Annotated in this window: 52 protein-coding genes (1 of these 52 cut by a window edge); 21 read left to right on the forward strand and 31 right to left on the reverse strand. The window is 57.5% G+C overall.

Annotated features, from left to right (window positions below):
• The 3 genes from FHC51_RS06680 to FHC51_RS06690 form a co-directional block, all read left to right on the forward strand.
• Positions 1-94: IS1 family transposase (locus tag FHC51_RS06680; RefSeq protein ID WP_000306640.1), on the forward strand; the 94-nt coding region annotated here is incomplete at its 5' end.
• A 226-nt stretch (positions 95-320) separates the two neighbouring features.
• Complete coding sequence (locus FHC51_RS06685; protein WP_220435153.1) at positions 321-1,724, forward strand: sensor domain-containing diguanylate cyclase; 1,404 nt, start codon at positions 321-323, stop codon at positions 1,722-1,724.
• Between the two features lie 339 nt (positions 1,725-2,063).
• Entirely contained in the window at positions 2,064-3,650 is a 1,587-nt protein-coding gene (locus FHC51_RS06690; protein WP_114316146.1) for an EAL domain-containing protein, read from the forward strand.
• Here the strand turns inward: FHC51_RS06690 and soxS are convergent.
• Complete coding sequence (gene soxS, locus FHC51_RS06695; RefSeq protein ID WP_103177869.1) at positions 3,647-3,973, reverse strand: superoxide response transcriptional regulator SoxS; 327 nt, start codon at positions 3,971-3,973, stop codon at positions 3,647-3,649. The genes FHC51_RS06690 and soxS overlap by 4 nt on opposite strands.
• 98 nt (positions 3,974-4,071) lie before the next feature.
• On the opposite strand from soxS, the gene soxR reads away from it, so the two are divergent.
• The 4 genes from soxR (at position 4,072) to FHC51_RS06715 (ending at position 8,923) form a co-directional block, all read left to right on the forward strand.
• On the forward strand, positions 4,072-4,530 hold the full coding sequence (gene soxR / locus FHC51_RS06700) for a redox-sensitive transcriptional activator SoxR (protein WP_103177870.1): 459 nt from the start codon (positions 4,072-4,074) through the stop codon (positions 4,528-4,530).
• A 275-nt stretch (positions 4,531-4,805) separates the two neighbouring features.
• Positions 4,806-5,477: a glutathione S-transferase family protein gene (locus FHC51_RS06705; protein ID WP_114388177.1), complete on the forward strand. Its 672-nt coding sequence runs from the start codon at positions 4,806-4,808 to the stop codon at positions 5,475-5,477.
• Between the two features lie 298 nt (positions 5,478-5,775).
• Positions 5,776-7,125 (forward strand): guanine/hypoxanthine transporter GhxP, encoded by a 1,350-nt coding sequence (gene ghxP / locus FHC51_RS06710; RefSeq protein WP_220435154.1) that lies wholly within the window; start codon positions 5,776-5,778, stop codon positions 7,123-7,125.
• A 151-nt stretch (positions 7,126-7,276) separates the two neighbouring features.
• Positions 7,277-8,923 (forward strand): Na+/H+ antiporter, encoded by a 1,647-nt coding sequence (locus FHC51_RS06715; RefSeq protein ID WP_114316144.1) that lies wholly within the window; start codon positions 7,277-7,279, stop codon positions 8,921-8,923.
• Between the two features lie 78 nt (positions 8,924-9,001).
• Here the strand turns inward: FHC51_RS06715 and FHC51_RS06720 are convergent, their stop codons facing one another.
• Complete coding sequence (locus tag FHC51_RS06720; protein WP_103177874.1) at positions 9,002-9,886, reverse strand: LysR family transcriptional regulator; 885 nt, start codon at positions 9,884-9,886, stop codon at positions 9,002-9,004.
• Between the two features lie 101 nt (positions 9,887-9,987).
• Between FHC51_RS06720 and FHC51_RS06725 the strand changes: the two genes are divergently transcribed.
• Positions 9,988-10,398 carry a CidA/LrgA family protein gene (locus FHC51_RS06725; RefSeq protein ID WP_103177875.1) on the forward strand — a complete coding sequence of 137 codons (411 nt, stop codon included), beginning with the start codon at positions 9,988-9,990 and terminating at the stop codon, positions 10,396-10,398.
• A complete protein-coding gene (locus tag FHC51_RS06730) occupies positions 10,391-11,080 on the forward strand; it encodes an LrgB family protein (RefSeq protein WP_220435155.1) in 690 nt (229 codons plus the stop codon). The genes FHC51_RS06725 and FHC51_RS06730 overlap by 8 nt, the downstream gene beginning before the upstream one ends.
• Before the next feature lie 52 nt (positions 11,081-11,132).
• Here FHC51_RS06730 and FHC51_RS06735 read toward each other — a convergent pair whose 3' ends face one another.
• Entirely contained in the window at positions 11,133-12,410 is a 1,278-nt protein-coding gene (locus FHC51_RS06735; RefSeq protein ID WP_220435156.1) for an ABC transporter substrate-binding protein, read from the reverse strand.
• Between the two features lie 107 nt (positions 12,411-12,517).
• Positions 12,518-13,813 carry a Gfo/Idh/MocA family protein gene (locus FHC51_RS06740; protein ID WP_220435157.1) on the reverse strand — a complete coding sequence of 432 codons (1,296 nt, stop codon included), beginning with the start codon at positions 13,811-13,813 and terminating at the stop codon, positions 12,518-12,520.
• 45 nt (positions 13,814-13,858) lie between these two features.
• On the opposite strand from FHC51_RS06740, the gene FHC51_RS06745 reads away from it, so the two are divergent.
• Entirely contained in the window at positions 13,859-15,436 is a 1,578-nt protein-coding gene (locus FHC51_RS06745) for a hypothetical protein (protein WP_220435158.1), read from the forward strand.
• Between the two features lie 210 nt (positions 15,437-15,646).
• On the opposite strand, the gene actP is transcribed toward FHC51_RS06745, so the two are convergent.
• From actP to acs, 3 genes are all read right to left on the reverse strand, one after another.
• Positions 15,647-17,296, reverse strand: coding sequence for a cation/acetate symporter ActP (gene actP / locus FHC51_RS06750; protein ID WP_103177880.1), 1,650 nt, complete (start codon positions 17,294-17,296; stop codon positions 15,647-15,649).
• The gene (locus FHC51_RS06755) at positions 17,293-17,607 is read right to left on the reverse strand and encodes a DUF485 domain-containing protein (RefSeq protein ID WP_103825415.1); all 315 of its coding nucleotides are present in this window, start codon (positions 17,605-17,607) and stop codon (positions 17,293-17,295) included. The genes actP and FHC51_RS06755 overlap by 4 nt, the downstream gene beginning before the upstream one ends.
• A 132-nt stretch (positions 17,608-17,739) precedes the next feature.
• Positions 17,740-19,698, reverse strand: coding sequence for an acetate--CoA ligase (gene acs, locus FHC51_RS06760; protein ID WP_103177882.1), 1,959 nt, complete (start codon positions 19,696-19,698; stop codon positions 17,740-17,742).
• A gap of 420 nt (positions 19,699-20,118) precedes the next feature.
• Between acs and gltP the strand changes: the two genes are divergently transcribed.
• Complete coding sequence (gltP, locus tag FHC51_RS06765; protein ID WP_103825416.1) at positions 20,119-21,432, forward strand: glutamate/aspartate:proton symporter GltP; 1,314 nt, start codon at positions 20,119-20,121, stop codon at positions 21,430-21,432.
• 76 nt (positions 21,433-21,508) lie between these two features.
• On the opposite strand, the gene FHC51_RS06770 is transcribed toward gltP, so the two are convergent.
• Entirely contained in the window at positions 21,509-22,183 is a 675-nt protein-coding gene (locus FHC51_RS06770) for a tetratricopeptide repeat protein (RefSeq protein WP_114388169.1), read from the reverse strand.
• A gap of 194 nt (positions 22,184-22,377) precedes the next feature.
• Positions 22,378-24,525: a formate dehydrogenase subunit alpha gene (gene fdhF / locus FHC51_RS06775; protein ID WP_220435159.1), complete on the reverse strand. Its 2,148-nt coding sequence runs from the start codon at positions 24,523-24,525 to the stop codon at positions 22,378-22,380.
• Between the two features lie 266 nt (positions 24,526-24,791).
• Between fdhF and FHC51_RS06780 the strand changes: the two genes are divergently transcribed.
• Positions 24,792-25,526: a response regulator gene (locus tag FHC51_RS06780; RefSeq protein ID WP_103177887.1), complete on the forward strand. Its 735-nt coding sequence runs from the start codon at positions 24,792-24,794 to the stop codon at positions 25,524-25,526.
• Here the strand turns inward: FHC51_RS06780 and FHC51_RS06785 are convergent.
• The 6 genes from FHC51_RS06785 to FHC51_RS06810 are packed head-to-tail and all read right to left on the reverse strand — an operon-like array spanning position 25,523 to position 31,630.
• On the reverse strand, positions 25,523-26,536 hold the full coding sequence (locus tag FHC51_RS06785; protein ID WP_220436659.1) for a carbohydrate kinase family protein: 1,014 nt from the start codon (positions 26,534-26,536) through the stop codon (positions 25,523-25,525). The two genes, FHC51_RS06780 and FHC51_RS06785, sit on opposite strands and share 4 nt — an antisense overlap.
• Positions 26,533-27,393: a ketose 1,6-bisphosphate aldolase gene (locus FHC51_RS06790; RefSeq protein WP_220435160.1), complete on the reverse strand. Its 861-nt coding sequence runs from the start codon at positions 27,391-27,393 to the stop codon at positions 26,533-26,535. The genes FHC51_RS06785 and FHC51_RS06790 overlap by 4 nt, the downstream gene beginning before the upstream one ends.
• Positions 27,394-27,402: 9 nt before the next feature.
• Positions 27,403-28,089: a D-lyxose/D-mannose family sugar isomerase gene (locus FHC51_RS06795; protein ID WP_220435161.1), complete on the reverse strand. Its 687-nt coding sequence runs from the start codon at positions 28,087-28,089 to the stop codon at positions 27,403-27,405.
• Between the two features lie 54 nt (positions 28,090-28,143).
• Positions 28,144-29,085: an ABC transporter substrate-binding protein gene (locus FHC51_RS06800; RefSeq protein WP_103177891.1), complete on the reverse strand. Its 942-nt coding sequence runs from the start codon at positions 29,083-29,085 to the stop codon at positions 28,144-28,146.
• Between the two features lie 32 nt (positions 29,086-29,117).
• Entirely contained in the window at positions 29,118-30,113 is a 996-nt protein-coding gene (locus FHC51_RS06805; RefSeq protein ID WP_103177892.1) for a ribose ABC transporter permease, read from the reverse strand.
• Complete coding sequence (locus tag FHC51_RS06810; RefSeq protein ID WP_114316132.1) at positions 30,110-31,630, reverse strand: sugar ABC transporter ATP-binding protein; 1,521 nt, start codon at positions 31,628-31,630, stop codon at positions 30,110-30,112. The genes FHC51_RS06805 and FHC51_RS06810 overlap by 4 nt, the downstream gene beginning before the upstream one ends.
• Positions 31,631-31,760: 130 nt before the next feature.
• Between FHC51_RS06810 and FHC51_RS06815 the strand changes: the two genes are divergently transcribed.
• Together FHC51_RS06815 and yjdP are read left to right on the forward strand one after the other, a co-directional pair.
• Positions 31,761-34,043, forward strand: a complete 2,283-nt coding sequence (locus FHC51_RS06815) for a hybrid sensor histidine kinase/response regulator (protein WP_220435162.1) — start codon at positions 31,761-31,763, stop codon at positions 34,041-34,043.
• 69 nt (positions 34,044-34,112) lie between these two features.
• Complete coding sequence (gene yjdP, locus FHC51_RS06820; RefSeq protein ID WP_220435163.1) at positions 34,113-34,436, forward strand: DDRRRQL repeat protein YjdP; 324 nt, start codon at positions 34,113-34,115, stop codon at positions 34,434-34,436.
• A gap of 87 nt (positions 34,437-34,523) precedes the next feature.
• Here yjdP and phnP read toward each other — a convergent pair whose 3' ends face one another.
• The 15 genes from phnP to FHC51_RS06895 all read right to left on the reverse strand — a co-directional run bounded on the left by phnP (position 34,524) and on the right by FHC51_RS06895 (position 45,867).
• Complete coding sequence (gene phnP / locus FHC51_RS06825; RefSeq protein ID WP_220435164.1) at positions 34,524-35,282, reverse strand: phosphonate metabolism protein PhnP; 759 nt, start codon at positions 35,280-35,282, stop codon at positions 34,524-34,526.
• A 9-nt stretch (positions 35,283-35,291) separates the two neighbouring features.
• The gene (gene phnO / locus FHC51_RS06830) at positions 35,292-35,726 is read right to left on the reverse strand and encodes an aminoalkylphosphonate N-acetyltransferase (protein ID WP_103177898.1); all 435 of its coding nucleotides are present in this window, start codon (positions 35,724-35,726) and stop codon (positions 35,292-35,294) included.
• A complete protein-coding gene (gene phnN, locus FHC51_RS06835; RefSeq protein ID WP_220436660.1) occupies positions 35,713-36,270 on the reverse strand; it encodes a ribose 1,5-bisphosphokinase in 558 nt (185 codons plus the stop codon). Before phnN ends, phnO begins: the two co-directional genes overlap by 14 nt.
• Entirely contained in the window at positions 36,267-37,403 is a 1,137-nt protein-coding gene (gene phnM / locus FHC51_RS06840) for an alpha-D-ribose 1-methylphosphonate 5-triphosphate diphosphatase (protein WP_220435165.1), read from the reverse strand. Before phnM ends, phnN begins: the two co-directional genes overlap by 4 nt.
• On the reverse strand, positions 37,400-38,080 hold the full coding sequence (phnL, locus tag FHC51_RS06845) for a phosphonate C-P lyase system protein PhnL (RefSeq protein WP_220435166.1): 681 nt from the start codon (positions 38,078-38,080) through the stop codon (positions 37,400-37,402). The genes phnM and phnL overlap by 4 nt, the downstream gene beginning before the upstream one ends.
• A 202-nt stretch (positions 38,081-38,282) precedes the next feature.
• Positions 38,283-39,038 (reverse strand): phosphonate C-P lyase system protein PhnK, encoded by a 756-nt coding sequence (phnK, locus tag FHC51_RS06850; RefSeq protein WP_220435167.1) that lies wholly within the window; start codon positions 39,036-39,038, stop codon positions 38,283-38,285.
• Complete coding sequence (gene phnJ / locus FHC51_RS06855; protein ID WP_103177903.1) at positions 39,035-39,880, reverse strand: alpha-D-ribose 1-methylphosphonate 5-phosphate C-P-lyase PhnJ; 846 nt, start codon at positions 39,878-39,880, stop codon at positions 39,035-39,037. The genes phnK and phnJ overlap by 4 nt, the downstream gene beginning before the upstream one ends.
• Complete coding sequence (locus FHC51_RS06860; RefSeq protein ID WP_220435168.1) at positions 39,873-40,937, reverse strand: carbon-phosphorus lyase complex subunit PhnI; 1,065 nt, start codon at positions 40,935-40,937, stop codon at positions 39,873-39,875. The genes phnJ and FHC51_RS06860 overlap by 8 nt, the downstream gene beginning before the upstream one ends.
• Entirely contained in the window at positions 40,937-41,521 is a 585-nt protein-coding gene (gene phnH, locus FHC51_RS06865; protein WP_220435169.1) for a phosphonate C-P lyase system protein PhnH, read from the reverse strand. The genes FHC51_RS06860 and phnH overlap by 1 nt, the downstream gene beginning before the upstream one ends.
• Entirely contained in the window at positions 41,518-41,970 is a 453-nt protein-coding gene (gene phnG / locus FHC51_RS06870; protein ID WP_156237541.1) for a phosphonate C-P lyase system protein PhnG, read from the reverse strand. The genes phnH and phnG overlap by 4 nt, the downstream gene beginning before the upstream one ends.
• Positions 41,971-42,696 (reverse strand): phosphonate metabolism transcriptional regulator PhnF, encoded by a 726-nt coding sequence (phnF, locus tag FHC51_RS06875; RefSeq protein ID WP_220435170.1) that lies wholly within the window; start codon positions 42,694-42,696, stop codon positions 41,971-41,973. It abuts the gene before it with no gap.
• Positions 42,697-42,716: 20 nt separating this feature from the next.
• A complete protein-coding gene (phnE, locus tag FHC51_RS06880; protein ID WP_156237543.1) occupies positions 42,717-43,496 on the reverse strand; it encodes a phosphonate ABC transporter, permease protein PhnE in 780 nt (259 codons plus the stop codon).
• 50 nt (positions 43,497-43,546) lie between these two features.
• Entirely contained in the window at positions 43,547-44,563 is a 1,017-nt protein-coding gene (phnD, locus tag FHC51_RS06885; protein WP_220435171.1) for a phosphonate ABC transporter substrate-binding protein, read from the reverse strand.
• A 23-nt stretch (positions 44,564-44,586) separates the two neighbouring features.
• Positions 44,587-45,375: a phosphonate ABC transporter ATP-binding protein gene (phnC, locus tag FHC51_RS06890; RefSeq protein ID WP_114316119.1), complete on the reverse strand. Its 789-nt coding sequence runs from the start codon at positions 45,373-45,375 to the stop codon at positions 44,587-44,589.
• Positions 45,376-45,531: 156 nt separating this feature from the next.
• The gene (locus FHC51_RS06895) at positions 45,532-45,867 is read right to left on the reverse strand and encodes a zinc ribbon domain-containing protein YjdM (RefSeq protein WP_103825445.1); all 336 of its coding nucleotides are present in this window, start codon (positions 45,865-45,867) and stop codon (positions 45,532-45,534) included.
• A gap of 591 nt (positions 45,868-46,458) precedes the next feature.
• Here FHC51_RS06895 and crfC point away from each other — a divergent pair.
• Positions 46,459-48,816 (forward strand): clamp-binding protein CrfC, encoded by a 2,358-nt coding sequence (gene crfC, locus FHC51_RS06900; RefSeq protein ID WP_103825446.1) that lies wholly within the window; start codon positions 46,459-46,461, stop codon positions 48,814-48,816.
• Complete coding sequence (locus FHC51_RS06905; protein WP_103825447.1) at positions 48,813-49,691, forward strand: diguanylate cyclase regulator RdcB family protein; 879 nt, start codon at positions 48,813-48,815, stop codon at positions 49,689-49,691. The genes crfC and FHC51_RS06905 overlap by 4 nt, the downstream gene beginning before the upstream one ends.
• Positions 49,692-50,127: 436 nt before the next feature.
• Here the strand turns inward: FHC51_RS06905 and kdgT are convergent, their stop codons facing one another.
• A complete protein-coding gene (gene kdgT / locus FHC51_RS06910; protein WP_114316118.1) occupies positions 50,128-51,123 on the reverse strand; it encodes a 2-keto-3-deoxygluconate transporter in 996 nt (331 codons plus the stop codon).
• 657 nt (positions 51,124-51,780) lie between these two features.
• Between kdgT and proP the strand changes: the two genes are divergently transcribed.
• The 5 genes from proP to FHC51_RS06935 form a co-directional block, all read left to right on the forward strand.
• Complete coding sequence (proP, locus tag FHC51_RS06915) at positions 51,781-53,283, forward strand: glycine betaine/L-proline transporter ProP (protein ID WP_114316117.1); 1,503 nt, start codon at positions 51,781-51,783, stop codon at positions 53,281-53,283.
• Between the two features lie 405 nt (positions 53,284-53,688).
• A complete protein-coding gene (locus FHC51_RS06920) occupies positions 53,689-55,104 on the forward strand; it encodes an undecaprenyl-phosphate glucose phosphotransferase (RefSeq protein ID WP_114388144.1) in 1,416 nt (471 codons plus the stop codon).
• A complete protein-coding gene (locus FHC51_RS06925; RefSeq protein ID WP_220435172.1) occupies positions 55,094-56,380 on the forward strand; it encodes an outer membrane beta-barrel protein in 1,287 nt (428 codons plus the stop codon). Before FHC51_RS06920 ends, FHC51_RS06925 begins: the two co-directional genes overlap by 11 nt.
• A gap of 1 nt (position 56,381) precedes the next feature.
• On the forward strand, positions 56,382-56,939 hold the full coding sequence (locus FHC51_RS06930) for a polysaccharide biosynthesis/export family protein (RefSeq protein ID WP_103825453.1): 558 nt from the start codon (positions 56,382-56,384) through the stop codon (positions 56,937-56,939).
• A gap of 2 nt (positions 56,940-56,941) precedes the next feature.
• Positions 56,942-57,671, forward strand: the 5' portion of a protein-coding gene (locus FHC51_RS06935) for a polysaccharide biosynthesis tyrosine autokinase (protein WP_220435173.1). Its footprint extends 1,397 nt past the window's final position; only the first 730 of its 2,127 coding nucleotides appear in the window; the start codon lies at positions 56,942-56,944; its stop codon lies beyond the right edge, outside the window.

The raw sequence follows: 57,671 nt of genomic DNA on the forward strand, positions 1-57,671 counted from the left end.
AAGGCTGGGACGGAAGTCACTGTCGTTCTCAAAATCGGTGGAGCTGCATGACAAGGTCATCGGGCATTATCTGAACATAAAACACTATCAGTAAGTTGGAGTCATTACCGGATTATGCTTCATCCGGTTACGTGACTAGCCCGTAATAAATAAATCAGGCTTTTACTGGTTATTATTTGCTGTACTTTTAATTTTACACACACTTTCTTTTTCGACAGGGTCAGACAGCCGCAATAATAGATGCTGGCTGCGTATCCTTTCACTCCTGATTTATTCGTTGCGACATTTTTTATCTCGTTAAATGAGCGACGAATAAAACGATGAAGCAAGCAAATCGAGAGAATATAAATGACAGCACGCGGGCTCTGCACGCATTAGCTAAATTAATGCCAAAATTATCGTCGCAGCAAACCTTAACGGATCTTCTCCAGACGATTAATCATACCTTTGGCGCCCAGACCAGCTGGGTGATGATGGAGGACGATGTGGGCCAGCCGCAGTTTGTCAGCGTCGGCGAATTAACCTGCCATTCTCCAGAAATTAAAGCCTTTCTTTCCAGTGCGTTATTGCAGCGTCACCACCGGGCATGGCGGGTCATCTGTTGGAAAGAGAAGATCGGTACGCTTTTATTTCCTGCCACCCATCCGGGCCATACGCATTTACAGTGTGGCGTGCTGTATAAATTGTCGCTGCAACAGGATCGCTGCAACGGCTACTTCTTCCTCGGCTTTACGCAACCGCAAAGCAGCATCACTGTGCTGAAAGAGGTGGTGGTGATCCTGGTCGAAAAACTGAAGGACTATTTGACCGGCCTCGTTGCCCGTGAGCGCACGGCAAAAGAGATGCAGCGGATGATCACCCAGTATAAAACCCTGTTTGAGCGGGCGCCGGTACTGATGAACTCCTTTGATCGGCATAGCCGCTGCGTATTGTGGAATGCCGAATGCGAAAAGGTGTTTGGCTGGACGATGGCGGAGATTAACACCCATGCCGATCCGCTGGCGCTCTTTTACCCTGACCCGGAGGAGCGCCGCCGGGTGCGCGAGTCGGTCAATACCACCCCGCTGAACGATATGTACGAATGGCATCCGCTGCGGCGGGACGGCGTTCAGCTGACGATCCTGTGGTCAAACATCTCTCTGCCGGACGGCTCTATCCTTAATATCGGGCTCGATATTACCGCGCGTAAAAAAGCGGAGCAGCAGCTGGAGGTGAAGGCCACCACCGACGATCTGACGCGCTGTCTTAACCGCTCTGCCATCCTGCAGCAGATTGGCGCTGCGCTGGAGGCCTGCCAGCGGAAAGAGGCCGACAGCCACTTCTCTGTCATGATGCTCGACCTGGATTTCTTTAAACAGATTAATGATAAGTGGGGGCATCTGGTGGGCGATGCCGCGCTGGTGCATTTTTGCGACTGCCTGCGGACGGTGATCCCCCCGGGGGCGGCGCTGGGCCGGGTAGGGGGAGAGGAGTTTTTACTGTTGCTGCCCAAAACTCGCAGCGACGCGGCGGTGCAGCTCTCCACGGTGCTCCGTCAGGCGCTCTCCCTCACGCCGCTTAAGGTCGGCAGCCGCACCTTAACGCTCTCTTTCAGTGCGGGCGTGGTGGAGGTGAGCGGAAAACCACGCGATACCTCATCGCTACTCATTAGCGCAGATAAGGCACTTTACGATGCCAAGCGTGGTGGAAGAGGTAAAACAATCGTCGCGGTTGATTATTTATAAATCACTTCAATCATCCTGAAGGGTTAAATAGCACAAAATTTCATGATGAAGTTGCGCTTTTTTCATTCTGTAGGTAGTTTGGCTTAATCGACGATTTTCTGTTGAGTTATCCGGGAGCCTGGCTTCCTGGAACGGTAATTATTTAACTTAATAAACACGAAACGAATACTTTCAGTTTGGCTTACGGACAAATATTATCGGCATAACTCAATATTAGGTTATTGGCGTTAAAAGTCAGTTGCTAACTTCGCATGATTCATGCAACGTAATCACCTGTTTAGCAAAGCATCCGGCCTTCATGACTACAGGCACATAAAAAGCAGGGATAATAGGGCGGAAATGAATCGTAACGCACGGGACAAGGTGCTGAGGATAGTCGGGGTTATCATGGTAGTTTTGCTACCTGTGATGCTTGCGCTATGGTTTGCTCAGCAACGCGCGGTCAACGAAACAAGCAGTCAACTTCGCTCATTTGCTGCTCTTGCTTTAGACAAAACTGAACTGGTTATTCAGCAGGTTGAGCTGGCACGTCATGCGGCTGAAAAATACTCGGGTAATATTTGCACACCGGAACACCGGCAATATATGTTAAATATCGTCCGGGGCCGACTCTACATTGCCGACCTGCTGTACGCCGAAGGTAAAGCGTTTCTCTGCTCAACCACCAGCACGCCTGAAAACCCCTATTTAATCTCTGCTGCCAATTACCAACGCGCCCCTGACGTCTCTATCTATTATTACCGCGATACGCCCTTTTATGCGGGATATAAAATGACCTATATGCAGGTCGGTAATTATGTGGTGGTGGTTAATCCCCTGACCTATAGCGAAGTCATGTCAGCCGACCGCTCCCTGGCGTGGGGGGTATTTGATACGGTGAACAACGACTTTTTCTCTATCAGCGAACAGGCAAAAGAAAAGGCATTAAAAAAGCTGATTGGCGATAACGAAGCTATATTCCAGAACGAAGGCCGCTTTTACACTATTGTTCATTCGGACAAACGCCCGATTGCCGCTATTGTTTCCACGACTAATCAGCGCTTTTACGAAGTGCTCTATCATCAGGCGACATTAACCCTGCCGCTGGGCATGATCAGCAGTATTATCATTTTATTGATGTGGTCACGGACGCGACGCGAATTTAATTCTCCGGGTCGCTTATTGCACCGAGCATTAAATAAAAGACAACTTTGCCTGCATTACCAGCCCATTATCGACATTAAAACAAATGCGTGTGTCGGCGCAGAAGCGCTGTTGCGTTGGCCTGGCTTTAACGGCCCGGTAATGAGCCCGGTAGAGTTTATCCCGCTGGCAGAAAAAGAGGGGATGAGCGAACGCATTACCGATTACGTGGTAGAAGAAGTCTTCAGCGATCTGGGCCATTTCCTGGCCTGTAACCCGCATCTTTATATCTCCATTAACCTCTCGGCAACGGACTTCCACTCTTCACGCCTGATTGCGATGATCACCGATAAAGCCCGGCACTATAATGTGCGGGCCCAGCAGATCAAAATTGAAGTGACGGAGCGCGGTTTCATTGATGTCCCCAGGACCACGCCGGTAATTCAGGCATTCCGCCAGGCGGGATATGAGGTGGCGATTGACGATTTTGGTACCGGCTATTCCAACCTGCACAACCTCTACTCGCTGAACGTGGATATCCTGAAAATCGATAAGACCTTCATCGATACGCTGACTACCAACAGCACCAGCCATCTTATCGTTGAGCACATTATCGAAATGGCTCAAAGCCTGCGCCTGAAAACCATTGCGGAAGGGGTAGAAACCGTGGAGCAGGTGATGTGGTTGAACAAGCGCGGCGTTCAGTATTGCCAGGGCTGGCACTTTGCCAAGGCGATGTCACCGCAGGATTTCATGACCTGGCAACATCAGCCCGTCGCGACAGCCCTTGCTCATAGCCACTAATTGAGCTGATGGCGATAGTCGCTGGGGGTGCGATCAAATTCGCGGCGGAAGACGCGGGAGAAGGTCTGCTGGGAGACATATCCCAGATCCATGGCGATATCAAAAATAGGCCGCTGGGTGGTGCGTAACGCCTGGGCCGCCAGCAATAATCTGCGTTGACGAATGTATTCGCCCAGCGTCTGGTGCGTGACGGCGCGGAACATTCTCTGTAAGTACCACTTCGAGTAACCCGACTTCTTCGCCACCACATCAATACTCAAAGGTTGATCGATATGGTCATCCATCCATTCAATAAGTGTCTGAATAATTTGTTGATGTGACATAGAGCAGCCTCTCTCTGGATACACCTGTATCGGTTGATTCGTCGTTTTGTCTGCGGGCGAGTATAATTCCTCAAGTTAACTTGAGGTAAAGAGGTTTTATGGAAAAGAAATTACCGCGGATTAAACCGCTGCTGTCGCCGGGCGAGGTGGCAAGGCGTAGCGGTGTGGCGGTCTCTGCACTGCACTTCTATGAAAGCAAAGGGTTAATTAAAAGCATCCGCAACGCCGGCAACCAGCGCCGCTATACCCGTGACGTGCTGCGCTATGTGGCGATCATTAAGATTGCCCAGCGTATTGGCATCCCGCTGGCCACCATTGGCGAGGCGTTTGGCATCCTGCCGGAAGGGCATACCCTGAGCGCAAAGGAGTGGAAGGCACTCTCTTCCCAGTGGCGCGATGAGCTGGACCGGCGCATTCACACCCTGGTGGCGCTGCGCGATGAGCTGGATGGATGCATTGGCTGCGGATGCCTGTCGCGCAGCGACTGCCCGCTGCGTAACCCTGGTGATAAGCTGGGCGAACAGGGAACCGGCGCGCGGCTGCTGGAAGAGGATTAACCGGTCGCATAAAAAACTAAAGCGCCACAACAGGGCGCTTTAGTTTGTTCCCGGTCTTTGTCTTTCTCTCTATCCCGCTGGTTCACAGGAGGGTTTCCCCCGACATCAACACCCCTCAGTCGAGCATCTGGTGGAGGTTCCGGCTTGTGCTGACACTTTAAGTCTAGGCCGTGGCCTTAGCTTTACCAGCCTCATCGCGCAAAAACTCGGCAAAATTTTTTTGCCAGGTTGTGCAATTTTCTATAGTTAGTGGATAAGCCCAACTGGAGATGACGATGATTAAGGTCCACCACCTCAACCAGTCCCGATCGCAGCGCGTGCTCTGGGCGCTGGAAGAGCTCTCTCTACCGTACCAGATCGTTCGTTATCAGCGGGATAAGACCATGATGGCCCCCGCCACGCTGCGTAAAATCCACCCGCTGGGAAAATCCCCGGTGCTGGAGGACAACGGCCTGATCCTGGCGGAATCGGGCGCTATCCTCGAATATTTGCAGGAAACTTACGATCCCGGGTCGCAGATGAAGCCCCAGGATCGTGAGCTAAAGCTGCAATACCGTTTCTGGCTTCATTACGCAGAAGGATCGTTAATGCCGCTGCTGCTGATGAAGCTGGTCTTCGCCAGCCTCGGTAAACCGCCCGTCCCGTTTGGCCTGCGAACGCTCGGCAAGGTGCTGGGGCAGGGGGTTGAGAAGGCCTATCTTAACCGTCAGCTGGAAACGCACGCCCGCTTTCTGGAATCCTCACTGGAGAAGCATCGCTGGTTCGCCGGGGATCATCTCAGCATGGCGGACGTGCAGATGAGCTTCCCGGTCTTCGCCCTGCTGGAACGCGGCGGCATAGACAATCTTCCCCGCCTGCAAAGCTGGAAGAAAAACGTCGAAATGCGTCCGGCCTGGCAGCGGGCGATTCAGCAGGGCGGGCCGTTCGAGATCCCTGGCGGGTCCTGAAATTGTTATTAAATTGCGCATTCACGATAACGTTTGCGCACACTCTGTTCACTTCTTCACCGCCTCGCACGCATTTTGGCGGAAAACGTCAAAGTTAAGTTGAAAATGCCCGCATTGAGGACGGATAATCGTTTGCCTTCATTTCGACACCCGTTTTGTCAGCGCAAAGCTAAACGTTTGCTTTTTTTATGACTCCCCTTTTTGTCATAAACGCAGCACAAGGATATGACGTTTAGCGGGTCGTGGAGTGTCCGTCACGCTGACAGACGACAATTATAATTTTCAGGGGATGTTTTCTATGTCTACGCCATCTGCGCGTACCGGCGGTTCACTCGACGCCTTTTTTAAAATTTCTGCCCGCGGCAGCACCGCGCGTCAGGAGATCGTTGCCGGTCTGACGACCTTCCTGGCGATGGTCTACTCGGTGATCGTGGTGCCGGGCATGCTGGGTAAAGCCGGTTTCCCACCGGCGGCGGTCTTTGTCGCCACCTGTCTGGTGGCCGGTGTCGGCTCCATCGTGATGGGTCTGTGGGCTAACCTGCCGCTGGCGATCGGCTGCGCCATCTCACTGACCGCCTTCACCGCGTTCAGCCTGGTGCTGGGCCAGCAGATCAGCGTGCCGGTTGCGCTGGGCGCCGTGTTCCTGATGGGTGTGCTGTTTACCATCATCTCTGCCACCGGCATCCGTAGCTGGATCCTCCGCAACCTGCCGCAGGGCGTTGCGCACGGCACCGGGATTGGTATCGGTCTGTTCCTGCTGCTGATTGCCGCCAACGGCGTTGGCCTGGTGATCAAAAACCCCCTGGACGGTCTGCCGGTTGCGCTGGGTGATTTCGCCAGCTTCCCGGTGATCATGTCGCTGATTGGCCTGGCGGTGATCATTGGTCTGGAAAAACTGAAAGTGCCGGGCGGCATTCTGCTGACCATCATCGGCGTCTCCATTGTCGGCCTGATTTTCGACCCTGCCGTACACTTCTCCGGCGTATTCGCCATGCCATCCCTGAGTGACGAAAACGGCAACTCGCTGATTGGCAGCCTGGATATCATGGGCGCGCTCAACCCTGTCGTGCTGCCAAGCGTGCTGGCGCTGGTGATGACCGCGGTCTTTGATGCCACCGGCACTATCCGCGCAGTAGCCGGTCAGGCGAACCTGCTGGATAAAGACGGTCAGATTATCGATGGCGGCAAAGCGCTGACCACCGACTCCCTGAGCAGCGTCTTCTCGGGTCTGGTCGGGGCGGCACCTGCTGCGGTGTATATCGAATCGGCGGCGGGTACGGCGGCAGGCGGTAAAACCGGTCTGACGGCGATTACCATCGGCGTGCTGTTCCTGCTGATCCTGTTCCTCGCGCCGCTGTCCTATCTGGTGCCGGCGTACGCCACCGCACCTGCGCTGATGTATGTGGGCCTGCTGATGCTGAGCAACGTGGCGAAAATTGATTTTGCCGACTTCGTTGACGCGATGGCCGGTCTGATCACCGCGGTATTTATCGTGCTGACCTGTAACATCGTTACCGGCATCATGATCGGTTTTGCCTCGCTGGTCATTGGCCGCATCGTCTCAGGCGAATGGCGTAAACTGAACATCGGTACGGTGGTGATTGCCGTCGCGCTGGTGGTCTTCTACGCGGGCGGCTGGGCGATCTAAGCTGTCAACTGCGCAAAAAGACGGGTGGCTCAGGCCGCCCGTTTTTATTTTCAGAACACATCTCGTTGTCTTATGCGTTACTCTGGGAAAGGTACATTAAGGCACGATGCCAGTGACCTAAACGAACAGAATTATCGCAAACAGGGAACGCATGGAAATTTTCTTCACAATACTCATCATGACCCTTGTGGTCTCACTTTCCGGGGTGGTTACCCGCGTACTGCCCTTTCAGCTACCGCTGCCGCTCATGCAGATTGCCATCGGTGCTCTGCTGGCCTGGCCGACGTTCGGATTGCATGTCGAGTTTGATCCGGAACTGTTTCTGGTGCTGTTTATTCCTCCTTTACTTTTTGCCGACGGCTGGAAAACGCCCACGCGCGAGTTTCTTGAGCACGGCCGCGAGATCCTGGGTCTGGCGTTGGCGCTGGTGGTTATCACCGTCATGGGGATCGGTTTTCTCATCTACTGGGTGGTGCCGGGGATCCCGCTGATACCAGCCTTTGCACTGGCGGCGGTGCTGTCGCCAACGGATGCCGTGGCGCTCTCCGGCATTGTGGGTGAAGGGCGCATGCCGAAAAAAATCATGGGGATCCTGCAGGGCGAGGCGCTGATGAACGACGCCTCCGGCCTGGTGGCGCTGAAGTTTGCGGTTGCCGTGGCGATGGGCACCATGGTCTTTACCGTCGGCGGCGCCACCGTGGAGTTCTTGAAAGTGGCGATTGGCGGTATCCTCGCCGGGTTTGTAGTGAGCTGGCTGTATGGCCGCTCGCTGCGCTTCCTCAGCCGCTGGGGCGGTGATGAACCCGCCACGCAGATCGTACTGCTGTTCCTGCTGCCGTTCGCCTCTTATCTGATTGCCGAGCACATTGGCGTGTCGGGCATTCTGGCGGCGGTGGCGGCGGGGATGACCATCACCCGTTCCGGCGTGATGCGTACTGCGCCGCTGGCGATGCGCCTGCGCGCCAACAGCACCTGGTCGATGCTGGAGTTTGTCTTTAACGGCATGGTCTTCCTGCTGTTGGGCCTGCAGCTGCCGGGCATCCTGGAGTCCTCCCTGGTGGCGGCCGAGGCTGACCCGAACGTCGACACCTGGATGCTGTTTACCGACATCGTGCTGATTTATGCCGCGCTGATGCTGGTGCGTTTCGGCTGGCTGTGGACGATGAAAAAATTCAGCGTCCGCTTCCTGAAAAATAAACCGATGGAGTTTGGCTCCTGGACGACCCGTGAGCTGCTGATTTCCACCTTTGCGGGCGTGCGCGGGGCGATCACCCTGGCCGGTGTGCTTTCCATCCCGCTGCTGTTGCCGACCGGCGATGTCTTCCCGGCGCGCTATGAGCTGGTGTTCCTGGCAGCGGGGGTGATCCTGTTCTCGCTGTTTGTCGGCGTGGTGATGCTGCCGATCCTGCTGCAACATATGGAGGTGGGCGATCACGTTCAGCAGCATAAAGAGGCGCGTATCGCCCGGGCGGCTACCGCGGAAGTGGCGATTGTCACCATCCAGAAGATGGAAGAGCGCCTGGCGGCCGATACCGAAGAGAACCTCGATACCCAGCTGCTGAAAGAGGTGAGCTCACGGGTCATTGGTAACCTGCGCCGCCGCGCGGATGGCCGAAATGATGTAGAGAGCTCGCTGCAGGAAGAGAATCTGGAGCGTCGCTTCCGCCTGGCCGCCCTGCGTGCCGAACGTGCAGAACTGTATCATCTGCGCGCCACCCGGGAGATCAGCAACGAGACGCTGCAAAAACTGCTGCACGATCTCGATCTGATGGAAGCGCTGTTGGTTGAGAAGCCGTAGTGGTTGATTGCCCGGTGGCGCTGTGCTTACCGGGCCTGGTAAACCGTAGGCCGGGTAAGGCGACGTCGCCACCCGGCGCTATTCTCCCACCCAAAACCCTTCACAGCATTTCAGCCACGCCTGAGCGCTGTGCGACAGATAGACCCCTTCCCGCCAGATCATCCCCAACTGCCAGTGCAGATCGCTCTGGAGCGGGATCCAGCGCAGGGTCTTTTTATCCAGCCGTTCGCAGATGGGCTGCGGCAGGATGGCAATTCCCACCCCCGCCTGCACCATCGCCGCCAGAAAGTCCCACTGCCCGCTGCGCACCGCGATACGCGGCTTAACGCCGTGCTGGTTGAACAGCTGCATCAGCTGGCGGCTGAGGGCAAAATCTTCGTTGTAGATCAGCAGCGGATGCTCGGCGAGGAGTTCAGGGTTGATGGCGTCGAGCGACAGCCAGCTGCCGGAGCGCGGCACCAGTACGCAGAGCGGATGGCTGAACAGCGGCAGCGCCGTCAGACCGCTATCCTCTTCCACCGGCAGGGCGGTCATGGCCAGATCCAGCTCGCCGTTGATCACCGCCTGCTGGACGGTTAAGCCGCCAAATTCAGAAATTTTTAGCTCTACGCCGGGGTAACGCTGGCGAAACAGACCGATAGGGCCCGCCATCATCATTCCTACCATTGGCGGGATGCCGAGGCGCAGTATGCCCTTGTTCAGGTGGTTGATGTCGCCAAGCTCGGCCTCCAGCTGGCGAAACTCCGCCAGGATCGCCAGCCCGCGCTCAAACACCACGCGGCCTGTGTCGGTCAGCAGCAGCTTGCGCCCGTCACGGATCAGCAGGGTACAGTTGAGTTCATCTTCGAGGTTTTTCAGCATTTTGCTGATGGTGGGCTGGGTAACAAAGAGCTTCTCCGCGGCGCGGGTAAAACTCTGCTGGCGGACCACTTCGACAAAGTAACGCAGCGTGCGTATGTCCATGACTATTCCTCGAAACTATACCTTTGATGATTTTAATTCATTTCAGTCAATTACGGGCGCTGACTATACTGGCGCTCCGTCTCATTTTGAGGAAATCCCCCATGACCGTGGCGTTAGGTCGCGTTACGCCTGCCGTCGTGCAACGACTCCAGGTACCGGTTCAGGTCCTGCTCTATGCCGCTCTTTTTGTCTTCGCTGAATACCTTGTTCGCTGGCTCCATCTGCCGCTGCCGGCCAATCTGGTCGGCATGGTGCTGATGTTCAGCCTGATCCTCTGTCGCGTCATTCCTCTTAGCTGGGTGCGGGCGGGGTCGCGCTGGCTGCTGGCGGAGATGCTGCTCTTTTTCGTTCCGGCAGTGGTGGCAGTGGTCAATTACGTTCAGCTGCTGATGGTGGACGGTTGGCGTATCTTTGCGGTGATCGCCCTGAGCACGCTGATGGTGCTGGGCGCGACCGCATGGGTGGTGGATAAAGTCTACCGCTTTGAAATCAGCAGGCAGAAACATGACTAACTTTCAGGTCAGCGTCCTCTGCCTGGTGGTGACGCTGGTGATCTATTTTGCCAACAAGCGCCTCTACCGCCGCTTTCGTAAACTGCCCCTGATGCCGCTGGTCTTCACCCCGATCCTGCTGGTGATGATGCTGGTGTGGGGGCATATCTCGTGGCAGAACTATATTGGCGAAGCGCACTGGCTGCTGTGGCTGCTGGGTCCGGCGACCATCGCCTTTGCGGTGCCGGTTTACGACAACCTCGCGGTGATAAAACGCCACTGGATGTCGCTCTCCGCCGGGGTGATCACCGCCACGGTGGTGGCCGTCACCAGCTCGGTCTGGCTGGCGCGGTTGTTTACCCTGTCGGACGAGATCCAGCGCAGCCTCGCGGTACGCTCCGTCACCACGCCTTTTGCCCTGGCGGCGGCGAAACCACTCGGCGGACAGCCGGATCTGGTGGCGCTGTTCGTGGTGGTCACCGGTGTGTTTGGCATGGCGGTAGGGGATATGCTTTTTTTGCGGCTCTCGATCCGCGAAGGGATGGCGAAAGGGGCCGGGTTTGGCGCGGCCTCCCACGGAGCGGGCACCGCGCGCTCCTACGAGTTGGGCCAGCAGGAGGGCGTGGTGGCCAGCCTGGTGATGATGCTCTCCGGCGTGTTGATGGTGCTGGTGGCCCCGCTGGTGGCGTGGGTGATGTTCTGATAAATGCCGGGTGGCGCTGCGCTTACCCGGCCTACAGATTCTGAATGCGGCGCTAACGGTTCAACCGCCGCACAATCCGCTCCACCTTCTGGCGGAAATCCGCCGCGACCTGAGCGGGTGCCTGGCCCTGTTCCAGTTTTTCCCGCGCCGAGGTGAACTGGTCGATCACCTGCAAGTCCTCAATATAGGGCGTGGCGACGACTGTGGTGTGCAGCGACTGCGCCTGGCGTAGCCCGGCAATTACCGGATCCTGCGGGTCAATCACCCCTTTCTCCGTCAGTTGCGCCTCCGCCGCCTTGTTGAGCGGAATGCCGCGCTCCAGCCCAAGAGCCTCCACCGACTGCGGATCGTTAAGCAGGTAATTCACCAGAATCGCCGCCTCTTTCGGATGTTGAGTGGATTTTGCCACCGACAGCATCTGCGCCGTTTTGAAGTAAACTCCGGACTCCTCTGTGCCGGGCTGCATCACGTAGTCGCCCAGCACCAGCTTCGCCGGTGGCGTCATGTTGTTGGCAAACATGCGAATGGTGATGTTCCAGGTGAAGAGCCCGCCCCACTCACCGTTAATCCACGGCTTCATCTCATAGAGGTTGCCTTTGCCATAGGAAGAGAGGGTCTTTGGCGACGGCAGAATGTGGTCGTCGCTCAGACGTTTCACAAAATCGAAGGCCTCGACCCACTGCGCGTCGTTCCAGGCAAAGGTGCCATCGCTGTTGAACATCGGCTTCTGGTGGGTCTGCATCATGTATGCATTGAGCAGCAGAATGACATCCTGATCGACCATGGCGTAGGGGTAGTAGTTGTTGCCCAGCGTCTGCTGGAACACTTTCCCGGCGGCAAAAAAGTCGTCCCAGGTTTTCGGATACGCCAGCCCGGCTTTCTGCCAGGTGACGTCGTTGTAGTAAAAGACCGGGGCGTTGACCGAAATCGGCAGGCCGTTGAGCTTGCCCTTCACCGTGGTCGATTGCAGATCCTGCGCCTGGTACTGGCTTAAATCGAGCTCCGCTTTCAACTTATTCAGGTCGTAATACCCTTCGCCGTTTTTGGAAAAGAGGATCAGCCAGGGCCAGTTGGTCTGCATTACATCCGGCTCGGTGCCGCTCGCCATCTGGGTGGTCAGGCGCGAAAGATGCCCGTCCCAGCCGGTGTATTCGGGCTTCACCTTAATCTCCGGATGCGCTTTTTCGAAGGCTTCCAGCGCCTTGAGTGTTGCCTGGTGGCGGCTATTGCCACCCCACCACGACATGCGTAGTTCAACGGGCGATTGCGCCCAGACAGAGGTACAGGAAAATAACAGCGATGCGATAACACCTGAAACGAGTTTTTTCATTATTGTCTCCGGAACAGAGGCATAAATATTGTTATTAAACAGGTGAGTAACTGCACAATACTACCGGCGGTTCCGGCGCGGCAGCGGGCCGCGCCGGGGTGAGACGCTTAGCGTTTCGTCAGACGGGATACCAGCTCAAACTCCTTAAAGTTGACCGGACGCTGCTGCTGCATGGAGATGTTGCCCGCAATGCCGGTGAGGATAGACATGGCCCCGGCACGGTGGTCCGCTGCGCGCTGCAGCGGATCGTGGCGTGGCTCGCCGAACAGGTCGGCCAGCATCGCGTTGTCGCCGCCGCCGTGGCCCCCTTCACCGAGGCTGAATTCCGCTTTCCAGGGTTCGGCAAACATCGGGAAGACGGTGAGGTCGCACTGCTCCAGGCTGCCCTCATGTTCCCGCTCCCCCCCGGCATTGACGTAGGACTTCTCGACGATCTTCATCTCCAGACGCCCTTCGGTGCCGTTAAAGACCACATTCAGCCCTTCCCACGGCAGGTAGGCATTGAGGGAGTAGGTGAGCTGGACCTGGTTCTGGTATTTCACCAGCACCGACATCGTATCTTCGATGGTGATCCCGTCGCTGAAGACGCTCTGGTCGCGGAAGTAGTGATCTTCGTGTTCGGCGTCCAGATAGAGCGCCTTAAGTTGCGCATTCTCTTCCATATGCAGCGCAAACGGGTCGTCTTTCGCGTCGGCAAAGCAGTGGGCGCGCGGGTAGAACCGGGTCACGCCGCGCTTCTCCGCATTCTCCCTGCCATAGAACTGCAGGCTGCCTTCGGCGTAAACGCGCTCCGGGTAGCTGCCCAGCCAGAAGTTCATCAGATCGAAGTGGTGGGTGGATTTATGCACCAGCAGGCCGCCGCTGTTGCGCTTTTCCCGGTGCCAGCGGCGGAAGTAGTCCGCACCGTGTTCGGTGTTAAGCAGCCACTCGAAATGGACCGAGGTGACCTTGCCGATCGTCCCCTGCATCAGCAGTTCGCGCACCTTGCTGTGGTGCGGCGCGTAGCGGTAGTTGAAGGCCACGCGCACGCTGCGGCCCGTCTCTTCAATGGCATCGAGTATGCGCAAGGCGCGCTGTTCGTCGATGGTCATCGGCTTTTCGGTGATCACATCGCAGCCGGCGTGCAGGGCGCGCACGATGTAGTCATCATGGGTGCGGTCCATGGTGGTGACAATGACGATATCGGGCTGCGTCTCGCGGATCATCTCTTCAAACTGCGCCGCCTGCCAGGTGGAAACCGGATCCGCCCCTTCGTTTTTTAATAACTGATTGGCGTACTGCATGCGCGTCTTGTTAGTATCACAGAACGCGACCAGTCTGGCATTTTCCCGCCAGGCGCCACCGATGGCGGAAATATATAAACCCGCGCGACCGCCGGTTCCGACCAGAGCATATTTTTTCATGGCATCCTCGATTAAATAACAGAATTAATATCAGCAGGTGACGCAATGAAACGTATTCCCCATCAACTGATGGAGCTGAACAGCACGTTTATCTGGCACTGGCCCTGGTTTATTCAGGGGGTGAAAAGCGCGAAACAGCACGGTTTCACTGGCATCATCCTGCACCAACAGGAACTGCTTTCAATACTTGCGACGCCCTCGCCGTTAAGCCAGAAACTCAACGTCGAGAACCTTATTCATCAGCAAAATTACGCCCTGCACTATTTAAAACGCGTCGACCGTTATCTGGCGGAAAATAATTTATCGTTCTGGCTTCAGGGTGAGGCCGCGCCCAATGACGACATTATTAAGCGTAAATTCCCGGAACTGACGTTCGACGAAAAGCACGCGCCCGATTTCTGGCACCCTTTTTATGCCGCGATACTGCATCCGCTTTTACAGGCGCTGCCCCATCTCGGCGGGCTGATTCTCAGCCTGACGACGCCAGACTTTCAGACCAGCCGCTGGCTGCAAAGCCTGTATGATGTCTGGAGCCTACTGCGCGCCCAGGGAAAAAAGCTCATCCTGCGCGACTTCATTGACAACAGCTGGCCGCGACAGCAGCTCTCCGGCATTCTGGCGACGCTCCCGGACGACGTGCGCGCCTCGGTAAAAGCCACCGAGCTGGATTACCACCCCGGTTTTGCCAACCATCCCAACATCGCCACCCTGCCGGGGCATAAAAAGTGGATCGAGTACGATCTCTTCGGTATCGGCTACGGCTGGAGCGCACTGCCGTGCTATCTGGCCGATGAGATTGGCGGCCGCTTAAGCTGGGCGCTCAGCGCCACAGAAAACGAAATCGAAGCGATTACCTCCCGCGTGAGCTGGCAGTGGTTGCCCGACAGCCGGGTGATGGACTCCGTCAACGCCATCAACCTGTTTGGCCTCTCTGCCGCCAACCATGCCGCCGATGCCGCGCTGCCCGCTACCTTCGAGCGTTGGGCTGAACACCATCAGTTCGGCTTTCGCGCTTTGGCGGACAAACATCAGCTTTCGGCCATCCTCCACGCCAGCTACGACTGGCTGTGCAAAACGCCAAACTTCCTCGGACGGCGGCTGCACTACCAGAGCCAGATCCCGGAGAGCATTGCCCAGGCGCAGCAATTGCTTCATACGGACACCCGCAGCGCTAACTGGCTGCACGCCTGGCAGCCGCTGATGCCCACCGACGATCCTGTTCTTGGCAAAGAGCAGCGTGAGCGGGTGGCGCTGGAAAAAGAGGCCGCCTGCTTCCTGGCGTCACGTACGCTGCACAACCTGCGTGAACTGATGCCGCGTATAACCTGCCCGGACGATACCCTGGCGATCCTGCTGGCCGCCTGGCGCAGCGCGGAGATCTACAGCCAGATGTTCTCTCACGTCGCCGCCGCCGTGACCGACGTCGTGTGGCTGGATCACTACGGTCCGCAAAGTCTGCCTGCCGATACCCTGAAGCAGCATCAGCAGCGGCTGCTGCACTTCAGCGACACCCTGGATCGCTGGCTGACAGATCCGCCCGCCAGCAGCCCGCTCTTCCTGCCGCTGTTGCTGAGCCCGGCGCGGCTGGAGTGCTTTGCCAGAAGCCTCGGCGAGTCGCTGTAACCAAAGAATAAAAACTGCGGTCGGGGTTGTCTGTATACCGCGGGCAGGGAAAGCGGGGGATCGGCGTGGAATCGGGAAAAGTGTGATGGAGGTTGCGGATTGCAGATAAAGCCTGTGATCCGCATCGGCTTTTTCTGTTCTGGCGACGTGATAAACGTCACCAGAAGGGGAAAAAAATGTGATCCCCGACCAGCGGCCGGGGAGGGGATTTTAGTGCGCGCGGCCCTGTTCGACACCCAGGCCGGTTTGGGAGCGGATAAACTGGGCGCGGAACTTCTCGCGCTCCAGGTTGCCTTCCGGCGAGTTATCGGTTGCCGAGAAGACCCAGATGCCGATAAAGGCCACGGCGATGGAGAAGAGCGCCGGGTACTCATACGGGAAGATGGCGCTTTCGTGGCCGAGGATCTGCACCCAGATAGTCGGGCCGAGGATCATCAGGATCACCGCCGTCAGCAGGCCGAGCCAGCCGCCAATCATCGCTCCGCGGGTGGTCAGCTTCGACCAGTACATAGAGAGCAGAATGATCGGGAAGTTGCAGCTTGCCGCTATGGAGAAGGCCAGCCCCACCATAAAGGCGATGTTCTGATTCTCGAACAGGATCCCCAGCAGAATGGCGACGACCCCCAGCACCAGAACGGTGATTTTGGAGACCTTCAGTTCGTCGCGTTCAGAGGCGCCTTTACGCCAGACGTTGGCATAGAGGTCGTGGGAGACCGCAGAAGCACCCGCCAGGGTCAGGCCAGCCACCACCGCCAGAATCGTGGCGAAGGCCACGGCGGAGATAAAGCCGAGGAACAGGTTGCCGCCCACCGCGTCAGCCAGATGGACTGCCGCCATATTGTTGCCGCCAATCAGCGCGCCCGCCGCATCCTTGAAGGCCGGGTTTGCACCCACCAGCATGATGGCGCCGAAGCCGATGATAAAGGTCAGGATGTAGAAGTAACCCATAAAGCCGGTGGCGTAGAAGACGCTTTTACGCGCTTCGCGCGCATCTGACACCGTGAAGAAACGCATCAGAATGTGCGGCAGGCCCGCGGTACCAAACATCAGGCCCAGCCCTAACGACAGCGCCGAGATCGGATCTTTCACCAGCCCGCCGGGGCTCATGATCGCTTCCCCTTTCGGGTGTACCGCCATCGCTTCGGTAAAGAGGTTATTAAAGCTGAAGCCGACATGCTTCATGACCATAAAGGCCATAAAGCTGGCGCCGAACAGCAGCAGCACGGCTTTGATGATCTGCACCCAGGTGGTGGCGAGCATGCCGCCAAACAGGACATACATCACCATCAGCACACCCACCAGCACCACCGCGACATGGTAGTTCAGGCCGAACAGCAGCTGGATCAGCTTGCCGGCTCCCACCATCTGGGCGATCAGGTAGAGGGCCACCACCACCAGCGAGCCGCAGGCGGAAAGGGTACGAATCGGCCCCTGTTTCAGGCGGTACGAGGCGACGTCGGCAAAGGTATAACGCCCCAGGTTACGCAGGCGTTCGGCGATCAGGAACAGGATGATCGGCCAGCCAACGAGGAAGCCCAGAGAGTAGATCAGCCCGTCGTAGCCGGAGGTATAGACCAGCGCGGAGATACCGAGGAAAGAGGCCGCCGACATAAAATCACCGGCGATGGCCAGCCCGTTCTGGAAACCGGTAATGTTGCCGCCCGCGGTATAGTAATCGTTACGGGAGCGTACGCGTTTCGACGCCCAGTAGGTGATGTACAGCGTCAGCACCACGAAGATCAGGAACATCACAATCGCCTGCCAGTTGGTCGGCTGGCGTTCAACCGCGCCGCCAATGGCATCGGCGGCATTTGCCGCGAGGGGGAGGGCGGCGGCAAGCGCCGTCAGGACTCTCTTCATGATGCTTTTACCTCGCGCAGAACCGCTTTGTTCAGACGGTCGAACTCACCGTTAGCGCGCCAGACGTAGACGCCGGTCAGCACAAACGAAACGACAATCACACCGATACCGATAGGGATGCCGCGCGTGACGCTGGTGCCCGCATGCAGCGGCGTGCCCAGCCAGTGCGGCGCAAAGGCGATCAGCAGGATAAAGCCCACGTAGATGATCAGCATGATAATAGAGAGAATGAAGGCAAACCGTTGCCGTTTATCCACCAGCTCCCTGTAGTGCGCACTGTTCTCTATCTGCTGACAAATATTGTCATTCATCACAGAATCTCCAGAGGTATCCCCCTTCGGTTTTCACGCAGCCTGAGCAGTCACGTACCTGCAACGCGAAATCCTTTGGGGTGGTTTTTATATTCCCCTCTCTCTTTAAGGGAGAGGGCTAAGGTGAGGGTATTACGATGGCATTGCGATGGCCTGCTTCTCTTCGAGCAGTTTGTCCACCACGCCAGGATCGGCGAGCGTAGAGGTGTCGCCTAAATTGCTGGTATCCCCCGCCGCAATCTTGCGCAGAATACGGCGCATGATTTTGCCGGAGCGGGTTTTCGGCAGCGAGTCGGTCCAGTGCAGCACGTCCGGGGTGGCAAGCGGGCCAATCTCTTTCCGCACCCAGTTACGCACTTCGGTATAGAGCTCGGGTGACGGCTCTTCGCCGTGGTTTAAGGTGACGTAGGCATAGATCGCCTGGCCTTTGATGTTGTGTGGAATACCGACCACCGCCGCTTCGGCGATTTTCGGATGCGACACGAGGGCAGATTCGATCTCGGCGGTCCCCAAACGGTGGCCGGAGACGTTCAGCACGTCGTCCACGCGGCCGGTGATCCAGTAGTAGCCATCTTCATCACGACGCGCGCCGTCGCCGCTGAAGTACATGTTTTTGAAGGTAGAGAAGTAGGTCTGCTCGAAGCGATCGTGATCGCCAAACAGGGTGCGTGCCTGACCCGGCCAGGAGTCGGTGATGACCAGGTTGCCCTCAGTGGCCCCTTCCAGCGGCGTGCCTTCGTTGTCCACCAGCGCAGGCTGAACGCCAAAGAACGGACGGGTCGCGGAACCGGCTTTCAGCTGAGTGGCGCCCGGCAGCGGGGTGATCATGAACCCGCCGGTTTCGGTCTGCCACCAGGTGTCGACCACCGGACACTTCTCGTTGCCGATCTTCTTCCAGTACCACTCCCAGGCTTCCGGGTTGATCGGCTCACCCACGGAACCGAGGATACGCAGGGAGGAGCGGTCGGTGCCTTCAATCGCCTTATCGCCTTCCGCCATCAGGGCGCGGATCGCGGTCGGGGCGGTATAGAGAATATTGACCTGGTGTTTGTCCACCACCTGGCTCATGCGCGCCGGGGTCGGCCAGTTTGGCACCCCTTCAAACATCAGGGTGGTGGCGCCGCAGGCCAGCGGGCCGTACAGCAGGTAGCTGTGGCCCGTCACCCAGCCCACATCAGCGGTGCACCAGTAGATATCACCCTGATGATAATCAAAGACATACTTAAAGGTAGTTGCCGCATAGACCAGATAGCCGCCGGTGGTGTGCAGGACGCCCTTCGGCTTGCCGGTTGAGCCGGAGGTATAGAGGATAAACAGCGGATCTTCCGCGTTCATCGCTTCCGGCTGGTGCTGGTCGCTGGCCTGCTCAATCAGGTCGCTCCACCAGAGGTCGCGCCCCTCATGCCATTCAATGGCGTTGCCGGTGCGCTTGAGCACAATCACGCTGTTGACGCTGTTTACATTGGGGTTTTTCAGCGCGTCATCAACGTTCTTTTTCAGCGGAACGGCACGGCCAGCACGCACGCCTTCGTCGGCGGTGATCACCAGTTTGGAGCTGGAGTCGATAATGCGCCCGGCCACCGCTTCCGGCGAGAAGCCGCCAAAGATCACGGAGTGCACGGCGCCGATGCGGGCGCAGGCCAGCATCGCCACGGCCGCTTCCGGCACCATCGGCATATAGATGGCAACCACGTCGCCTTTCTTGATGCCCTGAGCCAGCAGCACGTTAGCAAAGCGGCAGACATCGCGGTGCAGTTCGCGGTAGGTGATATTTTTGCTCTGGGTGGCGTCGTCGCCCTCCCAGATGATCGCCGTCTGGTCACCGCGCTCGGCAAGGTGGCGATCCAGACAGTTGGCGGCTAGGTTCAGCGTACCGTCTTCATACCATTTAATAGAGACGTTACCTGGGGCAAAAGAGGTGTTCTTGACCGTCTGATAGGGCGTGATCCAGTCAAGGATTTTACCCTGCTCGCCCCAGAAAGCGTCAGGGTTGGTGATGGAGTGTTGATACTTCTCCTGGTACTGCTCAGGGTTAATCAGGCAGCGGTCCGCAATATTTGCGGGAATGTCGTGTTTATGGACTTGGCTCATGGCTTTTATTCTCCTTGTAGGATGTTAATAATATGTCGCAAAAACGTTAATTGTAGGGGCTTTGGCAGCTTTGTTTACTATTTGGGCGACAGATCACGCAAATGTTAAAGAGAACAAAAAACGCGCAAATGACACTTTGAAGGAAAATAATTGCTCTTGAGGATTATTTGCTTTTATGGATAAAAAAGCGTTTTCATTACAAAAGGTTATTTATCATCATCGATACAAATTAGCGTAACCACCTCTTTTGTCAGTCAAATGCCTCGTTCTTAAAGGCTTGCGCAGCATGCCGTGCAAATGGTACTGATACCGCGCGTTAAAAAACCCCATAAATGAACGCAACACAATTCATACCCTTTCAGTATGTGTCGTCCCCTTCGTTTTACGAGTACGAACACTTCGTTGAGGAAGTCTCTTGTTATGAAAAATTTGAAAGTCAGCCTGGCCTGGCAAATTTTGCTGGCCCTTGTGCTGGGTATCTTGCTGGGTAGTTATCTGCATTATCACAGTGACAGCCGCGAATGGCTGATCGCCAATTTACTGTCGCCTGCTGGCGATATCTTTATTCATCTGATCAAGATGATTGTGGTGCCGATTGTTATCTCGACGCTGGTGGTGGGGATTGCCGGGGTGGGTGACGCGAAGCAACTGGGCCGCATCGGCGCGAAAACTATCCTTTATTTCGAAGTGATCACTACGGTGGCCATCGTTCTCGGCATCACGCTGGCGAATGTGTTCCAGCCGGGCGCGGGCATTGATATGTCGCAGCTGGCGACGGTGGATATTTCGAAATACCAGAGCACAACAGCCGATGTGCAGAGCCACTCCCATGGCCTGATGGGGACGATCCTGTCGCTGGTGCCGACCAATATCGTGGCGTCGATGGCGAAGGGCGAAATGCTGCCGATCATCTTCTTCTCGGTGCTGTTTGGTCTGGGGCTGGCGTCGCTGCCCTCCGCCCACCGCGAGCCGCTGGTGACCGTGTTCCGCTCCATCTCTGAAACCATGTTTAAAGTGACCCACATGGTGATGCGTTATGCACCGGTAGGGGTGTTTGCGCTGATCTCCGTGACGGTGGCGAACTTCGGTTTTGCTTCCCTGTGGCCGCTGGCGAAGCTGGTGCTGCTGGTGCATTTCGCCATCATCTTCTTCGCGCTGGTGGTGCTGGGTTTAGTGGCGCGTATGTGCGGGCTGAGCATCTGGATCCTGATCCGCATTCTGAAGGACGAGCTGATTCTGGCGTACTCCACCGCCAGCTCTGAAAGCGTGCTGCCGCGCATCATCCAGAAGATGGAGGCTTACGGCGCGCCGGCGTCGATCACCAGCTTCGTGGTGCCGACCGGCTACTCCTTTAACCTTGATGGCTCCACGCTGTACCAGAGTATCGCCGCGATCTTTATTGCCCAGCTGTACGGCATTGACCTCTCCCTGTGGCAGGAGATTGTGCTGGTGCTAACGCTGATGGTGACCTCGAAAGGCATTGCCGGTGTGCCGGGCGTGTCGTTTGTGGTGCTGCTGGCGACCCTGGGCAGTGTGGGCATTCCACTGGAAGGACTGGCATTTATCGCCGGTGTTGACCGTATCCTCGACATGGCGCGTACCGCGCTGAACGTGGTGGGTAACGCGCTGGCGGTGCTGGTGATTGCCAAGTGGGAACATAAGTTTGACCGTAAAAAAGCGCTGGCCTATGAGCGCGAGGTGCTGGGGCGGTTTGATAAGACGGCTGACCAGTAAAGTGAAAAGCCGGGTGGCGCTTCGCTTACCCGGCCTACATGACCGTAGGCCCGGCAAACGTAGTGCCGCCGGGCATTTACTCCCCGCTTAACGCATCAAACTCCTCACACCCGGTATCAAACCCTTCGCTACAGCTCAGATTCAACCAGTAGAGCGCCTTCTGTTTATTGGGGGTGATAAATCCTTCCTCGCCCTGCTTAAAGATCTGGCCCGCCCAGTACTCCGCATAGCCTGTGCGCGAGAGGGTGGAGCTCTGCTTAAACCACCGCGCGGCCTGCACATCATCCTGCGCCACTTCCACGCCGTTGGCGTAGATCAGCCCCAGCAGCTGCTGGGCATCAACGGCGGCGTCGTCTTCGGTATTCTCAGCGACCTTGTGCAGTAAGCTCAGCGCTTGCGGATAGTCGGTCTTCCCGGCCCGGGTGTTTACCAGCAGCCGCGCCAGCATCACGGCCCCCGGTGAACTCCCGGCGACGGTCGCCTGCTGCGCAAGTCCTTTGGCCTGGGCTAAATCGCCGTGCTTTAACTTGATTTGGGACAGCAGGGCCATGGCATCGATATCGCCGTTTTTCGCTGCTTTTTCGGCCCAGATTTCGGCCTGCTTATCATCACCCGAGCTGTACCAGGTTTCGGCAAGATAGTACTGGGCCCGACTGTCGCCCGCTTCAGCCTGCTTCCGGTACTGGCCGCCAATCTCCTCGGCGCTCGCCAGAGAAGTAAAAAGGATCAACAACAGATAAAGAAGTTTCATGCGTTATTTTCGTAGGGGTAGATAGCGGGCAGTATAAGCGGGCGATGTGAATAAAAAAATGGGTGCGTTAAGACCTCCACTACCTACAAGCCGGGCGGGTCTCCCCGCCCGCTGAAATTAGCCTGCTGCGCAGGCTAATTAGCCGCCACTTCGTGTTGTTCACTCTTTATACCCGTCATACTTCAAGTATTACATCACCCCATCGCGGTTTCCCGTAAACGCTTTTTCAACGCATTATATTCATCGATAACATAGCGCTCGGCGGCAACCTGATCCGCTATCGGCTCGAGGCGCACGGCACAATATTTATATTCCGGCGTTTTGGTTATTGGGCTCAGGTTTTCCGTTACCAGCTCGTTGCAGGCACCAATCCACCACTGGTAGGTCATGTATACCGCCCCTTTGTTTGGCCGATCGCTCACCTGGGCCCGAGTGATGACCCGGCCTTTACGGGAGGTGACCCACACCAGGGCGTCATCCTCAATGCCCAGCTGTTTGGCATCCCCGGTGTTGATTTGCACATAGCCGGGCTCATCCGCCAGCGCCGATAGCGCCGCACAGTTGCCGGTCATGGAGCGGCAGGAGTAGTGACCCACTTCGCGCACGGTGGAGAGCACCATTGGATACTCTGGCGACAGCGTATCCATCGGCGCCATCCAGTCGCAGGTGAAGAACTGCGCCAGCCCGTTCGGGGTATCGAATTTCTCGGCGAACAGGTACGACGTGCCCCGATCTTCCGGCGACTCGTCCCGGCAGGGCCACTGAATATAGCCCAGCTCGCCCATCTTCTCGTAGGTTGCCCCCTTAAAGGCCGGGCAGAGCTGGCGCAGCTCGTCCCAGATTTGCTGGGTGTTGTCGTAGTGCATCGGATAACCCATCCGGGTGGCAATCTCGCTGATAATCTGCCAGTCGGTTTTCAGGTCCCACTTCGGCTCCACGGCTTTGAAGAAGCGCTGGAAGCCGCGATCGGCTGCGGTGTAGACCCCTTCATGCTCGCCCCAGGAGGTGGAGGGCAGGATCACGTCCGCCGCCGCCGCGGTTTTGGTCATAAAGATATCCTGGACAATCACCAGCTCCAGATCGTCAAAAGCTTTGCGCACCGCCGAGAGCTCAGCATCGGTTTGCAGCGGGTCTTCGCCCATGATGTACGCTGCGCGCACCTCGCCGTGGGCCACGCGGTGCGGCAGCTCGCTGATACGGTAGCCGGGGTTCGCCGGCAGGCTCTCCACGCCCCAGGCTTTGGCAAATTTCTCGCGGTTTTCCGGAAACTTAACGTACTGGTAGCCCGGATAGGTATCCGGCAGTGCCCCCATGTCGCAGGCCCCCTGCACGTTATTCTGCCCGCGCACCGGGTTGACCCCCACGTGGGCTTTGCCGAGATTGCCGGTCAGCATGGCAAGGCTGGTCAGCGCGCGCACGGTTTCCACCCCCTGCCAGAACTGGGTCACCCCCATTCCCCACAGCAGAGTAGCAGTGTTGGCCCCGGCATACAGGCGTGCCGCCTGACGGATCTCTCCCGCGCTTACGCCGGTAATGCTCTCCACCGACTCCGGCGTATAGCGTTCAACGATCTCACGGTACTCATCAAAGCCCTCCGTGCGGGTGGCGACGAAGGCCCGATCGTAGAGCTGCTCGGCAATAATCACGTGGCCGATGGCATTGAGCAGGGCGATATTCGAGCCGTTTCGCAATGCGATATGCATATCGGCAATGCGGGCGGTTTCGATGCGCCGCGGATCGCAGACGATGATTTTTGCCCCGTTCTGTTTCGCGCGCAGAATATGGTTGGCGACAATCGGGTGCGAATCCGCCGGGTTATAGCCAAAAATAAAGACTAACGCAGTGTTATCAATCTCGTTGATGGCATTGCTCATGGCGCCATTGCCGACCGACTGGTGCAGACCTGCAACCGAGGGGCCGTGTCAGACGCGGGCGCAGCAGTCGACGTTATTGGTGCCGATAACGGCGCGCGCAAACTTCTGCATCAGATAGTTGGTTTCATTCCCGGTGCCGCGTGACGAGCCGGTGGTCTGGATCGCGTCCGGGCCGTGCTTTTCCTTGATGGCGGTGAGGCGGCTGGCGACGTAATCCAGCGCCGTTTCCCACGAAACGGGCATCAGCTTACCGCCGCGCGTTCTGCGGATCATCGGGGTTTTCAGCCGCGGGGTGAGGATTTGGGTATCGTTAATAAAATCCCAGCCGAAGTAGCCCTTCAGGCACAGCGTGCCCTGGTTGGTTTTGCCGTTGGCCGCCTCCGCCCGGACGATTGTGCCGTTATCGACCACCAGGTTGATCTTGCAACCTGATGCGCAATAGGGGCAAACCGTGATGACGTTTTTCATCGATCTCGCTCCAGTTTCACATGATGCTGATATGTCGGTTGAGTATGCCGCCTCTAAGCCGCATTCCTGTTGTGGTTTTTCCCTGACTTTACGGGTGAATCCTGGGCAATACCCTGACGAAAAACAGGCCTGCGGCAAAAATTGCGGCGGCGGAAGTGACGGGGGATGTGACGGCGGTTGAAGATTCGTGATGGAAAAGGCGTTTGGGCTGGAGCCTTGCACAGAATGGGCCAGACTGATCTTTATCTTCTCTATGGGGTCCCGTAATGAAACCAGCAATTCTGGTGGTCGATGACGACACCGCGGTCTGCGAACTGTTGCAGGACGTTCTCAACGAGCACGTCTTTACCGTCCATGTCTGCCACAACGGGCAGGATGCGCTGCGTCTGGCCAGCCAGATGCCGGATATTGCACTGGTTTTGCTCGATATGATGCTGCCGGATATCAACGGCCTACAGGTATTACAGCAGCTGCAAAAGCAGCGTCCTGAGCTGCCGGTCATTATGCTCACGGGTCTTGGCAGCGAGTCGGATGTGGTGGTGGGGCTGGAGATGGGGGCGGACGATTATATCGGCAAACCCTTTAACCCCCGGGTGGTGGTGGCGCGCGTCAAGGCCGTGCTCCGTCGCACCGGCGCGCTGGCGGCGGAGCCTGCGGCGGTCCCGCGGGCAGGCGGGATCGGCTTTAACGGCTGGACGCTGGATACCGCCCGCTGCGAGCTGATTGACGCCGCGCGCAACGTGGTCTCCCTGACCCAGGGCGAATACGGTCTGCTGCTGGCGCTTACCCAGAATGCCCGGCGGGTGCTGAGCCGGGAGCAGCTGCTGGAGCTGACCCACAGCGAAAGCGCGGAGGTGTTTGACCGCACCATCGACGTGCTGATCATGCGCCTGCGCCGCAAAATCGAAATCAATCCCCATCAGCCACTGCTGATTAAAACCATCCGCGGGCTGGGCTACGTCTTTGCCGCCGACGTGCAGCATGGCGACAGGGCGGCTTAGACCAGGCGGTTCTCCTCAATAAACAGCTGCAGCTCCTGCAACGTTTTTGCCCCGTCGATGGCGTTGGCGGCCAGCAGGCTGGCCCGGGCGCAGGCGTGCGCCATCCGAATGCTCTCGGTCAGCGACAGCGATTCGTGGCAGCCATACAAAAATCCGGCGCAGAAGGCATCGCCAGCCCCGACGCTGCCGACAATCTCCTCCTGCGTAAGCCGCCACGAGGGGATCCAGCTTCCCGCCTGGCCCGGCTCCTGACCCCACGCCCCCTCCGGGCAATGGATCACTACCCGTGACTTCACCCCCGCCGCCAGCAGATCTGCCGCCGCCGCGGCAATATTCGCGATCACCGGCGCATCCTGATCATCGCGCATCGGCAGGCCGCTGAACTCGCCCGCCTCCAGCTCGTTGATCACCAGATAGTCGAGATGGCGCAGGGCAGGGAGCACCAGCGGCTGATAGCGCGGATCGCCCTTACGCGACACCAGATCGAGGGACGTTTTAAACCCCAGATCGCGCATCTGCGCCAGCAGCCGCGCGCTGCGGGTGCCATATTCGTCGTCCGGCATATCCAGGCTATCGAGCAGCAGAAGGTAACCCAGATGGAAGATCTTCATGCTGTAATCGAGCCGGTCAAAGGCGGGCAGATCCAGCAGGCGGTTCGCCCCCGGTGAGTGGAAAAAGGTACGTTGGCCGCTGGGGTCGGTCATCACCTGCGACATGGAGGTAGGGGCAAAAGTGGTGCGCTGTACCCGCTGGCGGTTGACGTGATACTGGTCGAGCATGGCGAGAATGTAATCCCCGTCGTTATCCTCCCCCACCAGCCCGACCGCCTGCAGCGGGATCCCGGTATGCATTTTTGCCAAGGTTAACAGTACGTTAAGCGGTGCACCGCCGGTGGCGCGCTCGCTATGGGTGATCTCCGCCAGCCAGCCGCGCTCCGGCCACTGCACAATCTGGTGGACATGGTCCACCAGCATATTACCCGCCGCGATAATGCCCCGGCGTTCCATTATGCTTGCCCCGCGCTGCCGAAGGTGCGCATCTGCGCGGCGACGGTGTCGGTAATCGCCTCTTCGATGCCCAGCAGCAGCTCAGCAAACTCGTCATACAGCGGCTGCCGGTTGGCCATGCGCTGCTCCACGGCCCCCAGCGCCGCCTGGGACATGCCGGTATAGAAGTTAATTTTGTGAATGCCAAGCTCAATGGCGCGGCGAAAATCGGCGTCACTGATCCCCGATCCGCCGTGCAGCACCAGCGGCAGGCCGGTTTGCTGGCGGATGGCGTCAAGACGGGCAAAATCGAGCTTCGGTTCCCCCTTGTACTTGCCGTGGGCATTGCCGATGGCTACCGCCAGGGCATCAATGCCGGTCTGATCGACAAATTCCCGCGCCAGGGCCGGATCGGTGAAAAAGGCTTCGTCGGCGTGACCGTACAGGGCGCCGCCCTCATCGCCCCCCACTGCGCCCAGCTCCGCCTCCACCGACACGCCCACCGCGTGGCACATCTTCACCACTTCCCGCGTCTGGCGGATGTTCTCCTCGTAGCTCAGCGTTGAGCCGTCGAACATCACCGAGCTGAACCCCAGGCGCAGCGCCCGTACCACCGCCTCGAAATGCAGACCGTGATCGAGGTTCAGCACCACCGGAATGTCATGCCGGGCGGCTTCAAATTTCACCGCCTCCACCAGTGAATCGAGCGACACGTACTTAAAGTGCACTTCGGCAATGTTGATGATAAAGGGCGAGCTCTCCTGGCGGGCCGCGGCAAACAGCGCCCGCAGGAAGTGAGAGTCGAGGACGTTAAACGCCCCCAGCGCGTAACGGTGTTCGCGGGCATGCGCCAGCCCGTCGGCGAGAGAGATAAGCGGCATGTTCACTCCTTACAGACGAAACAGGCTGTACTCGTTACACAGCACCAGCACGGCCGGTTCGTCTTCATCAATGTTGTTATAGCGGGCGGTGGGGAGCAGGAAATGGTTGTCGGTATCGTCATCATTCACCGAGGAGACTTCCCCGACCAGCACATCACCAAAGCCCGCTTCACCCCAGAAGCTGTGGTACAAACCGGGCGGCAGACAGATGCTCTCTCCCGGCGCGAGACGGATATGGCTACCTGCCGCGTGAGTCTGCTGGCACCCGTCGATGGAGACCGTAATATCGCCATCCTCTTTCTGCTCATTTTCATCGGCGTTCCACAGCTCAAGAATCAGATTGCCGCCGCCGCGGTTAATGATGTCCTCGCGTTTGCGCCAGTGAAAATGCAGCGGCGTGACCTGGCCGTCGCGCACGTGCATGATCTTTTCCGCATAGCATTTGGCCCACGGTTTGCCGCCGGGCGAGCCGTTGCGGAGGGTAAAAAGGGTCAGCCCTTGGGCGGCGAAGTTATCCCCGCCGAAGGCGGTCACGTCCCAGCCGAGGCGAAGATCGAACACCTCGCGCCAGGCCTGTGCGTCGAGCTGCTGCCAGCGGGCAGGGGGGAAGCTGGCAAAGGGGGGCAAATGCACATCGTGCATGGAGAAAAACTGCCGCGTGTGGCCGAGGATTTCGTTAATTTCGGAGCGTTTCATGGTAACTCCTTACGTGATATGCAGAGCCCCTGTTGAAGAGGCTCCGCACCGATCTCACTTAACCGTCCAGCCCTTATAGGTGCCGACGTTGTTCTTATCGATCATCGTTACCGGGATCAGCACCGGCTCTTTCGGCGCCGGTTTGCCCTGCAGAATGCCATAGCCAATCTCCACCGCTTTCGCCGCCATCACCTGCGGGTCCTGCGCCGGGGTGGCGATAAACAGGGAGTTTTCGCGCTTCAGCGCCTCTTCCGCATCCGGGGAACCATCCACGCCAACGATAAAGAATTCGTTACGTTGCGCCTGCTTCGCCGCCAGATCGGCCCCGATCGCCGTCGGATCGTTGATGGCGAACACGCCGTCGATCTTCGGATTGGCGGCCAGCAGCGAGGTCATCACCTCCAGCCCGCCTTCACGGCTGCCCTTGGCGTTCTGGTTATCCGAGAGCACCTTGATATCCGGATGTTTTTTAAATTCGGTCTGGCACCCTTCCACGCGGTTCTGTACCGCAGAAACCGGCGGTCCGTTGATGATCACCACGTTGCCTTTGCCTTTCAGACGGTCGGTAATCAACTTACAGGCCATCTCGCCCGCCTGGGTGTTGTTGGAGGTGATGGTCGCATCGGCGCCTTCTGCCGCCACGTCAACCGCCACTACCACAATCCCGGCATCTTTCGCGCGCTTCACCGCCGGGCCGATCCCCTTCGAGTCTGCGGCGTTGAGAATGATCATATCGACCTTCGCAGCGATGAAGTTATCAATCTGCGACACCTGCTGGCCGAGATCGTAACCGCTGGAGACCAGCGTCACTTTCACGTTATCTCCCGCCAGTTTGCGTGCTTCCAGCTCCGCCCCTTTGGTGATCTGCACAAAAAACGGGTTCGCCAGATCGCCCACCGTCACGCCGATGGACTTCAGCTCTTTGGCCTGGACAAACGGGGTTGCTGCAAGCAGTGCGCCAGCACAGAGCGCGGTAACAAGAGGTTTTAAACGCATATTTTTCGTCCTCGTTATGTAGGGTATTGTTGTTATGCACTTTGATGGTGTCGGGTACGGTATTTGTCAATCAGTACCGCAATGATGATCACCGCCCCTTTGATCACCAGTTGCCAGAAGTAGGAGACGCCCATCAGCGTCATGCCGTTGTTAAGGGTGGCGATAATCAGCGCCCCCACCAGCGTGCCGGTGATGGTGCCGATGCCGCCGACAAAGCTGGTGCCCCCGAGGATCACCGCCGCAATCGCATCCAGCTCATAGCCAGTGCCGAGGTTGCCGTTGGCGCTGTAGAGTCGCGAGGCGCTCATCACCCCGCCCAGACCCGAGAGCAGGCCGCTCATGCCGTAGACAAACAGCAGTACCATCCAGACCTTGATGCCCGTTAAGCGCGCCGCCTGCATGTTGCCGCCCACCGCGTAGATGTGTACCCCGAGGGTGGTGCGGCGCAGGATGAACCAGCAGATGACGATGACCGCGAGGGCGATCACCACCAGCCATGGCACCGGCCCAAGGTAGTTATTGCCGATCCACTCAAAGCTAATGCTGGAGTTAATCACCGTGGTGCCGTCCGCCAGCAGGTAGGCCGCCCCGCGCAGCGCCGTGTAGGTGCCGAGCGTGACGATAAAGGGGGGCAATCCGGCAAAGGCCACCAGCGCCCCGTTGATGGTGCCCAGCACCAGCCCGAGCATCAGGGCCGCCGGGACCGAGAGCATGGAGAGCTCCGGCATCAGCGAGACCACCATCGCCGCCACCGCGGTGGTGCCCAGAATCGAGCCTACCGAGAGGTCGATGCCGCCGGTCAGAATGATGAAGGTCATCCCCGCCGCCAGCACGATATTGATGGAGGCCTGACGGGTGATGTTCAGCAGGTTGCTTTCGGTAAAGAAGTTAGGGGCGATAAAACCAAAGACGGCGACAATCAGGATCAATATCGGCAGGATCCCGATGGTTTGCATCAGATCGCCCATCAGCATTTTTTTGGCGGAGGCCGCTTTGGCCACCTGTTGCGGACTATTTTGTTGGCTCATGATTTTACCGCCTGGTGATGAGAGTCGTTAACGCCGGTCGCCAGCGTCATGATGTTTTCTTGGGTGATATCGGCCCGATGCAGCTCGCCGGCAATGCTCCCTTCGCGCATCACGTAAACGCGATCGCTCATGCCCACCACTTCCGGCAGTTCGCTGGAGATCATCAGGATCGCCACCCCTTTACGCGCCATCTGGTTCATGATCCGGTAGATCTCGCTTTTGGCCCCAACATCCACGCCGCGGGTCGGCTCGTCGAGGATCAGAATGCGCGGGCCAATCGCCACCCAGCGGGAGATGAGCAGCTTCTGCTGATTGCCGCCGGAGAGGCCGCCCGCCCGCACCTGGGAATGCGGCACGCGAATGTTAAGCAGGGCGATGGCGTCATCGGAGATCGACTGCGCTTTTTTGCGGTTCAACATGCCGAAGGTGGCGTCGCGCTCCAGCGTCGCCATGGTGATGTTCTCCTGCGCCGCCAGCTCAAGGAACAGCCCCTGCTCCTTGCGGTTCTCGGTTAAAAAACCGATGCCGTGCTCAATGGCGGCACGCGGGGAGTGGATGACCACCGGCTCGCCATCCACCTCAATCATGCCGCCGGTGGCCTTGCGCACGCCAAAAATCAGCTGGGCCAGCTCTGAGCGCCCGGCCCCCACCAGCCCGGCGAGGCCGACGATTTCGCCGGAGCGTACCAGCAGGCTACAGGGCTGCACTTTGCCGCCGTCGGTCAGATGGTGGACATTCAGGCGCGGGCTGCCGAGAGGGATATCGCGCTCTTTATTGAACAGATCGCTCAACGGACGCCCGACCATCATCCGCACCAGTTCAGCAGCGTTGAGCTTGTCCCGGGTCAGGCTGCCGACGTACTGGCCGTCACGCAGTACGCTGACGCGATCCGACAGTTCATACACCTCCGCCATGCGGTGGCTGATGTAGATGATCGCCATCCCTTCATCGCGCAGGCGCAAAATCAGTTCAAACAGACGATGGGTTTCGCGAGAGGAGAGGGCGGCGGTGGGTTCATCCATTACCAGAATGCGGCTGTTGCGGTGCAGTGCGCGGGCAATCTCCACCTGCTGCTGCTCGGCGATGGTCAGCTTCATCACCAGATCGGTGGCCTTAAACTGGGCGCCGAGCCGGTCAATTACCGCCTGGGCCTGGGCCGCCATCTCTTTACGCTGCACCAGCCCGCCGCGCGACAGCTCGCTGCCGAGGAAGATGTTTTCGGCTACGGTCAGGTTTGGTGCCAGCTGCATCTCCTGATAAATCAGGGTGATGCCCGCCGCCAGGGCATCTTTCGGGCCTTTGATGTGAAACGGCTTGCCGTCGATCAGGATCTCGCCGCTGGTGGCGATGTAAGCCCCGGCGAGAATTTTCATCAACGTACTTTTTCCGGCGCCGTTTTCACCCATTAGCGCGTGGATCTCACCGGGGAAGACCGTCAGATCCACACCCTTCAGCGCGTGAAAGCTGCCAAAGGTTTTGGCAATGTTGCGCATCTCTAAAACCGGGGTCCTGCTCATGGCGGATCTCCTGTGACGTTCGATATCCGCACTTCATCACAGCCCGGTAAATGCAAAATGTCAGAAGTCGTTCATATTTGTCATAGTTATGAATAGTTAATGTGGATCACAGTTACGCCACGGAGCCAACATGCCCTCACGCCGTCCCCCCTTCTTCGCCAGCGCCCGTGGCCGCCTGCTGATCTTTAATCTGCTGGTGGTGGCGGTGACGTTAATGGTCAGCGGCGTGGCGGTGCTGGGCTTTCGCCACGCCAGCCATATCCAGGAGCAGGTGCAGCGCCAGACGCTGGACGACATGACCGGCAGCATGAATTTGTCGCGGGAAACCGCCAACGTGGCGACGGCAGCGGTACGTTTGTCGCAGGTGGTGGGGGCGCTGGAATATAAAGACGAAGCCAACCGGCTAAAGCAGACCCAGACGGCGCTGGGCCATTCACTGGCGCAGCTTGCCGATGCGCCCCTGGCGCAGCAGGAGCCCGCGCTGGTGGCGCGGATCATCCGGCGCAGCAACGAGCTGCAACAAAGCGTGACCGGGATGCTGGAACGCGGGCAACGGCGCCATCTGGAGCGTAATGCCCTGCTCAGCGCGCTCTACCAGAGCCAGAGCTATCTCCGCCATCTCCAGGAGATCAACCGCCGCTTCGCCAGTAACGTGCCCGATGCCCGCCTGCTCAGCGAGATGGACCGGCTGATCGTTGCCGCCATCGAAACCCCTTCGCCGCGGGCGACCATCCAGCAGCTTGATACGGTAACGGCAATGCTGCCCCCTGGGGCCACCCAGCCGGTGGTGGGCTTTGTGCTGCCCGATTTTAACGCCGAGCTGAACAAGCTCGGCCCGCTCTCCCGGCAGCTGGAAGAGAGCGATCTGTCGATCAGCTGGTATATGTTTCACATCAAAGCGCTGGTGGCGATCCTTAACAGCGATATCAATCAGTATGTGGAGCAGGTGGCGCAGGCATCCCAGCTGCGTACCGCCCAGAGCCATCAGGAGCTGCGCTCCATCAGCGTCTTTATTACCCTTTCCGCCGTGCTGGCGCTGATCATTACCGCCTTTGCCTGCTGGTACATCTACCGCAACCTGGGCACCAACCTGACCGCCATCTCCCGGGCGATGTCGCGGCTGGCCCACGGGGAACAGGATGTCTCGGTGCCTGCGCTGCAACGCCGGGATGAGCTGGGCGAACTGGCGCGGGCATTTAACGTCTTTGCCCGCAATACCGCCTCGCTGGAGCACACCACCCGGCTGCTGAAAGAGAAAACTTCCCAGATGGAGGTGGATCGCATTGAACGTCAGGGGCTGGAAGAGGCGCTGCTCCACAGCCAGAAGATGAAGGCGGTGGGTCAGCTGACGGGCGGGCTGGCGCATGATTTCAATAATCTGCTGGCGGTGATCATCGGCAGTCTGGAGCTGGCCGATCCCCATTCACCGGATGCGCCGCGCATCAGCCGCGCGCTGAAGGCCGCCGAGCGCGGGGCGCTGTTAACCCAGCGCCTGCTGGCCTTCTCCCGCAAGCAGTCCCTGAACCCGCACGCGGTGGAGATGAAACCCCTGCTGGAAAACCTGGCCGAGCTGATGCGCCACTCCCTTCCCGCCACCCTTTCGCTGGAGATCGAAGCGCAGACCCCGGTCTGGCCGGCGTGGATTGACATCAGCCAGCTGGAAAACGCCATCATCAACCTGGTGATGAACGCCCGGGATGCGATGGAAGGGCAAAGTGGAGTGATAAAAATCCGCACCTGGAACCAGCGCGTCACCCGCAGCGACGGACGCAGGCAGGATATGGTGGCGCTGGAGGTGATCGATCACGGCTGTGGGATGTCGCAGGCCATCAAATCCCGGGTCTTTGAACCCTTCTTCACCACCAAGCAGACCGGCAGCGGCAGCGGGCTGGGGCTGTCGATGGTGTATGGCTTTGTGCGCCAGTCCGGCGGGCGGGTGGAGATCGAAAGCGCCCCCGGACAGGGCACCACCGTGCGGCTGCATCTGCCCCGCGCCACCCAGCAGGCACTTCCCCAGCCAGAGACGCTGGCGGCAGCCGCAGCGGTACGAAGCGACCGGCTGGTACTGGTGTTGGACGACCAGAGCGATGTCCGCCAGACCCTGTGCGAACAACTGCACCAGCTGGGCTACCTGACGCTGGAGGCGGAAACCGGCGAGCAGGCGCTGCAAATGCTGAGCGCATCGTCGGATATCGAGATGTTTATTAGCGACTTAATGCTTCCCGGCACCCTTAGCGGCGCGGAGGTGATCCAGCAGGTCCGCCAGCAGTTCCCGCATCTCCCCGTGCTATTGATGAGCGGCCAGGATCTGCGCCCGGCACATAACCCACAGCTGCCGGACGTGGAGCTGCTGCGCAAGCCTTTTACCCGTGCGCAGCTGGCGCAGGCGCTGGGGAAAGTGGCCCGAATTTGAGATTCCTCCGCTACTCGCTCCACCCGCTGTTTATTACCGTAAAGCCAGCTCACCTGCGAGACTGGCTTTATGAAACAATACTCTACCGCCCTGTTATTGGGTTTGCTCTCTTTAACCAGCCATCTGGCTCACGCTGATATTGTTGACGACACCATCGGCAATATTCAGCAGGCGATTAACGACGCCTACAACCCCAACAGCGACCGCAGTAACGATGACGATGACCGTTACGATCGGCGTCGCAGCAGCGATAACCGACAGTATGAAGAGCGCCAGCGCCAGCTGGACGATCGCCGTCGTCGTCTGGATGAACGTCAGCGCCAGCTGGATGAGGATCGGCGTCGCTTAGAAGATGACGAGCGCAGGCTGGAAGAGGATTACGACCGGCGGTAATGCCAGTGTCCGGCGGCGCTTCGCTTGCACGGGCCTACGGTTTCCCAGGCCGGGTAAGGCGAAGCCGCCACCCGGCATTGCGATGCCTTAGTCTAGCGCCAGCACCATCCCGTCATATCCCGCCTCAAACCCCACAGGGAGCGGGTTGCCCATCATCCACACGTCAAACTCATGGCTGATATGGGTCAGGATCACCTGCGGGCAGCCAATCACCTGATTTAGCGCGATAACCGTATTCAGATCGCAATGGTTGCGCGGCGTCTCATCCTGCGGCGCATGGCTACAGTCGATCACGATCGCCTGCGGCTGGTTGTTGAGCAGAAACTTCACCGTTTTCTCCGGCAGTCCGGCGGTATCGGAGAGCCAGGCCACGCGGCTGTGGGCGCTCTCCAGCAGATAGCCAAAAGTCAGCTTCGAATGGTTGAGCGGCAGCGGCGTCACCCGCAAGCCCTGGAGTTCAAAGACCACAAACGGCTCGAGAGTATGGCTAAAGTCGAGAAGGCCGGGATGTTTAAAGAGATCGTCGCACCCGGCTTCATCTGGCGGGCCGTAGACCGGAATGGTCGCCCCCACGCCCCAGCGCAGCGGAAACAGCCCCTGGACATGATCCATATGGTAATGGGTGAGTAAAATCTGCTGAAAACTGCCCGCAGGCCAGTCGTCCATCAGGTGCGGGATCCCGGCATCCAGCAGCGTCACCGCATCATTGAATTTGACCACCGCGCTACAGGGGCGACGGCGATAATCTTCCTGCAAACGCGCCCGGCGGCAGGCCGGGCAGTCGCAGCCAAAAGCGGGCACCAGCTGGGCGCCACCGGTTCCCTTTAACGTAATGGTCAGACTCATGACGCCCCCTTACAGAGGTTTGGTGAAGCGGAAGTGGCTCTGGGTATACCCTTCACGAAGATAAAAGCGGTGCGCATCGAGACGCTTTACGCTGGTGGAGAGTTCGGTCATCTCCGCCCCGGCGTGGCGGGCCTCTTCTTCCGCCCAGGCCAGCAGCCGGCTGCCGACCTTCAGACCGCGCGCCTGCGGCATCACCACCAGCTCCTGGATCTCGCCGATCCAGTTGGCGTGATGCAGGTGAAACTGCATGTGCAGGCCGATCATCCCGATGATGTGTCCATCCTGTTCGGCCAGCTGGTAACGCATATTGTGATCCTGCAGATTGGCCGCGAACCCCGCATGGAACGCTGAACGGTCAAGCTCCGCCTGTTTTAACTCACAGATCAGGCCATAGACCGCGTCAACGTCCTCCGCGGTGGCGGGGCGCAACTCACACTCGGGCATGGTTTCTCTCCTTCTGGCTAATGAGTGAAAGGAAGTTGTCGACAGACTGATGCAAACTGCCGTCATTGTTAAGGATCGGGCAGTCGGACGGCGTGTAACGGGCGGCGCGCGCCAGCCGCTGGTCGATCTCTTTAGCGCTCTCCCGCCCACGCGCCTGCAGTCGGCTACGCAGGATCTCCGGCGACACCTGCAGGCAGATGGGCAGCAACGCCCCGGCATAGCGCGCCTGCGCCTGGGGCAGATGGGCGCGCGAACCATTCACCACCACGTCAAATCCGGCGTGCAGCCAGAGATCGATCTCCAGGCCCACCCCATAATAATAGCCGTTAGCGTGCCAGCTCAGGGCAAACAGGTGCTGCCCCGCGCGGGTAAAAAACTCCGGCTCGCTGAGGGCGATGTGGTTTTCGCTCCCGGCAGTCGCGGCGCGCGTGATGTAGCGGTGCGCCACCAGCAGTTGTGGATGGGGCTGCTCACGCAACGCCGCCAGCAGGCTATCTTTTCCGGAGCCGGATGGCCCCATTAACCAGATTAGTCTTCCCATCAGAACACCCGTTTTCCCTGACGCCAGACGTGGTCGATATGAATATGCTCGCCTTTACGGTGCGCCAGCACCAGGTCCGCCCGTTTGCCTTCGCCAATCACCCCGCGATCGTGCAGGTTGAGCGCCTGCGCCGGGTTCTTCGTCACCAGGCGGATCGCCTGCGGCAGGGTAAAACCATTCTTCTCGTCGTCCGCCACCCGGAACGCCGCATCCAGCAGGCTGGCGGGGTAGTAATCGGAGGAGAGGATATCCAGCAGGCCGAGGGAAGCGAGCTGGCTTGCCGCTACGTTGCCGGAGTGCGACCCGCCGCGCACGATGTTAGGCGCACCCATCAGCACATTCATTCCGTGCTGACGGGAGGCCTCTGCGGCCTCGAACGTGGTAGGAAATTCGGCGATCACGCTGCCAAGCTGCCGGGATTCAAGCACGTGCTCCGCGGTGGCGTCATCATGGCTGGCGAGGGCGATATTGCGCGCCCGGCAGAGGGCGGCAATGGCCTGGCGGTTGGGCTGCGACCAGCGGGCGGCCAGCGCCAGCTGCTCCTCTTCGTAGCGCGCCATCTGCGCGTCGTTGAGGGCATATTTGCCCTGATAATATTCGCGATACTTTTCGATGTTAGCGAACTGGCGCTGGCCCGGAGAGTGGTCCATCAGCGACACCAGGGTCACCGGCTCACGGTTCACCAGCTTCTCGAACAGCGGCAGGGTGGTGTGATGAGGCAGCTCGCAGCGCAGGTGCAGGCGGTGCTCGGCGCGGTTAAGGCCGCGCTTCTGCGTCTCTTCCACGGCGTTGATCATCTTTTCCAGATTCTCCAGACGATCGCCGCCGTCGCGCACGTCGCCAATCGCCACCGCATCCAGCACCGTGGTGATGCCGCTGGCGACCATCATCCCGTCGTGGCTGCTCATCGCCGAATGGGCGGGCCAGTCCACTTTGGGCCGCGGGGTGAAGAACTTGTCCATGTTGTCGGTGTGCAGCTCAATCAGCCCTGGCAGCAGCCAGCCGCCTTCACCGTCCATCGCTTCCGGCAGGCGGCTTTGGGTTTCGGCAAAGGCGCGAATGATGCCGTCCTGAATGTCGATGGAGCCGTCAACGACCTCGTTTTCCAGCACCAGTTTTACGTTATTGACGATCATGCGGCGATCCCCATCGGGTGCAGACGATCCGCCACGCGATCCCGCACCGCGTCGTCGTGGAAGATCCCGACGATCGCCGCGCCGCGCGCTTTGGCCTCTTCGATCAGTTCAATAACCGCTGCGCTGTTTTTGGCATCCAGCGAGGCGGTCGGTTCATCGAGCAGTAAAATCGGGTAATCGACGATAAAGCCGCGGGCGATGTTGACCCGCTGCTGCTCGCCGCCGGAGAAGGTGGAGGGGGCGAGATGCCACAGGCGCTCCGGCACGTTGAGGCGCGTCAGCAGGCTGGCGGCTTTGGCGGCGCAGGTGTCGCGCGGCACGCCCAGATCCAGCAGCGGCTGCATCACCACCTCCAGCGCCGGAACGCGCGGGATCACCCGTAAAAACTGGCTGACCCAGCCAATGGTGGTGCGCCTGACGTCCCGCACCTTACGCGCCGGGGCCTGGACCAGATCGACCCATTCGTCGCCGTGGCGCACATGGATATGGCCTTCGTCCGGCAGGTAGTTGGCATACAGGGAGCGCAGCAGGGTCGATTTGCCGCTGCCGGAATGGCCATGCAGCACCACGCATTCGCCGCTATTCACTTTCAGAGAGGCATTCTGCAGCACCGGCAGGCGCACGCCGTTTTGCTGGTGGAGCACAAAGGTTTTACTTACGTTTTGTACGTGGATCATCTTGGCCTCGTGGCGTTTTCTTGCCGGGTGGCGCTTCGCTTACCCGGCCTACAAGGTGCTGGATTCATTGCCGGGTGGCGCTGCGTTTACCCGGTCTACAAGGTGCTGGATTCATTGCCGGGTGGCGCTTCGCTTACCCGGCCTACAAAGAGCGCGGTCCGTAGGCCGGGTCAGGCGAAGCCGCCACCCGGCAACAGCAAAATCAATTCTGCAATACCGATGACACCAGCAGCTGGGTGTAGGGATGATGGGGATCGTCGAGCACCCGGTCGGTCAGCCCACTTTCCACCACTTCGCCGCTCTTCATCACCAGCAGACGGTCTGCCAGCAGCCGGGCAACGCCCAGATCGTGGGTGACAATCACTACCGCCAGGTTCAGCTCCACCACCAGACCGCGGAGCAGATCCAGCAGGCGGGCCTGCACCGGCACGTCCAGCCCGCCGGTGGGTTCATCCATAAAGACCAGCTTCGGATGGGTAACCAGGTTGCGGGCGATCTGCAGGCGCTGCTGCATCCCGCCGGAGAAGGTGGTGGGCAGGTCGTCAATACGCGACGCCGGGATCTCCACCTCCTCCAGCCACTGTTTCGCCGTCGCGCGGATGTCGCCGTAGTGGCGCGCGCCGGTTGCCATCAGCCGTTCGCCGATGTTGCCCCCCGCCGACACCTGGCGGCGCAGGCCGTCCATCGGATGCTGATGCACCACGCCCCACTCGGTGCGCAGCAGGCGACGGCGCTCGGCCTCGCTCATGCCATACAGCGAGTGGCCGTCATAGAGAATGTCGCCGTTCTGCGGCGTCAGGCGCGCCGAGAGGGATTTCAGCAGGGTGGTTTTACCGGAGCCGGACTCGCCGACAATCCCCAGCACTTCCCCCGGCCACAGGTCAAACGACACGTCGCTGAAGCCTTTGCCCGGCGCATAAAGGTGGGTCAGGTTATTGACCGAAAGCAGCGGTTTCATTGGCTGTTGGCCTCGCTCTGTTGGCGGCAAAAATCGGTATCGGAGCAGACAAACATCCGTTTGCCGGTGTCATCCAGCACCACTTCGTCGAGATAGCTGTGCTTCGATCCGCAGATGGCGCACGGCTCATCCCACTCCTGCACCGTAAACGGGTGATCGTCGAAGTCGAGGCTCTCAACCCGCGTGTAAGGCGGCACGGCATAGATGCGTTTTTCGCGGCCAGCACCAAAAAGTTGCAGGGCGGGCATCATGTCCATCTTCGGGTTGTCGAATTTCGGGATTGGCGACGGGTCCATCACGTAGCGCCCGTTAACCTTCACCGGGTAGGCGTAGGTGGTGGCGATGTGGCCGAAGCGGGCGATATCCTCGTACAGCTTCACCTGCATTACGCCGTACTCTTCCAGGGCGTGCATGGTGCGGGTTTCGGTTTCGCGCGGCTCGATAAAGCGCAGCGGTTCGGGGATCGGCACCTGGAAAATCAAAATCTGATCTTCAACAAGCGGGGTCTCCGGGATACGATGGCGGGTCTGGATCAGCGTGGCGTCTTCGGTGCGCTCGGTGGTGTTCACCCCCGTCACGCGCGTAAAGAACTGGCGGATCGAGACGGCGTTGGTGGTGTCGTCCGCTCCCTGGTCAATCACCTTCAGCACATCCGCTTCGCCAATCACGCTGGCGGTGATCTGAATCCCGCCGGTGCCCCAGCCGTAGGGCATGGGCATTTCACGGCCACCGAACGGCACCTGATAGCCGGGGATGGCGACCGCTTTTAAAATGGCGCGGCGGATCATGCGTTTGGTTTGCTCATCCAGATAAGCAAAGTTGTAGCCGCTGAGGTTAGCCATTGTCGCGCTCCTGTTGCAGACGTTTAAGCAGCTCCAGTTCAGCCTGGAAATCGACGTAGTGCGGCAGCTTCAGGTGCGAGACAAAGCCTGCGGCCTCAACGTTATCCGCGTGGGCCAGCACAAACTCCTCGTCCTGCGCCGGGCCTGTAATGTTCTCGTCGTAGTCGGGGGCCTGAAGGGCGCGGTCAACCAGCGCCATCGCCATCGCCTTGCGCTCGCCCATGCCGAACACCAGGCCGTAGCCGCGGGTGAAGTGCGGCGCGTCGTTATCCGGGGTAACGAAGCCGTTTACCATTTCGCACTCGGTCATCAGCATTTCACCGACGTTCACCGCAAATCCCAGCTCTTCCGGCACAATATTGATGTCGATATAGCCGCTGCGGATCTCTCCGGCAAAGGGGTGGTTACGGCCATAGCCACGCTGGGTGGAGTAGGCCAGCGCCAGCAGATAGCCCTCATCGCCGCGCATCAGCTGCTGCAGGCGCGATGAACGTGAACAGGGGTAAACCGGCGGCGTGCGGGTGATGTCGTCCGGCTCATCGCCGCAATCCTCTTCCGCTTTCGCCAGCCCCTGGTTGGCCAGCAGGCTAAAGACGTGCGGCGCGGCGTCCTGCTCGGTGTGTGAGGGGGTAAGGCGAGGGGCTTCGCCGTTTGCCAGCAGGGTGAAATCGAGCAGGCGATGGGTGTAGTCGTAGGTCGGGCCAAGCAGCTGCCCGCCGGGAATGTCTTTGTAGACCGCCGAAATGCGGCGCTCCAGGCGCATCTCTGCGGTATTGATGGGCTCGCTCACCGCCAGCTTCGCCAGCGTAGTGCGGTAAGCGCGCAGCAGGAAGATGGCCTCGACGTTATCGCCGCTGGCCTGCTTCAGCGCCAGGGCTGCCAGCTCGCGATCGGCGATGCCGCCTTCGGTCATTACCCGGTCAACGGCCAGGTTCAACTGCTGTTCAATCTGGGCGACGCTCAGCTCGGGGATCTGCTCCTCGCCCCGGCGTCTGTGCTCCTGCAACGCGTGGGCGGCGGCGATCGCCTTCTCGCCCCCTTTGACGGCAACGTACATCAGCATACCTCCACGTGGGTGGTTCGCGGGATCGCCAGCAGGCGCTCGCCGCAGGTCAGCAGCAGGTCGATCCCCAGCGGAAACGGGTGCGGGCGCTCGGTCAGCTCGTGAATGATGCACTCCGGCAGTTGCGGGGCGACCATCCGCTCTTCGGCGATGCCGGCCCCGGTCAGGCGCAGCATGCGTCCGCCACTCAGGCTGGAGACCTGCAAAATCAGGGTGGCGCTGGTCTCCGGCGCCACGGCGGTGCCCTCGCTCAGGGCGTTAAGCTGCTGGTGGCTAATCTGCTCGTCGGCGACGGCGAACACCGCCAACTGGGGCTGATCCACCAGCGGGGCGCTGGTATGAAAACGCAGGTTGCTGCTGACGATATCGTTGCTGACGGAGCCCGACAGCCAGACCGGGGTGTCGTTATCGGCCAGGGTCAGCAGCACGCTGGTGGTGGCGAGGTTCAGCGGCTGCCAGCCATGCTTAAGCTGATGCAGCGAGACGATGACGCCCGGCTCGCTCATCGCTTTCAGCAGACGACGAAAACTGTGCTGGGCATCCTGCACGGCAAGGGTAAAAGCAGGGTGAAGTGTCATGCGTTGTCTCCGCGAACGAGCGTAAAGAAGTCGACCCGGCTGGTGTTTACTTCGGCCTGACGGGCGGCAAGGCGTGCGGCGCGGTCGGCATCCAGCGGGGCAATAACGGTTTCCATCAGGGCCTGAAAATGGGGGGCTTCCTGCAGCAGGGCATCCACAACGGCGCACTGCTCGGCGTGGGGTTTGTTACGCCCGAGCAGGTAGCTGTAGCCGAGGGTGCCGCTGGCGAGGCGCACCACGGCGCGGGTCAGGGTGGCATCGCCGGCAAAGTAGCGGGCCCCGGTGCCGCCCATCCGCGCCTGGATCTGCACCAGCCCGGTTTCCGGCGCGCGGATCAGTTCATAAGCGGGCGACAGGCTCAGCGCCGACATCCGCGCGGCAAGCGCCGCAGGCTGGCTGTGGGCGAGCACGGCCATCCAGTGCTGGCGGGTGGAGGTATCGAAATGCATTCAGTGCTCCATGGTGAATTCAATCATGTCGGCGCGGGTCAGGCTGACGGAGTACTCCGTCGCGTTCACCTCGTCGTCACGGTGGTTAAGGGTGCGCACGCAGAGCAGGGGCGCCATGTTGGGGATCTCCAGCACCTTGCTCTCTTTGGCCTGGGCGCGGCGGGCGCTGATGCGCGTCTGGGTGCGTTTGAGCGCAATGCCCGTGGCATCCTGCAGAAAGTCATGCAGCGAGCCGCTGGTGAAATGCTGCAGCACCGGCCAGAGGGCCAGATCCGCGAAGTAGTGGTCGATCTGGCAGAGGGGGATACCGTTAACCCGGCGCAGGGTGCGCAGGTGGATGACGTTGTCTCCCTCCTGAATCCCCAGCGCATCCGCCACGTGACTGGAGGTCGGACGCAGCACCGAGAGCAGTTTTTCGCTAGTGGGGTGGCTGCCCTGATCCAGCAGGTTCTGGCTGAAGCGCGCCTGGGCGTTGAGCGGGTAGTCGAACGGGCGCATCAGCACCAGTACGCCGACGCCCTGGCGGCGCTGTACCCAGCCGCGCTCTACCAGCTGGTCAATGGCCCGCCGCAGGGTGTGACGGTTGACTTCATAGCGATCGGCAAGCTGCTGTTCCGCAGGCAGATAGTCCCCGCAGCGGTAGTGCGTGCGCAGCTCCACTTCGAGCTTTGCCGCAATCTCTTGCCAGCGGGTGGGGTAACTGGTCGGATGTCTGGATAAGTGCATACAAATCAAAGCCTCGCTTCTCAGATGAAGTGCTTACGCAAACGTTGAGAGAGGAAGTCCAGCAGGCTGACGGTGATGATGATGAGCACCATCAGGGCGCAGGTTTGCTGGAACTGGAAACCGCGAATCGCTTCCCACAGGGTGACGCCAATCCCGCCTGCGCCCACCATGCCGACCACCGTCGCCGAGCGGACGTTGGACTCAAAGCGGTAGAGGGAGTAGGAGATGAGTAGCGGCATCACCTGGGGCAGCACGCCGTAAAGAATTTCTTCAATTTTGTTGGCACCGGTGGCGCGAATGCCTTCGACCGGGCCGGGCTCAATGGCTTCCACCGCTTCCGAAAGTAGCTTGGAGAGCACGCCGGTGGTGTGAATAAAAAGCGCCAGCACCCCGGCGAAGGGACCGAGACCGACGGCGACCACGAACAGCATCGCAAAGACCATTTCGTTGATGGCGCGGCAGGCGTCCATCAGGCGACGTACCGGCTGGTAAATCCACCACGGCACAATGTTGTCGGCGCTCATCAGGCCAAACGGAATGGAGAGCACCACGGCCAGGGCGGTGCCCCAGACGGCGATTTGCAGCGTGACGGCCATCTCGCCGAGGTAATCCTGCCACTGGCTGAAGTCCGGCGGGAAGAAGTCGGCGGCGAAGGTCGCCATGTTGCCGGAGTCCTGGATCAGCGTCAGCGGGGCCATTTCCGCGCCCTTCCAGGAGACAACCAGCACCGCCAGCAGGATGGCCCAGCTGATCAGCGAGAACCAGCTGCGCTTTGGCGGTGGGAGAGTGATGGTTTGCATGTGTGCTCCTTAATCTGTTCTCCCTCTCCCTCAAGGGAGAGGGAACGTAATCACTGCACCGCTTTGGTCACGCTGGTCATCGCGCCCAGCGCGGCGGTCAGGCGGTCGAGATCGTCCAGCTGCGCCTGAATTTCAGACAGCTTGCTGTTCTTCTCTTCCTCTTTCAGCGTCTTGTTGTCCTTCACGCCCTGGATCTGTTTGAACAATGCCAGCTGGCGAATCGGCACCAGCTGCAGGTCGCTGGAGGCGCGGAACGGCGCCCAGCCCAGGCGTTCCAGCACGGTTTTCTCTTCCGCGGTTTTGCCGTAGTTCATAAAGAAGTCGTACACCTTCTCCTTGGTGCTTTCGGAGAGGTTTTTACGCCACACAATCGGGTCGCCCGGGATCAGTGGGGATTTCCAGATCACCTTCAGTTCTTTCAGCTTGTCCGGCGCGGAGGTCTTCAGCTTGTCGAGGTTTTCGGTGTTGTTGGTGGCAACATCCACCTGCTTGTTGGCGACGGCCAGGGCGTTGGTTTCATGCCCGGCGTTGACCGTGCGTTTGAATTCGCTGGTAGAGACATTGTTTTTGGCAAAGACGTAATAGCCCGGGACCAGGAAGCCAGAGGTCGAGTTCGGGTCGCCGTTACCAAAGGTGAGCTCTTTACGTCTGGAGAGCATGTCGTTGAGGTTGTTGATCGGGCTGTCTTTGTTGACGATCAGCACACTCCAGTAACCCGGGGAGCCGTCAGCGGCCACGGTTTGCGCAAAGACCTGACCGTTGGCACGATCCACCGCTTCCATCGCCGAGAGGTTGCCGTACCAGGCGATGTCCACTTTATTGAAGCGCATCCCCTGGATGATGCCCGCGTAGTCCGGGGCGAAGAAGGCGTTCACTTTGATCCCCAGCTTGCTTTCCATGTCCTTCAGGAAGGGTTCCCACTGTGGCTTCAGGTTCTGCTGTGATTCCGTCGAAATAATGCCGAAATTCAGCGCTTTTTCCTGCTCCTCTGCAAACGCCGGGCTGAACAGGGTGCTGATGCTGAACATGCTGGTAAAGGCCAGCGCGGCAACCGTCTTATAGCTCATTTCCATTCCTCATTGTGGGGACGTTAAGCAGCCTGCGCGCTCTCTTCGACGCGGTTAATGCTGCGGTAGAGATGATCAAAACGTTCGTTATCAAACTGGTGGCTGGCGCCATCGAAGAAGACGTGCCCCTGACGCAGGGCGACGATGCGCTCGCAGTAGCGCAGGGCGTAATCCACCTGGTGCAGCGTGACCACCACGGTGATGCCGTCCTTGCGGTTAATGTCGCGCAGGGTTTCCATGACGATGCGGGCCGACTCCGGGTCCAGCGAGGCAATCGGCTCATCGGCGAGAATAATTTTGGCTTTCTGCATCAGCGCCCGGGCAATCGCCACGCGCTGCTGCTGTCCACCGGACAGGGTGGAGACGCGCTGGTGGGCGAAATGGGCCATGCCGACGCGGGTGAGTGCCTGCAGAGCTTCTTGCTTCTGGGACGGGGAGAACCAGCGAAGGCAGGTGCGCCAGAATGGGGTGCTGCCGAGCGCGCCAATCAGCACGTTCTCCAGCACCGTCAGGCGGTTCACCAGGTTGAACTGCTGGAAGATGTAGCCGGTCTGGGCGCGGCTTTTGCGGATATCACTCGCCAGACGACCCGCGCGCTGCACGGTATTGCCCAGCAGCTCAACGTGGCTTTCTGAGGTTTTGTCGCAGGTGATGAGGCCGCTTAAGTGGCGCAGAAGAGTGGATTTACCTGAACCGGATGGTCCCAGCAGCGCTACCATTTCGCCCTGCTGGACGGTCAGATCAACGGCATGCAGAGCCTTATTGTGATGAAAGGTTTTGCTCAGTTTCTCGACGCGGATGACAGTGTGCATGGGTAAGGCCTCAATTCAAATGTGGCCTCATGCTGGCGGATCAATGTGACATTTAGGTTAAGTGTTGGTTGCGGGAGTTTGAAGAGTTGAGGTGAAAGCGATGACAGTGACTGCAGGCCCGGCGGCGCTTCGCTTGCCGGGCCTATAAAAGACAAATCAGTTCTTCTTAACGAACTCGGATTTGAGCTTCATCGGACCGAAGCCGTCAATTTTGCAGTCGATGTTGTGGTCGCCCTCGACCAGACGGATGCCCTTCACTTTGGTGCCGATCTTCAGCATTGAAGAGCTGCCTTTGACCTTCAGGTCTTTAATGACGGTGACGTTATCGCCATCCGCCAGCAGGTTGCCGTTGGCATCTTTAACGATCAGCTCATCGCTCTCGGCTACGGGTTCTGCGTTGTTCCATTCGTGAGCGCATTCCGGGCAGATGAACATACCGTTATCTTCATAGGTATATTCAGAGTTGCATTTCGGGCAGTGTGGCAGTGACATGGTGTTCTCCTCAAAATAGTGCGAACCGGCGGCAATGAGGCCCGCCAAAAATCGACAGGTTGTCGAAAAAGGCGGCAAGTATAGCGCATGTCCTTACTTTTGTCGGTGATATTATTTTTCGCTTTTGGCTAAAAAAAGCGTTTCTGATGACAGAGTCTGTCAGTGACTCAGGTAATGATAAGTACCCGGCGCGAGAATGAAATGCTTGCGAATGAAAGCAATAATATTTTATTGCGGCAAATTGATACGCCGTGTCATTTCGGATAAGGTTAAGGTGCTAATGATATTCACCGTAAATGTTTTTATAGCCATCCCCGGGCTTGCAGGGATGATTACCCCCTCATTTTTGGTGGGCGATTAAAGATGGTTTATCCTGAAATTTATTAAATTTGAGCTACGCTCTTAGTCTTTCGGTTTCCCTGACCGAAGGAGCGCGCTCCGCTGTTTTATGCACTTAAAGAATATATTTGATTGTCATCAGACAATTATTTTGCGTCGAACATATTTGCTACACGGAATCATATAAGCCGATCCTTCATTCTTAAAATAATTCGGTTATATAAAATTTGTGTTAAGGGAAGGCTTTTTACTATGCATACACAAACAATATTTGAGTTAAGCCAGGAAGCTGAAAGACTGCTGCAACTCTCATTGCAGAATCTCGAGTCACTAAGCGCCATGCCTGCTGCGATGCTGGACAATGCAACGTCGGCTCTTACCGGCGAAACCAGCAACGTTTTACCTCTACATTTTAGTGCCCGTGGTTTAGAAGCGCAGCAGTCCATGCTGAATAATGAACTGCGCAAAATTACCCGTCTGGAGATGGTGCTGGCGATTGTGGGCACCATGAAAGCCGGTAAATCGACGACGATTAACGCCATTGTGGGAACGGAGGTGTTGCCCAATCGCAACCGTCCGATGACCGCGTTGCCGACGCTGATCCGTCATACGCCTGGTCAGAAGGAGCCGGTGCTGCATTTTTCTCACGTGGCGCCGATCGATACATTAATAAAACAAATGCAAAAAAAGCTGGCCAATTACGATCGCGGCAAGCTGGCCCAGCAACTTGAAATTGATAAAGATATGAATGCGTTGCTGGGGCGCATAGAAACCGGCGAAGCGTTTGAAAAACATTATTTAGGCGCGCAGCCGATATTTAATTGTTTAAAAAACCTGAATGATTTAGTGCGACTTTCTCAGGCGCTGGGAACAGATTTTCCCTTCTCTGCCTATGCAGCGATTGAGAATATCCCGGTTATTGAGGTGGAGTTTGTCCATCTGGCCGGGCTGGATGGCCATCTGGGGCAATTAACCCTGCTGGATACCCCCGGGCCGAATGAGGCCGGGCAACCGCATCTGCAAAAAATGCTTACCGAGCAGCTCGCCCGCGCTTCGGCGGTACTGGCGGTAATGGACTATACGCAACTGAAGTCGATTTCCGACGCCGAAGTACGGCTGGCTATTTCTGCCGTCAGCAAATCGGTACCGCTCTACGCGCTGGTCAACAAATTCGATCAGAAAGACCGCAACAGCGATGATGAAGAGCAGGTGCGGGCGATGATCTCCGGCACCCTGATGAAAGGCCATATTTCCCCAGGGCAGATCTTCCCGGTCTCCTCGATGTGGGGGTACCTGGCGAATCGGGCGCGTCATGAGCTGAATCAGCACGGTAAGTTGCCGGATCACCAGGAGCAGCGCTGGGTGCAGGATTTTGCCGAAGCTGCGCTGGGCCGTCGCTGGCGGACTGCCGATCTGGACGATATTGAACACGTTCGCCACTCCGCCGATCTGCTGTGGGAGGATTCCCTCTTTGAGCAGCCGATCCGTAAGCTGATTTATGCTGCCTACGCCAATGCCTCGCTGTATGCGTTACGCTCGGCGTCGCATAAGCTGTTGAACTATGCCCAGAACGCCCGGGAATACCTGGATTTCCGCTATCAGGGGCTCACGGTCGCCTTCGACGAGCTGGAGCTGAATATCGCCCGCCTGGAAGAGGATATGGCGCTGTTGCAGTCCCGTCAGGTGTCGGTAAGCAATGAGGTGCGGCATGAAGTCGGGCAGGCGCTGGCGGCGACCGACCTGTTTATCAGCACGCAGCAAAACGATATCAAACTTGCGGTAGCGCACATCTTCAATCCGGATAATTTGCTCGATCTGGCCGGGTTTAAGCCGCACACGCTCCATGCCGAGGCGTTAGCTACGCCGGGGCATCTGGTGCTGGACGATGAAGGACAGGCGCAGATCCTGCTGAGCAAAATCCGCTCCTCCTGTGAAATGATCCTGCTGGATGCTCAGGCCAAAATCGGTCGCGAGCTGGCGCTGCGGTTTGACCAGCTGGAAACCACGCTGGCCCGCTCCCTGAACGACGCCATGCGGCCCATTGAAACGCGGATTAAAGAGGAGCTAAGCCATGCCGGATTCCGCGCGCGGATCAGCTTCCCGGCGTTTCAGGCAAACCAGCTTAACTTCAATACCCGGGGGCTGTTCAGCGATGCTATCGCTCAGGAGAGCCTACCGGCTGGCCAGGGGCAGGGAACCAGCAGTGCGCTGCGCGACACGGTCTCCCGTTGGTTGAACAATCCGGGCTGGGGCTGGGAAGATTATGTGATGACGCGGACGCGCTATGTTATTAACGTGTCAGAGCTTCATGAAAAATTTAAACAGCATATAGATCACTTTTGTGAACAAATTCGTAAAGCTTTGGCTGCGCAGGTCGATGTCTCTGTTACAGCGGGTATGGCGACATTCTTTGCGGAATTCTCGTTATGCCTTGCAGGATTACAGGAAAGCTTGCGTGATAGCCTCGCAGTGCGTCAGCAAAATGAGCATGCCACACGGGCGCTCAGCCAGCTGTTGCAGCAATGCATTACGACTGCGACGTGGATTCAGGAAGATACCCGACTGTTACGCGATGATATTCAAACGTTATTCGCGGCAGAGCAACCATGACAAAACAACTACTGGACGGTCCCGGACGGACGCTGGAATGTATCCATCCTAAATTTATGGTCGACCTGGTGCAGGGGGCTGACGCGCAGCGTCACACCTCTGTGGTGTCGCAACAGCAGCACTTTCGTGAACGTTTAACCCAGGAGATCATGGCGCAGTCTCAGCTTCGTCAGTGGGCCATGGGGGGAATGTTCAGCGAAAATGCTGTGCTGCGACTCGGGCTGGCAGAGAAGCTGGCGGGCATGTTTGACCCCGGCCATCTGGCGCTGACCCGCATGACGCACATTCTCTCCACGCTGCGCCAGCAGGCCAGCCTGCGCAATCAGCCGCCGATTGGCGTGGTACATCAATACGAAACCCTCTCCGCCCATTTTCAGCAACGTGCGCAGTTCAAAGAGAAGGCGTTAACCCAGCGCGGATTAACGGTGCAGGCAGGCGTTCACAGCGAGCAGATTTTTACCCGCTGGCGCGCCGGGCACTACGACGGCTGGTCGCTGGCCGGTCGCGGTTATGTGGTGCTGGAGGAGCTGCGTTGGGGGGCGTTCGGTGATGCCTGTCGACTGGCGAATGCAGACGTCAGCGCCATGTTGAAAGATAACCTGTGCAGCATGGTGGCTAACTATCTGGCGCAGGGGATCAACGCTGCACCTAATACCCGCCATTTTTATCATCAGTGGCTCACCACGCCCAGTACGCCGGGGATTATCGACCATAAAGATATGCTGGGCTGGCTGGGTGACTGGTGTGATGCGGACAGGCATCCGGTGTGCTGGTCGGTGACGCAAAGCTGGCAGAATGTGGCGCTGGGGATGCCGAGGTTGTGTTCGGCGGCGAGGCTGGCGAAAGCGATGGTGGAGGAGGTGTTTGGGGAGTAGGGGGAATATGTGGCTCAGGTGGTGGTTCCGTTCACCTCACGTTCCTTGCTTCTCTGATACATCCGAACCGGTGAACGTGCCAGGGTGGCTCAATCGCCACCACCCTGGCAACCCGGGCTTCCGGCAAGAAAATCGCCGCTTCGCGGATTGTTCGCCCCATCCCTGGGGCTCACCCCTCCGGGGCCAGCGCAAGCGCTGTCCAAAATTGCTCCCGGCAATTTTGTCCTCAGCTTATTCCTCCAGGCTTTCGGGTCGGGCACCAGCCTGCATCCCTGCAGGCTATGCCCTCTCGGCGCGTCCCTGCGCCTCGCCCCGGCCTTCCGGAAACGCTTCGGCGATTTTCAGCCGGACCTGGGAGCCGCTGTAAGCCTCGAACTTTCATTGAGTTTCTTCACTGCTTTAAATAAAAAACCCTCCCGGGAGGGAGGGTCAGGTATTAATGGTGCAGTGATTCAACCGGGCGCTGTTCTTCGGTCGTGGTTGGGACGTTGCCAAAGCGTTTGGCGTACAGCGCGGTAATAATCGGCACCAGAATCGCCGTGACGATGACGCTTGCTGCAACCAGCGCGGTAGCGGAGGCGGCAACCGGTTCGAACGCCGGGTTAATCTGGGCGATAATCACCGGGTTTGCCACCGCAGCGCCTGCTGCGGAAGAGGCGGCGACACCCGCTGTACCATTCCCGCCGCCGATAACGCGGTCGGCAATAATCAGTGGAATACCGGTGATGATGATAACCGCCACACCCAGCACGATACCCAGCAGGCCGGTATCCAGAATTACGTTCAGGTTGATGGTGTTACCCAGCGCGAAGCCGAAGAACGGGATCAGAACCGGGGTTGCTTTACTGAAGAAGTCGCGCAGATCGTGATCCAGGTTGCCGAGGGCAAAGCCAATCAGGAACGGCAGGATGGCGCCGACAAAGTGGTGCGGTTCAAAGGAGGCCAGACCGGCGGAGCCGAGGATCAGCATGGTCATCAGCGGGCCAGATTCCAGAGACATCAGAACGAAGGCGCCGGACTCCTCTTTGGTGCCGTACTGGTTCATCAGGCTGGCATACAGGCCACCATTGGTCATGTCCATTGCAGAGACAATCGCCAGCACCGAGAGGCCTGCGAAGAAGCCGGTCTGAATACCGTTTTCCGGAATAAACATGGCGCAAACCATCGCCACAATCCACGCCACGGCAATTTTGGTAATGACCAGGGTACCGGATTTACGTAATACCGTGCCCGTTGCACGTAAATTAATGGAAGCGCCAATACAGAAGAACCAGACCGCAAGGATCGGTACTGTGCCGGTAATCATGCCTTTGGTGAATCCACCAAAATAGGCTCCAGTATTAGGCGCTAAGGTATTTAAAATTGCACCCAGTACCAGCGGAACCAGCATCATCCCTCCGGGGATGCGTTCAATCGCGGCTTTAATCTTCATCATCAACCCTCACATCTCATCGCGCATCGCCAGCGGACAAGTGATATTTAATAATCTAATGAATTCAACGAATTGTGACCTTGTAGCGTCAGCGGATTCGTCATTCATACAGCAGATATAACCAGTTTGGTTTTTTTAAGCCTTCACTCAAAGGCCACCAGACTCGTTGTGACGGGCTTATGATGCGATCGTTGGAATGATGATTCAATGAAAATAAAACAGTGTTTTAGTTATCTGCGTCACATATTTTGAGGAAACACGATATTTGCCTCTTGATTATTAAAACCGCTGTAAATGCATTGTAAAATAATGTCGTTCTTTTTTGATTTCACAGCAAATAATAACGGCTGAAAGGATATTTACCGAGCCAGACATAAGAAACAACTGATGGACATGAATTTACAGTTTTGACACTTCTGGTGATAACCAGAAAAAATTATGTGAAGTTGATCACACATATAAACGCTGGTAGGGTAAAGGCTGTCATTCACAGCCCAGACAGGCGTCAACAGGTTCGGTTGTACCGGTCCGAAAGGTCAGTGTAAGTAAACCTGCTACGCTTGAGAGACGAGAATGCGCATGAGGCGCTTCCCGGGTTCCATAGAGCGCATTTTTCAGCGCTGTGGTGAGGACTGGGCTTAGTCTATGAGGATAGCAATGCTTAAAAGGAAAAAAGTTAAACCGATCACCCTGCGCGACGTCACCATTATTGACGACAGCAAACTGCGCAAAGCGATCACCGCCGCCTCGCTCGGTAATGCGATGGAATGGTTCGATTTTGGTGTGTATGGCTTCGTGGCCTATGCGCTAGGTAAAGTCTTCTTCCCGGATGCCGATCCCAGCGTGCAGATGATTGCCGCCCTCGGGACCTTCTCTGTTCCTTTCCTTATCCGACCACTGGGTGGCCTGTTCTTCGGCATGCTGGGGGATAAGTATGGCCGTCAGAAAATCCTCGCCATCACGATTGTGATTATGTCGGTCAGTACCTTCTGTATTGGTCTGATCCCGTCGTACGCCAGTATTGGTATCTGGGCGCCGATCCTGCTGCTGCTCTGTAAGATGGCACAGGGCTTCTCGGTCGGGGGCGAATATACCGGTGCGTCGATCTTCGTTGCCGAGTACTCCCCGGACCGTAAGCGCGGCTTTATGGGCAGCTGGCTCGACTTTGGCTCCATTGCCGGGTTCGTGCTAGGCGCGGGCGTGGTGGTGCTGCTTTCTACCGTGGTGGGTGAAGAGAACTTCCTCTCATGGGGCTGGCGTATTCCGTTCTTCCTGGCGCTGCCGTTGGGCATTATCGGCCTCTACTTGCGTCACGCGTTAGAAGAGACCCCGGCGTTCCAGCAGCATGTTGATAAGCTGGAGCAGGGCGACCGCGAGGGCCTGCAGGATGGACCGAAAGTCTCGTTCAGAGAAATTGCCACCAAACACTGGCGCAGCCTGCTGACCTGTATCGGTATGGTGATCTCCACCAACGTGACCTATTACATGCTGCTGACCTATATGCCGAGCTATCTGTCGCATAACCTGCACTACTCGGAAGATCACGGCGTATTGATTATCATCGCCATTATGGTGGGGATGCTGTTTGTCCAACCGATCATGGGTCTGCTGAGCGACCGCTTTGGCCGTCGTCCCTTCATTATTTTCGGCAGTGTCGCGCTGTTCTTGCTGGCTATCCCGGCCTTCATTATGATCAACAGCAATGTGATCGGGCTGATTTTTGCCGGCCTGCTGATGCTGGCGGTGATCCTTAACTGCTTTATCGGCGTGATGGCCTCCACCCTGCCGGCGATGTTCCCGACCCACATTCGTTACAGCGCGCTGGCGGCAGCCTTTAATATCTCGGTGCTGATCGCCGGTCTAACCCCGACTCTGGCGGCGTCGCTGGTAGAGAGTACCCAGAACCTGATGATGCCAGCGTATTACCTGATGGTGATTGCGGTCATCGGTCTGGTCACCGGCATTTATATGAAAGAGACGGCGAACCTGCCGCTGAAAGGGGCGACGCCTGCTGCGTCTGACCTTCAGGAAGCGAAAGAGATCCTGCGTGAGCACCACGACAACATTGAGCAGAAGATAGAAGATATCGATGCTGAAATTGCCGAGCTGCAGGCGAAGCGTTCCCGCCTGGTCGATCAACATCCCCGCATCAATGAGTAAATAACAAAACCCGGCTTCGGCCGGGTTTTGCGTCTTTCGTCACCATAACGTCACAGCATATAAGGTAGATCATATTTTCTATGGTTTTCCTGATTTTGCCTGCGTAATCGTTTTTTTTCATACCGAAAAGGAATACGACTAAAGTTTATTGGCGCTTTGATTGAATAGTGCTTACGCTGTATATAAGCAGATGCCTCTAAAAAATCGACGCTCAGAGCGCTATGAGAGATGTGTATGCCGGGTTTTACACCAACATAGTTATGAATGCAGCCAGACCCTGAGATGCTGAATCTTTTCGGTAACGTATTCTTGCGCGAAACAGCATTTTATTATTTTTAATACGCTTACTGGTGCAATTAGCACAAAAAAAATAATACCGATGCTTAATTATAAGTAGGTCAGGACATGCTGAGAAATTCGCAGAAGATCACCCATGGAGGTTACTCAGTATTCATTAAATTAATTGATTTCTTCTCAATTAATTTAATTCTGATGCTCAGTGGTTGGTGGTTGAAAATGGAGTCTTTCGACACTGTGATTTTGATCAGCTTGTTGTACTCCATTACCTTTTTACTGTTTGGTGAGTACACTGAGTGTTATCTGTATCGACCTAAAAACAATAAATTACGTAACCAGCGGCGTCTTTTTCTGACGGCGTTTTTAGCCATCCTGTTTATCGGCATGGTGCGCATTTTAGTCGCGAAATTATATTCTTTAGGTTACCTGAGCTTTATTGATGTCCGAAATATCCCGGCAATGCCGCTCTGGTATGCCTCGCCGATCCCTTTTCTTTATGTGATTCGGCTGATTATTTTTAAGCTGTCGGCTAAAAAGCGTATCAGAGTGGCGATTATCGGGATCACCGATAACGGCCTGGCGGCGGAAAAGGCCCTGCGCCTGGAATATGCGGATGTGCAGCTGGAGCTGGCCTTCTACGATGAACGTGGCCCGGAACGGCTGGGTGAACTGGCGAAAAGAATTACCAGCCCGTATAACGGGCCGGTGATCAAGCTGGTGGAGGAGGCGAAGGCGGGCAGAGTGGATGAAATCTACATAGCCCTGCCGATGGTGGCGCTGCAACGTATACGCCATTTTTTAGCCATGATGTCCGACACCACTGTCAATACGTACATCGTGCCAGATTTTTACGCTTACAGTACCAATACATCGCAGATACGCTCCATCCATAACTTACAAACGATCGGTATTTTCACTTCGCCGCTGGATGGCGGAGGTTCGTTTATTAAACGCGCAGAAGATCTGGTGCTGGGCAGCGCGATTATGGTAATGATTGTCTCGTTAATGATCGTCATTGCCATCGGCATCAAGCTCACCTCGCGCGGCCCGGTTTTCTTTAAACAGGATCGCTACGGCCTGAGCGGGCAGAAGATCAAAGTCTGGAAGTTCCGGACCATGAAAGTCATGGAAAATACCGACACGGTGATACAGGCGACACGAGATGACCCCCGGGTCACGCGCTTTGGAGCATTCTTACGTCGGACGTCTCTGGATGAACTGCCGCAGTTCATCAATGTTATTCAAGGAAATATGTCGATTGTCGGCCCGCGGCCCCATGCTGTGGCGCACAACGAGCTTTACCGTAAGCAGGTCGAAAACTACATGATTCGCCATAAAGTAAAGCCTGGGATCACAGGTTTAGCGCAAATTAATGGCTATCGTGGCGAAATTGATGCGCTATATAAAATGGAAAAGCGAGTCCAGTACGACATTGAATATATTCAGAACTGGTCCTTTTGGTTAGATATAAAAATCATCATTAAAACCATTTTTAAGGGATTTGTCGGTAAGAATGCATACTAAAATTATTATTATCGCTGGGATGATAGCGTCTCCGGTCGCGTTAGCAGAATTAACGCCAAAATCACATATCGGCTGGGCGGGCATCGACTTTCAGAGCAACGTTGGGGTGGAGTATGGACACAACGATAACGTGACTTTCCAGCCTCACGACAGCGATGAAAAAGGCTCTGACTTCCAGGGGCTCAAGCCTGTCCTGAGCATGAACGGGGAGCGAGGTCAGGATAAGTACCTGCTGATGTACTCCGGGGATTATCGTCACTACTCGAGCGATTCTGCGGATGATTATGACGATCACTTTTTCCGCTTTAAAGGCGACTGGCGTTTTGGGCTGATGCATGGCCTGACCCTGAATCTGGAAGATTCCCTTGGCCATGAGGAGCGCGGGCGCGGCGTGACGGAAGGGTTCCTGCCCGAACAGTTCCGGCAATTTGGCGTGAGGTCACCGTTAACCACCAATTTGTTCAACGGTGAGCTGCGCTATAGTTACGGTGCGCCAGATGGCCGTGGTAGGGCAGACCTGGCGTTGATACACCGCAAGTGGACCTTCGGCAATACCGGCCAGGTTGAAAGCAAGGATGAGGACTTTGCACAATATATTCGCGAACAGGAGTGGGACGAAAATACGCTGATCGCAGAAATTTTCGATCAATACACCTCTAAGACGCGTTTTCGCTATAGTTTTATTACCAACCAGTTTCGCTATGGCCATGCGTCAGAAAAAGACAGTAATGAATACTATTTGCGTTATGGCATTCAGTCGCAGCTGACGGGCAAAACGAACGTTGATATGAACGTGTCGTGGCTCTATAAAACGTTTGAAAATAACCCTGGGTCGAAGGATTTTAACGGGATTAACTGGGATATTTTGGGTGAATGGCGACCTCTCCAACAGTCACTTTTTACGTTAAGAACATCCCAAAGTATTAAAGACCCTTCCGAAGCGGGAGGATATAATTTAGTTACGGAGTACGGCGTTTCATACAAACATTTTTGGATGAACAACCGGTTAACGACGTTGCTTGATTATGCATACATAACAGAAGACTACAAAGACCAGGACAAGGACCGTCACGACAAGAATGGCGTGTTTTCATTTATTGTAGGTTATGACCTCACACCATCGATTAACTTTGGTGTGGAATATCATCTAGATACGCTTAAGTCTAATAAAGATACCGATACCTTTACCATCGGCCCTAACGACGATCGCGTGGTGACTGAAACGTTGGGCTACGATCAATCTTTGATTATGCTTACAGCTAAGGTTCAGATTTAAAATGAAAATAATGAAACTGTGCGCGTTTTTACTTCTCAGTGTCCTTTTTGCTGGCTGTAAATCACCGCAGCCGACGTTAAAGGACAATAGTGTGGTCGATACAGCAAATTATTTACTGGGCTCCGGGGATATCGTCAACATTAACGTTGCCGGTCAACCTGACCTGACCATGAAAGTAGTACTTGATAATAGTGGGGCTATTAATTACCCCTATATTGGCAAGCTGGAATTAAAGGGCAAAACCGCCAGTCAGGTTGATGCAGAGATTACGCAACGCCTGCGTAATGGCTTTGTGCTTAATCCAATGGTGACCGTAAATATCGCCGAATTTCGTAAGTTCTATATCTCTGGTGAAGTTGAGAACCCGAATGGCTATTCCTATGAGCCGGGTATGACCGTGGAAAAAGCCATCGCGCTTGCGGGGGGTTATACCGACCGGGCAGACCGTACGGATCTCAGCATTCGTCAATCATCCTCCGGTGAGTTACTCGAAAACGTTGATGTCACCCACTCCGTTCTCCCGGGCGATCTCGTAATTATTGGCATAGGGTTCTTCTGACCATGAAACTATCAATAGTGGAAAATGGCAAAAAGCGAGAAAGCGCTATCGATATCGCCAGATTTGCCAGAGAAATTAAAAAGAATTCCTGGAAAATCGTTCTCTCCGGCGTGATTGCCGGGGCGATTGCCTGGCCATTAATGAGTTTGATGTCATCGAAGTATGTTTCCACTGCCACGGTACTGATTAAAGCTCAGCCGGACAATGTTTCACCTTTCCAGAAAGTGGAAGGCTATGACTCCACCCGTAACGGGTACTACGAAACGCAAAACGCGCTGATGCAATCGCGCGTGGTGCTTGAGCAAGCCATTCGCACGCTGAAACTCGATCAAAACCCGGCGTTTAACGGCGAGGGGGCTGGCAGCAGCGCAACGCCTGCAAATGAACAGCAGCGTGTTGATCATGCCCTGAAAACGCTGCAGAAGGATCTGACGATCAGCAACGTGCGTACGACCCATTTGTCTACCGTCTCCTATGAATCCACCTCGCCACAGCTGGCGGCGGATATCGCCAATGGCGTGGCGGAGTCGTTTATTAATTACACCCTTGCGCTCAAGCAGCAAAAAACGGCGAAGGCGAGGGAAGATAACCAGCAGAAGCTGCAGGAACTCCAGCAGCAAATGGTGCAGCAAAAGACCGCGCTGGATAGCTATCTGGCAAAAGAGGGGCTGCTGACCTTCCGTGGCGTTGATGGCTTTGAAACGGAGCAGATGGGCATTATCACCAACCGCC

The organism is Leclercia sp. EC_58, assembly GCF_019584355.1.
In the GTDB taxonomy this organism is placed as follows: domain Bacteria; phylum Pseudomonadota; class Gammaproteobacteria; order Enterobacterales; family Enterobacteriaceae; genus Enterobacter.

Bases quoted from the DNA above. Each gene is read 5' to 3' on its own strand.
- FHC51_RS06685 (WP_220435153.1), top strand. From the start codon at position 321: ATGAAGCAAGCAAATCGAGAGAATATAAATGACAGCACGCGGGCTCTG.
- FHC51_RS06690 (WP_114316146.1), top strand. From the start codon at position 2,064: ATGAATCGTAACGCACGGGACAAGGTGCTGAGGATAGTCGGGGTTATC.
- soxS (WP_103177869.1), bottom strand. From the start codon at position 3,973: ATGTCACATCAACAAATTATTCAGACACTTATTGAATGGATGGATGAC.
- soxR (WP_103177870.1), top strand. From the start codon at position 4,072: ATGGAAAAGAAATTACCGCGGATTAAACCGCTGCTGTCGCCGGGCGAG.
- FHC51_RS06705 (WP_114388177.1), top strand. From the start codon at position 4,806: ATGATTAAGGTCCACCACCTCAACCAGTCCCGATCGCAGCGCGTGCTC.
- ghxP (WP_220435154.1), top strand. From the start codon at position 5,776: ATGTCTACGCCATCTGCGCGTACCGGCGGTTCACTCGACGCCTTTTTT.
- FHC51_RS06715 (WP_114316144.1), top strand. From the start codon at position 7,277: ATGGAAATTTTCTTCACAATACTCATCATGACCCTTGTGGTCTCACTT.
- FHC51_RS06720 (WP_103177874.1), bottom strand. From the start codon at position 9,886: ATGGACATACGCACGCTGCGTTACTTTGTCGAAGTGGTCCGCCAGCAG.
- FHC51_RS06725 (WP_103177875.1), top strand. From the start codon at position 9,988: ATGACCGTGGCGTTAGGTCGCGTTACGCCTGCCGTCGTGCAACGACTC.
- FHC51_RS06730 (WP_220435155.1), top strand. From the start codon at position 10,391: ATGACTAACTTTCAGGTCAGCGTCCTCTGCCTGGTGGTGACGCTGGTG.
- FHC51_RS06735 (WP_220435156.1), bottom strand. From the start codon at position 12,410: ATGAAAAAACTCGTTTCAGGTGTTATCGCATCGCTGTTATTTTCCTGT.
- FHC51_RS06740 (WP_220435157.1), bottom strand. From the start codon at position 13,813: ATGAAAAAATATGCTCTGGTCGGAACCGGCGGTCGCGCGGGTTTATAT.
- FHC51_RS06745 (WP_220435158.1), top strand. From the start codon at position 13,859: ATGAAACGTATTCCCCATCAACTGATGGAGCTGAACAGCACGTTTATC.
- actP (WP_103177880.1), bottom strand. From the start codon at position 17,296: ATGAAGAGAGTCCTGACGGCGCTTGCCGCCGCCCTCCCCCTCGCGGCA.
- FHC51_RS06755 (WP_103825415.1), bottom strand. From the start codon at position 17,607: ATGAATGACAATATTTGTCAGCAGATAGAGAACAGTGCGCACTACAGG.
- acs (WP_103177882.1), bottom strand. From the start codon at position 19,698: ATGAGCCAAGTCCATAAACACGACATTCCCGCAAATATTGCGGACCGC.
- gltP (WP_103825416.1), top strand. From the start codon at position 20,119: ATGAAAAATTTGAAAGTCAGCCTGGCCTGGCAAATTTTGCTGGCCCTT.
- FHC51_RS06770 (WP_114388169.1), bottom strand. From the start codon at position 22,183: ATGAAACTTCTTTATCTGTTGTTGATCCTTTTTACTTCTCTGGCGAGC.
- FHC51_RS06780 (WP_103177887.1), top strand. From the start codon at position 24,792: ATGAAACCAGCAATTCTGGTGGTCGATGACGACACCGCGGTCTGCGAA.
- FHC51_RS06790 (WP_220435160.1), bottom strand. From the start codon at position 27,393: ATGCCGCTTATCTCTCTCGCCGACGGGCTGGCGCATGCCCGCGAACAC.
- FHC51_RS06795 (WP_220435161.1), bottom strand. From the start codon at position 28,089: ATGAAACGCTCCGAAATTAACGAAATCCTCGGCCACACGCGGCAGTTT.
- FHC51_RS06800 (WP_103177891.1), bottom strand. From the start codon at position 29,085: ATGCGTTTAAAACCTCTTGTTACCGCGCTCTGTGCTGGCGCACTGCTT.
- FHC51_RS06805 (WP_103177892.1), bottom strand. From the start codon at position 30,113: ATGAGCCAACAAAATAGTCCGCAACAGGTGGCCAAAGCGGCCTCCGCC.
- FHC51_RS06810 (WP_114316132.1), bottom strand. From the start codon at position 31,630: ATGAGCAGGACCCCGGTTTTAGAGATGCGCAACATTGCCAAAACCTTT.
- FHC51_RS06815 (WP_220435162.1), top strand. From the start codon at position 31,761: ATGCCCTCACGCCGTCCCCCCTTCTTCGCCAGCGCCCGTGGCCGCCTG.
- yjdP (WP_220435163.1), top strand. From the start codon at position 34,113: ATGAAACAATACTCTACCGCCCTGTTATTGGGTTTGCTCTCTTTAACC.
- phnP (WP_220435164.1), bottom strand. From the start codon at position 35,282: ATGAGTCTGACCATTACGTTAAAGGGAACCGGTGGCGCCCAGCTGGTG.
- phnO (WP_103177898.1), bottom strand. From the start codon at position 35,726: ATGCCCGAGTGTGAGTTGCGCCCCGCCACCGCGGAGGACGTTGACGCG.
- phnM (WP_220435165.1), bottom strand. From the start codon at position 37,403: ATGATCGTCAATAACGTAAAACTGGTGCTGGAAAACGAGGTCGTTGAC.
- phnL (WP_220435166.1), bottom strand. From the start codon at position 38,080: ATGATCCACGTACAAAACGTAAGTAAAACCTTTGTGCTCCACCAGCAA.
- phnK (WP_220435167.1), bottom strand. From the start codon at position 39,038: ATGAAACCGCTGCTTTCGGTCAATAACCTGACCCACCTTTATGCGCCG.
- phnJ (WP_103177903.1), bottom strand. From the start codon at position 39,880: ATGGCTAACCTCAGCGGCTACAACTTTGCTTATCTGGATGAGCAAACC.
- FHC51_RS06860 (WP_220435168.1), bottom strand. From the start codon at position 40,937: ATGTACGTTGCCGTCAAAGGGGGCGAGAAGGCGATCGCCGCCGCCCAC.
- phnH (WP_220435169.1), bottom strand. From the start codon at position 41,521: ATGACACTTCACCCTGCTTTTACCCTTGCCGTGCAGGATGCCCAGCAC.
- phnG (WP_156237541.1), bottom strand. From the start codon at position 41,970: ATGCATTTCGATACCTCCACCCGCCAGCACTGGATGGCCGTGCTCGCC.
- phnF (WP_220435170.1), bottom strand. From the start codon at position 42,696: ATGCACTTATCCAGACATCCGACCAGTTACCCCACCCGCTGGCAAGAG.
- phnE (WP_156237543.1), bottom strand. From the start codon at position 43,496: ATGCAAACCATCACTCTCCCACCGCCAAAGCGCAGCTGGTTCTCGCTG.
- phnD (WP_220435171.1), bottom strand. From the start codon at position 44,563: ATGAGCTATAAGACGGTTGCCGCGCTGGCCTTTACCAGCATGTTCAGC.
- phnC (WP_114316119.1), bottom strand. From the start codon at position 45,375: ATGCACACTGTCATCCGCGTCGAGAAACTGAGCAAAACCTTTCATCAC.
- FHC51_RS06895 (WP_103825445.1), bottom strand. From the start codon at position 45,867: ATGTCACTGCCACACTGCCCGAAATGCAACTCTGAATATACCTATGAA.
- crfC (WP_103825446.1), top strand. From the start codon at position 46,459: ATGCATACACAAACAATATTTGAGTTAAGCCAGGAAGCTGAAAGACTG.
- FHC51_RS06905 (WP_103825447.1), top strand. From the start codon at position 48,813: ATGACAAAACAACTACTGGACGGTCCCGGACGGACGCTGGAATGTATC.
- kdgT (WP_114316118.1), bottom strand. From the start codon at position 51,123: ATGAAGATTAAAGCCGCGATTGAACGCATCCCCGGAGGGATGATGCTG.
- proP (WP_114316117.1), top strand. From the start codon at position 51,781: ATGCTTAAAAGGAAAAAAGTTAAACCGATCACCCTGCGCGACGTCACC.
- FHC51_RS06920 (WP_114388144.1), top strand. From the start codon at position 53,689: ATGCTGAGAAATTCGCAGAAGATCACCCATGGAGGTTACTCAGTATTC.
- FHC51_RS06925 (WP_220435172.1), top strand. From the start codon at position 55,094: ATGCATACTAAAATTATTATTATCGCTGGGATGATAGCGTCTCCGGTC.
- FHC51_RS06930 (WP_103825453.1), top strand. From the start codon at position 56,382: ATGAAAATAATGAAACTGTGCGCGTTTTTACTTCTCAGTGTCCTTTTT.